Origin of the sequence: Stenotrophomonas sp. NLF4-10, assembly GCF_022359915.1 — a bacterium.
Taxonomy (GTDB): Bacteria; Pseudomonadota; Gammaproteobacteria; order Xanthomonadales; family Xanthomonadaceae; genus Stenotrophomonas; species Stenotrophomonas daejeonensis.
Genome location: NZ_JAKSEE010000003.1, coordinates 1,858,620 through 1,915,402, shown reverse-complemented (window position 1 = coordinate 1,915,402; position 56,783 = coordinate 1,858,620). Strand labels below are relative to the sequence as shown.

The window sequence follows — 56,783 nt, the reverse complement described above, 5'->3', positions numbered from 1 at the left end:
TCCGCCAGGCGTTCCGTACCCACGACGAGCAGCATCGTGGCAGCGGCGGCATGGCGCCGGCCGAGCCCGTCGGCGGCGAACCGCCATCATCGCGATGAGGCAGGTCGGGGTTACACCCCCGACGGCGGCATGCACGAAGCGTCGGGGGCGTAGCCCCGACCTACCGCAGCTGCCGCACCGGCAGCACGAGCCCTCGCCCACCGTACTTTCCAGCTCGATGCGACCATGGTGCTTGTTGAGGTAGGTCGGGGCTACGTCCCCGACGGCGACACCCGCGAAGCGTCGGGGGCATAGCCCCGACCTACCGCAGCTGCCGCACCGGCAGCACGAGCCCTCACCCACCGTACTTTCCAGCTCGATGCGGCCGTGGTGCTTGTTGAGGTAGGTCGGGGTTACACCCCCGACGGCGGCATGCACGAAGCGTCGGGGCGTAGCCCCGACCTACCGCGGCTGCCGCACCGGCAGCACGATGCGGAAGCAGGAGCCCTCGCCCACCGTGCTTTCCAGCTCGATGCGGCCGTGGTGCTTGTTGACGATGCCGTAGGAAATCGACAACCCCAGCCCGGTGCCGCTGCCCACCGGCTTGGTGGTGAAGAACGGGTCGAAGATGCGCTGGCGCAGCTCCGGGGAAATGCCCGAGCCGTTGTCGCGGAACTCGATCCACACGTCCTCGCCTTCCACCCCGGTGCTGACGATGATGCTGCCGCGCTCGGCGATGGCATGGCCGGCGTTGAGCAGCATGTTCATGTAGACCTGGTTCAGCTCGGACGGCAGGCACTCGATCATCGGCAGCTCGCCGTAGCGGCGCTCCAGCGTGACCTTGTACTTGAGCTCGTTCCAGATGATGTTGATGGTCGAGTCCAGCCCGGCGTGCGGGTTGGCCAGCTTCCACGACTCCTCGCGCCCGGAATAGGAGAAGTCCTTCAGGTCGCGCACGATCCGCGTCACCCGCTCGATGCCCTCGCGCGACTCGGCCATCAGCTGCGGCAGGTCGCGGCTGATGAAGTCGATGTCCAGGCGGTCGCGGACGTCGTCGATCTCGGCGATCATCGCCTTCGGGTCCGGCGCCCGCAGCGCGCGCTCGTAGGCCTCGATCACGGTGAACAGGCTGCGCAGGTATTCCTGCAGGCTGCCCAGGTTGGAGTGCACGTAGCCGATCGGGTTGTTGATCTCGTGCGCCACGCCGGCGGCGAGCTGGCCGATGGAGGCCATTTTCTCCGACTGCAGCAGCTTTTCCTGCGCACCGTTGAGGCGCTGGTAGGCCTGGCGCAGCTCGACGTGGCGGCGCTGCAGTTCCTGCTCGTAGTCCTCGCGGCCCTCGATGTGACGGAACAATGCCAGCCACGCCTGCTCGTCGCCCTCGCCGTGGTGGTAGATCTGGACGATCACCACCCGCTCGTCCAGCGGCAGGCTGCCGCTCCAGCAGCCGCTCTCGGCCGCCTGCGACAACGCGCTGGCGGGCAGCAGTTCCTCGACGCGGCGGCCCAGCTCGGTGGCGTCCCCGTCGGCGACGCCGAAAAGCTCGCGGACGACGCGGTTGGCCATCGACACCTCGCCGCGTTCGTTGAACATCAGCATGCCGTCGTTCATGCGGTCGGCGATGCCGCGCAGGACGTGGGAAGGTGGGCAGGGAATGAACGAAGCGGGTTCGGAATCGGCCACGGCGGTCGTGCGGTCGGGGAACGGCGTTCCACCATACCACCGCCCCGCCGGGGCACGGCCGGCTTCAGGCGACCGCGAGCGAGCGGCGCGTGTGCAGCTGTTGCGACTGGCCCTTGGCGTCGTAGGCCGAGGCGTTCTCGCTGCGGCCGAGCTGGCGCAGGGTCCAGCTGACCTCGCGGCGGCGGCGCGACAGTAGCGCGCCATTGGCGCGGTTGCGCTCGGCCAGCTCGCGCAGGCGCTCGGCCTGTTCCAGCGGCGGCTGCGCTTCCAGCACCCTCAGCGCTTCGAGCTTGCGGCCGGTGGCCGCGATCAGCGCGGGGATGTCGTGATCGATCAGCGCCTGACGCTCGCCATCAAGCGCATCGCTCAATTGCTGCAGCGGATCGGTCATGGCGGCGGTCATGCCTGCAGTTGCTGGTCCAGGTCCAGCATGCGCTGGGCGATGGCGTCCGGGTTGATCCGGTAGCTGCCGTTTTCCAGCGCCTCGCGGACCGCCTGCACGCGGGCATTGTCGACCGCCGGGGCGGTGGAAAGCTCGCGCTGCAGGGCCTGCAGGCTGGTGGCCTCGCCGGTCAGGCGCAGGCTGTCGACCGCTTCCACCGGCCGGGCGGCGCCGTCGCCGGTCGCTGCGGTCCGGGTCGGCGTGGCGACCTGGCGCACCGGGGCGCCAGCCGTGATGCCACCGTCGATTTTCTGGCTCATGTGATGGGAGTCCTGTTTCGGTACGACAAGAATAACGGCCGCTTCCGGGAAACCTTTAGTACCTTTTGCATCATCTAGCGCGAGACCAGCACATCGCCGCCGGCGGCGACGATACCCTGCACCACCCGCCGTGAGGACAGGTTCTCCACCGAGACCCGCTCGTCCTGCCCGGCATCGCCCAGCGCCTTGCCTGCCATCCGCACCTCCACGCCGCCGCGCCGGGACACCAGCGCCACGCTGTCGCCGCGGCGGATGACGCGCGGGGCGACCAGGTCGTTGGCCCCCAGCAGGGTACCGGCCCCCAGCGCGCGCCGGGCCACCCGGCCGACCACCTGCCGCGGATCGGACAGCACCGCGCCGGCAATGCGCGCGGTGTCACGGCGGACGCTGGTGATATCGGCCGGGCCGAGGATTTCTCCAGCGGCCACGCCGCGCGCCAGCATCACCACGTCCTGTTCGTTGCGGATCTCCACCGGCACGAACAGTTTCCAGCCGCCGGGCTGCGGGCAGCCGACCTCGACGACGCGGTTGCCGGTGGCGCGCGCCTGCAGCGATACCGGGCAGGCCGCCAGCCGCAGGTTGGCGTCCACCGTGGCCTCGCCCTCGATGGACGGGTCCAGGGTGGACAGGGCGGCGGCGCGGATCGAGGCCAGGCTCTGGAACTGGCCGGCCCAGGCGGGCGCCGCCAGCAGCAGGCACAGCAGGACGAACGGGCGCATGGGCTTCTCCACGGCAATCCTCACAAGGTCGCAGGTGGCCATGCAATCCCCGTGCCCGAAGCGGCACTCAAGTCCTGCGCGCGTGCGGCCGATACCGGCTGCATGTCACATGACCTGCTCAACCGCATCGACCAGCGCACCCGGCTGGCCGGCCACAACCGACTGGCCCTGCTGCTGTTCCGCCTGGGCGGGCGTCAGCTTTTTGGCGTCAATGTCTTCAAGGTGCAGGAAGTGCTGCGGCGCCCGCCGCTGTTCCTCGTGCCCGGCCTGCCGGTGCAGTTCGCCGGGGTCGCCGACGTGCGCGGGCGCTCGGTGCCGGTGCTGGACCTGGGCCTGGCCATCGGCCACCCGGAACGCGAGCCGGACGCCGACACTTCGCCGGGCTACCTGGTGGTCACCGAATTCAACCGCTCGGTGCAGGGCTTCCTGGTCAGCGGCGTGGAGCGCATCGTCAACATCGCGGTGGAGGACATCCAGCCGCCGCCGGAGCTGGGCGCCGAATCCAGCTACCTGACCGCGGTCACCCGCTTCCAGGGCGAGCTGATCCAGGTGATCGACGTGGAGAGCGTGCTGGCCGACATCGCCCAGGTCAGCAAGGACGCGGTGCTGGACCCGTCGATGGCCCTGCCGGCCGGCGCACCGCCGCTGCAGGTGCTGGTGGTGGACGACTCGCGGGTGGCGCGCCAGCAGATCCGCAGCGTGCTCGACCAGCTCGGCGTCACCGCCACCCTGCTCTCCGACGGCAAGCAGGCGCTGGACCACCTGCTGCAGATCCACGCGGCCGGCGAGAACCCGGCCGAGCGCTACGCGATGGTGATCTCCGACATCGAGATGCCGGCGATGGACGGCTACACGCTGACGACGGAAATCCGCCGCCACCCCGGGCTTGCCGGGCTGTACGTGCTGCTGCACACCTCGCTGTCGGGGGTGTTCAACAACGCGATGGTCGAGCGCGTGGGCGCCAACGCCTTCGTCGCCAAGTACAGCCCGCACGAGCTGGCCGACTTCGTGCTGCACCGCCTGCGCCAGGTGGCCGAGGCGGCGTAGGCCGGGGTAACGCCCCCGGCACCTTGCGCATCGGCATGAAGCCGCCGGGGGTGTTACCCCGGCCTACCCTGCTGCCCTGCCGCCGCGGCCCGACCGATGCCGCGCCGGCCATTGCGGGGTTCTGGCACACCACTTGCAACTCCCCGGGCAACGTTCCGCGGGAGACCGCCGTGTCCAACCTGATTTCCGACTATCTCGGGGTCCACGCCCAGGCCATGCCGTTGCGCGAGCAGCGCATGAAGCTGATCGCCGGCAACCTGGCCAACGCCGACACGCCCGGCTACAAGGCCCGCGACCTCGATTTCGACGCCGCCCTGCGCGAAGCCGCCGGCAGCGGCGGCAACGGCCTGCTGGCCTCCACCTCGGAACAGCACTACCGCACCGGCAGCATCGATGGCCTCAACCCGTTCCAGGTGCTGCGCGAGGGCGTGCAGCCCAGCCTGGACGGCAACACCGTCGATCCCGACGCCGAGCGCGCCGCCTACGGTCGCGCCGCGCTGGAATACCGCGCCTCGCTGAGCTTCGTCGAGTCCAAGGTGCGCTCGATGATGACCGCGATCACCGGTCAGTAAGCCGGCCAGCAAGGGAGAACAGCATGAGCAACCTGCCCATTTTCGACATCGCCGGCTCGGCCCTGCAGGCGCAGTCGGTGCGCATGAGCACCATCGCCTCCAACCTGTCCAACGCCGATTCGGTGGCCGGCTCGGCCGAGGCCGCCTACAAGCCGCTGGAGCCTATCTTCCAGGCCGTCACCAGCCGCGAGGACCCGCGCCTGACCGGCGTGCAGGTCAAGGAAATCACCCGGAGCGAGGCGCCGCCGCTGCAGCGCTACGAACCCAACCACCCGCTGGCCGACGCCGACGGCTACGTCTACTCGCCCAACATCGACCCGGTGGCGCAGATGGTCAACCTGATCTCCACCTCGCGCAATTACCAGGCCGGCGTGGAAATGCTCACCACCGCCAAGGAACTGACCCTGGCCACCCTGTCGATGGGCCGCTGAGGACACCCGCCATGAGCAGCGTTCCCGCCAACAACGAATTGTTCGGCTCGCTCGGCCTGACCGCAGCGGCCTCGCAGAGCAGCAAGAAGAAGGACACCCTGGACCAGGCCGATTTCCTGCGCCTGATGACCACCCAGCTGCAGCACCAGGACCCGCTCAAGCCGATGGACAACAGCCAGATGGTCGCGCAGATGGCGCAGCTGTCCACGGTGCAGGGCATCAGCGACCTGAACGACACCGTCTCCGGCTTCCAGCAGGCGATGGCCGGCGACCAGATCCTGAAGGGCGCGGCGCTGGTCGGCCACGAGGTGCTGGTGCCCTCGACCAAGCTCTCGCTGGAGGACGGTGGCGGCGCCAGCGGCACCGTGGCCGCCCCCGGCAGCGGCTACGTCACCATCGACATCACCGACGCCAACGGCGTCAAGGTCACCCAGCTGAGCGTGCCGGCCGAAGCGTCCGGCGAGGTCCAGTTCCAGTGGGACGGCACCGATGCCGACGGCAAGCGCATGCCGGCCGGGGCCTACAACGTCACCGCCACCTACACCGACGGCGAGGGCGCGCAGAGCACGCTCAGCACCTACGTGCAGGCGGAGGTGGAGAGCGTGACCGTCGGTTCGGACGGGCTGTACCTGAACCTCAAGGGGCTGGGCGCCGCCCCGCTCGACTACGTGCTCCGCGTCAGCTGAGCTACCGCACACCATTCCCCGGGAGTACCGACATCATGGGCTTCAACATCTCGCTGTCCGGCATCAACGCCGCCAATGCCGACCTGAACGTCACCGCCAACAACATCGCCAACGTCAACACCACCGGCTTCAAGGAATCGCGCGCCGAGTTCGCCGACCTGTTCAGCGCCACCAGCTACGGCCTGTCGCGCAACGCCATCGGCGCCGGCGTGCGCCTGACCAACGTGGCCCAGCAGTTCTCGCAGGGCAACATCGACCAGACCGGCCGCAGCCTGGACCTGGCCATCGAGGGCGAAGGCTTCTTCACCCTGGACATGAACGGCTACCGCGTCTACTCGCGCGCAGGCAACTTCCAGACCGACAACGCCGGCTACGTGGTCAACCCGCAGGGCGCGCGCCTGCAGGTGTACGCGCCCAATGCCGACGGCACCCGCTTCGACGGGGCGCTGACCGACCTGCAGCTGCTGACCACCGACAGCCCGCCGCGGCAGAGCACCCTGGTCAACCTCGGCTTCACCCTGCCCGGCAATGCCGACGAGCCGGTGTCCGCGTTCGACCCGGCCGATTCCAACAGCTACAACCACTCCACCGGCGGCGTGACCGTGTACGACTCGCTGGGCGTCGGCCACACCCAGACCTCGTACTTCGTCAAGACCAACGTGCCCAACCAGTGGCAGATGTACAACTACGTGGACGGTCAGTCGGCCGGCGCGCCGACCACGCTGGAGTTTTCCGACAGCGGCGCGCTGGTCACCCCGCCGCCGCCGGGCCATATCGCGCTGGACCCGTTCACCCCGACCACCGGCGCCGGCGTGGTGAACCTGACCCTGGATGTGACCGGCTCCACCCAGTACGGCGAGAAGTTCGCCATGCGCGACGTGCGCCAGGACGGCTATGCCTCGGGCAAGCTCAACGAGATCAGCATCTCCGAGGAAGGCATCGTCTACGCGCGCTACTCCAACGGCGCCGACCGCCCGCTGGGCCAGGTGGCGCTGACCACCTTCAACAACCCGCAGGGCCTGCTGAGCAAGGGCAACAACCTCTGGGTGGAAACCTACGCCTCCGGCACCCCGCGCACCGGTGCCCCGGACACCTCCGACTTCGGCCAGATCCAGGCCGGCTCGCTGGAGGCTTCCACCGTGGACCTGACCGAGCAGCTGGTGAACATGATCGTGGCCCAGCGCAACTTCCAGGCCAACGCGCAGATGGTGTCGACCCAGGACCAGATCACGCAGACGGTCATCAATATCCGTTAAAGCGGGGAATGCGGGAACAGGGAGCGGGGAATGAGGCGAAACGGATGTCTGCTCGCCGTCCTCGCTCCCGAAACTTCCGCCCCGGCCCTGCGTCATTCCCTGTTCCCCCTTCCCTGTTCCCCGCCCCACTCCCCGGTCCCCGCCCCTCATGGACAAAGCCCTCTACGTTGCCATGACCGGAGCCAGCGCCTCGCTGCAGGCGCAGGCCACCGTGTCGCACAACCTGGCCAACTCCGACACGCCCGGTTTCAAGGAGGCACTGGCCAACACCCAGGCCTTCCCGGTCCAGGGGCCGGGCTATGCCTCGCGCATCGACGCGATGCACGTCGACGCCGGTTTCAACCGCCGCGTCGGCGCGCAGCAGATCACCGGCAACGCGCTGGACCTGTCGCTGCAACCGGGCAACTGGCTGGCGGTGCAGGCCCGCGACGGCTCGGAGGCCTACACACGCGCCGGCGCGTTGACGCTTACCCCCAACGGCCAGTTGGTCACCCCCAGCGGCAACCCGGTGCTGGACGAGAACAACAACCCGGTGGCGGTGCCGCCGCACCAGGCCATCGAGATCGGCCATGACGGCACCCTGTCGATCATCCCGCTGGGCGAAGGCCCGCAGACGATGGCGACGATCGGCCGATTGAAGGTGGTGCAGGCCCCGGACGAGCGGCTCGAACGCGGCCTGGACGGCCTGTTCCGCAACACCGAACCCTTGCAGCCGTTCGCGCTGGCGGCGGGCAAGACGCTGGACAGCGGCATGCTGGAAGCCAGCAACGTCGATGCCGCCGGCGCGCTGGTGCAGATGATCCAACTGCAGCGCCAGTACGAAATGCAGGTCAAGGTCATCAAGAACGTCGACGAGAACGCGCGCAGCGCCAACACCCTGCTGCGCCTGAACGGCTGAAGCCCTCCACGGCGCTCGTAGCCGAGTAGGTCGGGGCTATGCCCCCGACACGTGCAAGGTCGCACGTCGGGGGCATAGCCCCGACCTACTCGGCTGTTTTGGTGGTGCCCGACCGTTGGTCGGGCAGCCTTGAACATGCCGACCAACGGTCGGCACCCACACCGCCGACCACCGTAGATGCGGGGCTTGCCCCGCATGGGGCATTACCGAAAAAGCCTCCGCACCATCGGGCAAGCCCGGTGCCTACGGCGAGCCCCGCCTTCGCTCACTCCTCACCCCTCTCCACTCACTTCTCGCGTTTTGGCACGCCGCATGCATTGCCTCTGGCAACGGCCATCGCGGCCGGTGTCATCCGCAGAGGAACCGCACCATGAATCAGGCATTGTGGGTCGCCAAGACCGGGCTGGACGCGCAGCAGACGCGCATGTCCGTGGTCTCCAACAACCTGGCCAACACCAACACCACCGGGTTCAAGCAGGACCGCGCCAGTTTCGAGGACCTGCTGTACCAACAGGTGCGCCAGCCCGGCGGTTCCTCCTCGGCGCAGACCCAGCTGCCCACCGGCCTGCAACTGGGCACCGGCGTGCGCGTGGTCGCCACCTCCAAGAACTTCCAGCAGGGCAGCCAGCAGCAGACCGGCCGTGCGCTGGACGTGATGGTCAACGGCCGCGGCTTCTTCGAGGTGATGATGCCCGACGGCACCTCGGCCTATACCCGCGACGGCAGCTTCCAGATCAACGCGCAGGGCGAGCTGGTCACCAACAGCGGCTACCCGGTGCAGCCGGGCATCCAGATCCCCGAAGGCGCGCAGTCGATGACCATCGGCAGCGACGGCACCATCAGCGTGCAGATGGCCGGCGAGGCCGCCTCGCTGGAGATCGGCTCGCTGACCCTGACCGACTTCATCAACCCCGCCGGCCTGCAGGCCAAGGGCGAGAACCTGTACCTGGAAACCACCGCCTCCGGCCCGGCGCAGAACGGCACCCCCGGTCTCAACGGCCTCGGCACCGTGGTGCAGGGCGCGCTGGAGGGCAGCAACGTCAACGTGGTGGAGGAGCTGGTGTCGATGATCGAGACCCAGCGCGCCTACGAGATGAACGCCAAGGCCATCTCCACCACCGACTCGATGCTCGGCTACCTGAACAACAACGTCTGACCGCACCGCTTCCGGAAATCGTCATGGCCCGCCCGTCCCGCACATTCCCTTCCGCCGCCGCCCTGGCCTGCATTGCCCTGCTGGGCGGCTGCACCGTGGCCGGCGACATCCGCCCCTACCCGGCGCTGGCGCCGATGCAGCCGCTGGTGGCGCCGATGGCCGAACCCTCCGCCGGCGCGATCTATGCCGCCGGCCCCGGCCTGAACCTGTACGGCGACCGCCGCGCCCGCGACGTCGGCGACCTGCTGACCATCACCCTGGTCGAGAGCACCACCGCCAGCACCAGCGCCAGCACCGCCATCAGCAAGGATTCGAGCATCGGCATCGGCTCGCCGACCCTGTTCGGCGCGCCGGTGACGCTGGGCGGCAAGGACATCCTGTCGGCCTCGGCCAGCGGCGAACGCGATTTCGCCGGCAAGGGCAACAGCGCGCAGAGCAACAAGCTGCAGGGCAGCGTCACCGTCACCGTGATCCAGCGCCTGCCCAACGGCAACCTGGTCGTGCAGGGGCAGAAGAACCTGCGCCTGAACCAGGGCGACGAGCTGGTGCAGATCCAGGGCATCGTGCGCGCGGCCGACATCGCCCCGGACAACACCATCGCCTCCAGCAAGGTGGCCGACGCGCGCATCGCCTACGGCGGCCGCGGCGCGGTGGCGCAGTCCAACGCGATGGGCTGGCTGGGCCGCTTCTTCAACTCGCGGCTGTCGCCGTACTGAGCATGGCCATGAAGACTCCCGCATTCCTCCGCCACGCCGTCGTGCTGCTCGTCGCGGCCACCTGCGCCCTGCCCGCCCATGCCGAGCGCATCAAGGACCTGGCCCAGGTCGGCGGCGTGCGCGGCAACGCGCTGGTCGGCTACGGCCTGGTCGTCGGCCTGGACAACAGCGGCGACCGCACCAGCCAGGCGCCGTTCACCGTGCAGAGCCTGAAGAACATGCTCGGCGAGCTGGGCGTCAACGTGCCGGCCAACGTCAACCCGCAGCTGAAGAACGTCGCGGCGGTGGCGATCCACGCCGAGCTGCCGCCGTTCGCCAAGCCCGGCCAGACCATCGACATCACCGTGTCCTCGATCGGCAACGCGGTGTCGCTGCGCGGCGGCTCGCTGCTGATGGCGCCGCTGAAGGGCGCCGACGGCCAGGTCTATGCCATCGCCCAGGGCAACCTGGTGGTCGGCGGCTTCGGCGCGCAGGGCAAGGACGGCTCGCGGGTGTCGGTGAACGTGCCCAGCGTCGGTCGCGTCCCCAACGGCGCCACGGTCGAGCGCGCCCTGCCCGACGTGTTCGACGGCAGCGGCGAGATCACCCTGAACCTGCACCACAACGACTTCACCACCATCGCGCGCATGGTCAGCGCGCTGAACAACACCTTCGGCGAAGGCGCCGCGCGCGCGGTCGACGGCGTCACCGTCGCGGTGCAGGCGCCGACCGACCCCGGCGCGCGCATCGGCCTGCTGGCGCGCATCGAGAACATCGAGCTGTCGCCCGGCACCGCCCCGGCCAAGGTCGTGGTCAATTCGCGCACCGGCACCGTGGTGATCGGCTCGCAGGTGCGGGTCAGCCCGGCGGCGATCGCGCACGGTTCCTTGACGGTGACCGTCAGCGAATCGACGCAGATCAGCCAACCCAACGCCTTCGCCGGCGGCCAGACCGTGGCCGCGCCGCAGTCGTCCATCACCGCCAGCAACGAGGGCAGCCGCATGTTCCGCTTCGACGGCGGCGCCACGCTGGACGAGATCGTGCGCGCGGTGAACGAGGTCGGCGCCGCCCCCGGCGACCTGATCGCGATCCTGGAAGCGCTCAAGCAGGCCGGCGCGCTGAGCGCCGAGCTGGAGGTGATCTGACCATGCGCATCGCCGCGCAACCGCTGGCGCTGAACCCGGTCTCCGCCAATGACCCGGCGAAGATCGACAAGGTCGCGCGCCAGTTGGAAGGCCAGTTCGCGCAGATGCTGATCAAGAGCATGCGCGAGGCCAGCTTCGGCGATTCGCTGTTCCCCGGCGAGAACCAGATGTTCCGCGAGATGTACGACCAGAAGATCGCCGAGGCGATGACCCAGGGCCGCGGCCTCGGCCTGTCGGCGATGATCGCCCGCCAGCTCGGCGGCGGCGAACAGGCCACGCAGCCGGCGCTGGATACCAGCCTGAACCCGGCAAAAGCCGCGCGCGCCTATGTAGCTGCCGGGCTTGCCCGGCAGGAGGCTTTCGGCGGGGCCAGCCCCCTGCCGGGCAAGCCCGGCAGCTACGGGTTGGACGCCATGACCGGCAACCACCCGGACACGCCTGAACAGCAGGCACTGGACCTGATCGCCGGCCGCGACACCGCCAGCCTGCATGCGGCGCTGGGCGGCAACGCCCCCCGTTCCGCCGACGCCCTGCCGGGCGCCGCGGACTGGGCCGAAGACTGGGCGGCCGCCAACGACCGCTGGAGCGGCGTCGGCCCGGCCACCGACAACGGCGGCGCGCTCGACGCGGCCAGCGCCAACGCCGCCGCCGACCAGCTCGGCACGCATACCCCGGAAGGCTTCGTCGCCAGCATCTGGCCGCATGCCGAGCGCGCCGCGCGCGAGCTGGGCGTCAACCCGCGCGCGCTGGTCGCCCAGGCCGCACTGGAGACCGGCTGGGGCCGCCGCAACATCAAGCGCGCCAACGGCGGCAGCAGCCACAACCTGTTCGGCATCAAGGCCACCGGCTGGAAGGGCGAGAGCGCCACCGCCGCCACCCACGAATACGTCGACGGCCAGCGCCGCAACGAAACCGCCAGCTTCCGCGCCTACGGCTCGCCGGCCGAGAGCTTCGGCGACTACGTGCGCATGCTGAAGAACAGCCCGCGCTACCAGGCCGCGCTGAAGGCCGGCACCGACGTGCGCGGCTTCGCCCAGGGCCTGCAGCGCGCCGGCTATGCCACCGACCCGGGCTACGCCGCCAAGATCGCCGCCATCGCCGCCGGCCCCACCATCGACCGCGCCGTGGCCGCCATCGGCCAAGCCGGCGCGCGGCTGGGCCAATCCTTCGCCAACGCCACCGGCCTGTCCGGCCTGGTCCGTCGTTGAGGTAGCCGCCCATGCCCAGCGTCCTTTCCACCGGCACCAGCGCCCTGCTCGCCTTCCAGCGCGCACTGGCCACCACCAGCCACAACGTCGCCAACATCAACACCGACGGCTACAGCCGGCAGAAGGTGGATTTCGCCACGCGCTCGCCCACCGACGCCGGCTACGCCACGGTCGGCAACGGCACCAAGATCACCGACATCCGCCGGGTGGCCGACCAGCTGGCGATCTCGCGCCTGCTCGACAGCAACGGCGAACTGGCACGCCTGCAGCAGCTCTCGGCGATGGCCGACCGCGTCGATTCCCTGTTCTCCGACAGCGCCACCAACCTGAGCGGCGTGTGGTCGAACTTCTTCGACTCGATCAGCGGCCTGTCCGCCAATGCCGCCGGCAGCGCCGACCGGCGCAGCGTGCTGGACAGCGCCAACACCCTGGTCAACCGCTTCAAGAGCATGTCGGCCAACCTGGAATCGCTGGGCAGCGAGGTCAACAACGGGCTGATGGCCGCCGCCGACGAGGTCAACCGGCTGGCCGCGGAGATCGCCCAGATCAACGGCGTCATCGGCAGCAACGTGGCCAAGGCCGCGCCGGACCTGCTCGACCGCCGCGACCAGCTGATCACGCAGCTGGTGGGCTACACCGGCGGCACCGCGGTGATCCAGGACGGCGGCATCATCAACGTCTACTCGGCCGGCGGCAACGCGCTGGTGGTGGGCACCAGCGCCTCCAAGGTCACCACCGTGGCCGACCCGTACCAGCCCGAGCGCCTGCAGCTGGCGCTGGTGACCCAGGGCCAGACCATCACCCTGGACGGCAAGGCGCTGGGCGGCAGCATCGGCGGCCTGCTGGAGTTCCGCGACACCATCCTCGCCCCGGCGCAGGCCGAACTGGGCCGCATCGCCGTGGGCATGGCGCTGGAGTTCAACCAGAGCCACCGCGAAGGCATGGACCTGTACGGCGACATGGGCGTGGACTTCTTCAACCTGGCCCCGCCCAAGGTGTCCGCGCACAGCGGCAACGACCCGGGCAGCACCGCCAGCATCAGCGCCAGCTACGACGACCTGGCCGCGCTCGACGGCCAGAACCTGCAGCTGCGCTTCGACGGCAGCAACTGGATCGCCACCCGCACCGACACCGGCGTGCAGGTGCCGATGACCGGCACCGGCCCGACCTACGTGGTCAACGGCATCGAATTGACGATCAGCGGCACCCCGTCGCTCAACGACCGCTTCCTGCTGCAACCCACCGCCACGGCCACCAACGGCCTGTCGGTGGCGATCACCGACCCCTCGCGCATCGCCGCCGCCAACCCGGTGCGCGCCAGCGCCGACCTGGGCAACATCGGCACCGGCGTGGCCGGCAAGGTGGATGTGACCGACGCCACCGACACCGCCCTGCTCAACCAGGCCAGCATCGAGTTCATCGACGCCGACAACTACACCATCGACGGCGCCGGCCCGTTCCCCTACGTCCCCGGGCAGGTCATCAGCGCCAATGGCTGGAGCCTGGTGCTGGATGGCAAGCCGGCGGCCGGCGACCAGTTCATCGTCGCCCCGAACCAGGCCGGCTCCAGCGACAACGGCAACGCCACGCGGCTGGCTGCGGTCGAGGACGCCAAGTCCTTCAACGGCGGCACCATCACCCTCAACGGCGCGCTGGGCGGGCTGACCACCCAGGTCGGCGCCGCCGCGCGCGCGGCCGACTATTCGCTGCAGGCGCAGCAGGTCATCAACGAGAACGCGCAGGCCACGCGCGACGCCATTTCCGGTGTCAATCTGGACGAGGAGGCGGCGGACATGCTCCGCCTGCAGCAGGCCTACCAGGCCGCCTCGCAACTGATTTCCACCGCCGACACCCTGTTCCAATCGATCCTGCGAGCGGTGGGCTGATGAACAATCGCATCTCCAGCAACATGATGTACGACCAGTCGGTGTTCCTGATGCTGTCCCGGCAGAGCAAGATGAACCAGCTCGAACGGCAGCTCGCCACCGGGCAGAAGCTGGTCACCGCCAAGGACGACCCGGTCGCCGCCGGCACCGCCGTCGGCATGGACCGCGTGCTGGCCGAGTTGGAACAGCTCGGCGCCAACGCCGCCAACGTGCAGAACCGCCTGGGCCTGCAGGAAAACGCGCTGGCCCAGGCCGGCGAACTGCTCACCCGCGTCACCGAGCTGACCCTCGAGGCCAACAACGCCGCGCTGTCCACCGAGGACCGCAAGAGCGTCAGCGCCGAGCTGAAGTCGGTGCGCGACGCGCTGCTCTCGCTGGCCAACAGCACCGACGGCAGCGGCCGCTACCTGTTCGGCGGCAGCAACGACGGCGCGCCGCCGTTCTCCTCCATCGGCGGCAGCATCGTCTACAACGGCGACCAGACCCAGCGCCAGGTGGAAGTGGCGCCGGGCAGCTTCGTGCAGGACGCCCTGCCCGGCAGCGAGATCTTCATGCGCATCCGCACCGGCGACGGCAGCATCGACGGCAGCGCCGCCACCGGCAATGGCGGCCAGGGCGTGCTGACCAACGTCAGCCGCGACGGCAGCGCCACCTGGAACGGCGAGTCCTACACCGTGCGCTTCAGCGGCCCGGACACCTACGACATCCTCGACGAACTGGGCAACCCGGTCGGCGGCGGCACCTATTCCGAAGGCCAGGACATCGTGTTCCAGGGCCTGCGCATGCAACTGACCGGCGTGCCCGTGGCCGGCGACGAATTCAACGTCGGCCAGGCCGGCAACCGCGACGTGTTTTCCACCATCGACCGGCTGGTGCAGGCGCTGAACATGGACACGGCCACCAGCGCCGACCGCACCGCGCAGCAGAACCTGCTGCAGTCCAGCCTGCGCGACGTCGCCCGCGCGTCGGAAAAGATGATCGATGCCCGCGCAGCCGGCGGTGCCCAGCTGAGCGCCATCGACAACGCAGCGTCGCTGCGCGAAGCGAACTCCATCACCCTGAAGGATTCGCTGTCGCAGCTGCGCGACCTCGACTACGCCGAGGCCATCGGCCAGTACCAGCTCGAAAAAGCCTCGCTGCAGGCCGCGCAGACCATCTTCACGCAAATGCAGTCCATGTCGCTGTTCAACATGATCCGCTGATCCAGACACCGCCCCACACCGATTCCCCTTTCACGCACGACCCCGAGAGCAACGGAGAAGTCCCATGGCACAAGTCATCAACACCAACATCATGTCGCTGAACGCCCAGCGCAACTTGAACACCACCGGCACCAGCCTGGCGACCAGCATCCAGCGCCTGTCCTCGGGTCTGCGCATCAACAGCGCCAAGGACGACGCCGCCGGCCTGGCCATTTCCGAGCGTTTCACCACCCAGATCCGCGGCCTGGACGTGGCCGTGCGCAACGCCAACGACGGCATCTCGCTGGCGCAGACCGCCGAAGGCGCGATGGTCGAGATCGGCAACAACCTGCAGCGCATCCGCGAACTGGCGGTGCAGTCGGCCAACGCCACCAACTCGCAGAGCGACCGCGAAGCGCTGAATGCCGAAGTGCAGCAGCTGCTGAGCGAAATCGACCGCGTCGCCAACCAGACCAGCTTCAACGGCACCAAGCTGTTGAACGGCGACTTCACCGGCGCCCTGTTCCAGGTCGGCGCCGACGCCGGCCAGACCATCGGCATCAGCAGCATCGTCGATGCCAACATCAACGAACTGGGCCGGGCCGGCTTCGCCGATTCGGTGAGCGGCGCCGGCGTGACCACGGCCTCGACGGCCTCGGGCACCATCAGCGGCATCACCGTCAACATCAGCACCGCCGGCCAGAGCAAGTCGGTCACGTTGAACGACGTCAAGGTCGGCGACACCGACACCACCAAGGACGTGCAGCAGAAGGTCGTCCAGGCGTTCAACGACAAGCTGGACCAGACCGGCCTGTATGCCGAACTGGCCGAGACGCCCGCGGGAAGCGGCACCTACGAGATCAAGCTGACCTCGCTGAAGTCGGGCCAGGACCTGGACTCGGTCACCGGCGGCACCTCCAACGACACCGACGCCACCGTGAACTTCAGCGCCTTCGGCCCGGTCACCGCGGCGGCCGGCACCGCCCAGGTCCACCTGGAAGACCTGGACATCGCGGACTTCGCCGGCGCCCAGCGCGCGCTGGAGATGGTGGACAAGGCCCTGACCGCAGTGAGCGGCTCACGCGCGGAGATGGGCGCGATCCAGAACCGCTTCACCTCCACCATCGCCAACCTGGCCACCACCTCGGAAAACCTCTCGGCCTCGCGCAGCCGCATCCGCGACGCCGACTACGCCAAGGAAACCGCCGAGCTGACCCGCACGCAGATCCTGCAGCAGGCCGGCACCGCGATGCTGGCGCAGGCCAACCAGGTGCCGCAGAACGTGCTCAACCTGCTCCAGTAAGCCCCGCCGCCCGTCCCCGGCAATGCCGGGGACAGGCGGAAACGAGGACAAGCACCCGGACCGATGCCTTCAGGCGTCGGTTGCATGCCGGGCACTTCATCATCGGCTCAACAGATGATGACTGCGTTGCGGGGAAAGAGGCTGTTGTCGAGACATGGACACAATCAGGGATTGAGCACGAAAGATCAGTCGGCGTAGTAGCCGGGCTGGCCCAGGTCGGAGAGCAGGCTCGGGCCTTCGGGCTTCCAGCCGAGCCGTTCACGGGTGCTTGCGCCGGAAGCGGACATGTTTGCGCGGGCAAAGTGGCCGAACCAGCCGAAATGCTCGGGTTCGCGCGGCTCGACCGGCAGGCTCAGGCGGCCACCGATGGCTTCGGCGATCATCTTGAAGGGAATCGCTTCGTCAGCGACCGCGTGATAAATCGATTCGGTGACGCCCTGTTCCAAGGCAAGACGAAAGACGCGCGCGGCGTCCAGCCGGTATACGCCGGCCCAGCAGTTCTGGCCGTCGCCCAGATAAGCCGAGACGCCTTTCTGCTTCGCCATGCGGATGAGGATGGGCACGAAGCCGTGATCGCCAGGCCCGTGCACCGACGGGGCCAGGCGCACCGTTGCCGTACGTACCCCGCGCTCGGCCCATGCGCGCGCGGTGGCCTCCGATTTGCGGGGCGAAGCCGGATTGGGCAGATCTGACTCCTTCGCCCCACTTGGCAGCCCCAGCAGGCCGGATGTCACCAGCAACGGACGGTCCGAGCCTTCCAGTGCGGCACCCAGCGCATCGATCACGCGACGGTCCTGCTCGCAGTTCTCGATGAATCTGGAGTAGTCGCTGCCCCATGCGGTGTGGATCACCGCGTCGGCCGTGGAAGCGACCGCACGCAATGTATCCAGGTCGTCGAGCGTGGCCTGTACGGCTTTCGCACCCTTGGCCGTGAGCGAAGCCGCCTTGTCGGTGGAACGGACCAGGCCCGTGACGCGATGGCCAGCGGCGAGCAAATCCTCAACCGTGGCAGAGCCGACCCAGCCCGTGGCGCCAGTGACAAATACGTGCATTGCAAAATCTCCCGTTCGGCTGGTTGATTCAAATTAGTCGGAGGGACAGCTCCACGTCCTCACCGAAGGCAAGGGACAGGTAGCCGGTGCCCGGAGAGCGAACGCGCGCCACGTAGTCAGGGCTGTAGTCGGCGTTGTCGGCGACGATCAGCGCGCCGGGCCGCAGGCGACTCTCGACCCGATCGAGAACTTCGCAATAGATCGACTTGGCGCCATCGAGCAGCAGCAGGTCAATGGATTCGGGAAGGTCCGCAGCCAGCGTTTTCAGGGCATCGCCCTCACGGATTTCGACCAGATCGTCCACGCCGCCTTCGACCAGATGCTGGCGGGCTTTGGCGACCTTCGAGGGCTCGAACTCGCTGCCGATCAGGCGGCCGCCGCCGTTGTCGCGCAGCGCCGCCGCCAGGTACAGGGTCGAGAGTCCGAACGAGGTGCCGAACTCGACGATGTTGCGCGCGTTCGTGCTGCGTGCCAGTTGGTACAGCAGCACGCCGGTCTCGCGCGAAACCGGTAGCCACATGTCCTTGGCGCGGCGATAGAAGTCGAGGTATTCGGTCTTGCTGCGCATCAGGCGCTCACCTTCCTCGCGGGAAATGCCAGCCATTGCCGGGCTGGTGGCGCGATCGGCCTGCTCGAACAAGCGGTCCAGCAAGGGTGCCAATGGCGCGGTGGTCAGTGTTGAAGTCATGGAGTTGTCCGGTCCAGGGTTGGTGGAGGCAGTGCCTCGCCGCGGGGTGGATAAACGCGACTAATTATTCGCGTTTTTGAAATAATATGATCAATCCCTCGCATTGGAAATTCGCGTTCCAGTTCGCGTTTTCCCCACCCCGAACCGAGGCACGAATCACCGTGTTTGCCTTGGAAACACGGCGATCGTGCAGATTCATCGGCATCCACAGAGGCCAAGAGGGCGCAGAACATTCAGGTTTTTCGTCAGGGAAGATCGGGGCTTCGTTGCAACGCAGAGTGGTCATCCATCCGGCGTGTCCTTGAAGGGTCGCCCCCAAGGGGGTCTCAGGGGATCACCGATATGTGCGTGCCCCGGCGACAACGAGGATCACGCTGGCCATCAACCGATGGGTTGAGGCGATGCCCCATGCCGCGCTAATTTGCGAACAATTGATCGCATTAAAAGATGCGGTAGTCCGATCGGATTTCCGCGCCCTGAGCCTTGCACCGCCACTCCACCATGACTACCCGCCGCCGTCCGCAGATCGCCTCGCGCAAACAGCCGCAACAGGCACGTTCGACCGAACTGGTCGCAGCCATCTTGGAAGCCGCCACCCAAGTCCTGGCCCAGGAAGGAGCCACCCGATTCACCACCGCGCGCGTCGCCGAGAAAGCCGGCGTCAGCGTCGGGTCGATCTATCAGTATTTCCCCAACAAGGCGTCGATCCTGTTTCGTCTCCAGGTTGATGAGTGGATGCAGACGACCCGGATGCTGCGAAACATCCTCGAAGATGCGAGTGCGCCGTACCCAGAACGCCTGCGTACCCTCGTGCATGCCTTCCTTCGCTCAGAGTGCGAAGAAGCCGAGATTCGCGGTGCGCTCAATGACGCGGCCCCGCTCTATCGCAACAGCCCGGAGGCGCACCAAGCCCGTGCCGAAGGTGACCGGATGGCCGATGCCTTCATGATGGAAGCCTTGCCAAAGGCTTCCGCTGCGACCCGCGAGTTGGCGGGCGATCTCATCTTCACGACGCTCAGCACCGTTGGCAGCAGTTTTTCCCAAACACGGCGGACCAAGGCGGAAATCGAAGCCTATGCCAATGCGATGGCCGACATGTTCTGCGCCTACCTTCAGAAGCTTGGACAAGATTGATGACCATAGAACCAAGGTGGCCCAGCGAAGTGCCGGGCTGGAGTCATCGTCAAACGAAAAACCCCGCATCCGCGGGGTTTTTCGTAACGGGTTCACCCCCGTTTTCACGGACACTTACGAGAAGGCCGATCGAGGCCTGAGGAGTGTTCATGTCGAAGCGAAGGAAGTTCAGCGCCGAGTTCAAGCGCGGTGCTATTGAGCAGGCCAGCCAGCCGGGTGTGAGCTGTGCCCAAGTGGCTCGGGAGTTGGGGATCCGCGACACCCTGTTGACCCGCTGGAAGCGGGAAGCCCAGAGCCAGGGGGTGGTGGCTTTCGGCGGCAGCGGGACGCCCCGGGACGAAGAGCTGGCCCGCCTCAAGCGCGAGCTGGCCCGGGTGAGGAAGGAACGGGATTTTTTGCGAGAAGCGGCGACGTTCTTTGCCAAGGGATCATCCTGAGGTATCAGGTGATCGAACGTTGCCGCGACGCGTTTCCGGTTCGACTGATGTGCCGCTGCCTGAAGGTGTCGGCCAGCGGTTACTACGACTGGAGCCAGCGACTGCCCAGCGCCCGACAGCGCGACAACCAGCGCCTGGCCGCGCGAATCCGCGAGATGCACGAGGACAGCCGTGGCACTCTCGGCGCCGGTCGCATGCACGAAGACCTGGTCGATCAGGGCGAGTCGGCCAGCTTGAACCGCGTGGCGCGACTGATGGCGGCCGAGGGTTTGCAGGGCTGGCCGCGCCCGAAGCGGCGCGGTCAGCGCGGACGGCCGGCGCTCACGCCTCCGGGCGTGCGCAACCTGCTGGAGCGGGACTTCACCGCACTGGAGCCGGAGACCAAATGGGTCACCGACATCACTGAGATCAAAACAGGACAAGGCAAGCTGTATCTATGCATCGTGCTGGATTTGTTCGACCAGCGCGTGGTGGGTTGGTCGATGCACCACAGGCAGGACCGGCACATGGTGATCCGGGCGGTGCAGATGGCGGTATGGCAGCGGCAAGGCGCGGAGCCGGTGATCCTGCATTCCGATCGCGGCAGTCAATTCCGAAGCGGCGACTACCAGCGGTATCTGTCGAGAAACGGCCTGGTCTGTTCGATGAGCGCGGTGGGACACTGCGGCGACAACGCGGCCTGCGAAGGGTTTTTCGGCGTGCTCAAGCGCGAGCGGATCTACCGCACGAAGTACCTGACACTCGATGCAGCGAAGACTGATGTGTTCGAATACGTCGAGCGGTTCCATAACCCGAGGATGCGGCGAAGAGTCGCCAGGCGCGATCGGGAGTTCCAAGCTCTTTCACAACCGTCCGTGATTTCGGGGTAGAACCCAATAGGTCAGCGATCTGGCCGGTGTCGGTGATGGAGGCGAAGTGCCGTTTGACGGCCTTGGGTAGCGCCCCACGCAGATCATGGGCAGGGTCGCGCTTGGCGATTCCTGCAGCGATGGCGTAGCGGAATACGGCAGACAGTTCCGAGCGGATGCGGTCTGCACTCTCCAGCTTGCCGGCCTTGACCAGTCGTTGCAGGCAGGCCAGCAACTCTGGGGCTTCGATCTCGGCTGTTGGTCGCGCCCCGACGTAGGGGAAAACATGTGTCTCCATCCACGCCTTGCAGCGATCGGAAGTGCCCTTGGTTCGCTCGCGGGCCTTCATCTCCTGGTAAGCGCGAGTCACTACCTCCAGACTTTTTGCCGCCCGCTCGGCTCCGGCCGCCTTCTCTGCCTTTCGCTGCGCTCCGGGGTCGGTGCCTTGGGCGACCAGTGTGCGGGCTTCCTCGCGCCGCTGGCGGGCTTGCGCCAGCTTCACCTCAGGGTAGGTACCGAGCCCCAGCATGTTCTCCGTCCCGATGACAGGCCGGCGGTAGCGCCAGCGCCACAGTTTGGAGCCGTCTGGGTTCACCAACAGGAACATGCCGCCGCCGTCAGGCAGCTTGTACGGCTTGGGGCCGGGCTTGGCGTTTGCGACTTCAGAGGGTGATAGTGGCTTGGAGGTCAGCCTGGGCATGGGGGGGCATCTGGTTTGAGGGTACGGCTCGTTGCGTGTAACCGCGTACCCGCACTTGTACCCGCAAACTTGGGTGATCGCCAGTGACATGCAAAGATGTCGCCAGACAACAGGAAAAGAAAAATCCCCGATTTCTCGGGGGTTTTTGGTGTTTCCGGTACCTTGCGGGACCTTTATATGGTGGAGGTGGGCGGAATCGAACCGCCGTCCGAAGGCACTCCATCCCCGGCACTACATGCTTAGCTCGCCGTTGAATCTCGCCCCGGGACAGCACGGCGTGCAAAGCGCATCCCGGAGCCAGCCCGCTTTATCTAGCTTGAGGCTGGCGGGCAGCCACCCCATGCGATTCCGTGATGATGACCCTACGCAGCGAGCACGGACACAAGCTGTTTCGGGGCTTAGGCCTTAAGCGGCCAGAGCGTAGTTGTCGTCGTTGGCAACTATGAGTTTTGCAGCTGGATTTACGAGGAAAGCTACCCCCTCGGCATGCGCCAAGCGACTTCACAACCCCCGTCGAAACCAGTGCACCCCCGGTTGGACGTTGAGCTGAAGGGGCTTCCCGGTCGAATCCGGCCAGCCCCTCGCTGACCGGACGCATGCTACAGGGAAACGGCTGAACCGTCACCGCCGGCACGCTCTCAGCGCGGCGTGCCGGGGGCCTCGCCCTTCTTCGCTTCCTCGCGCTCGGCCACGTCCACCTGCGGGTCCTTCCACGGGCCGGTGACGTGGTAGGTCTTCGCGCCGATCTCGCCCAGCGGCTTGCCCAGCACGGCGTTGGCGGCCGCGCCCACCGCGGCGCCGACCGGGCCGCCGGCCACCGCGCCGACCACGGTGAGCAGGTTGCCCGAACGCGGGTTGACCTCGATGGTCTGGTCGAACCGCTGCGCGCGCAGGTCGGCCTGGCCGCGGATGACGATGTCCACCGCCGGGCCCTGCATGTTGATCCCGTCGGTATGGGCGAGCCCGTCGCCGAACCGCACCTGGCCTTCGCTCTGGTTGAAGGCCAGGCCCTTGGAGAAGAAGTCGCGGAAGTCCAGCATCAGCCGGCGCGGCAGCTGGGTGATGCTGAGCAGGCCCAGCACGCGCCCGGCACCGGGCTCCACTTCCAGTATCTGGCCGTTGCGGGCGTTGAACGACAGCGTGCCTTCCAGCCCGGCCAGGTTGAACCCGGCCGGCGCGCCGTCCCAGCCGGCGCTGAACTGCATCTGCCCCTGCCCGCCGCGCAACTGCCCGCCGTAACCCAGGTTGTCCATCAGCCCGCCGAGGTTCTCGCTGCGCACGGCCACGTCGAGATCGGTGCGCGCCCGCGCGCCGATGCCGCGCCATTGCCCAGTTATGTCGATGGCCTGCTTCGGCGAGCGGAACTGCAACTGCGTCACCTGCAGGCCGTCGCCCAGCGGCTGGGTACGCAGCGTGGTCCTGCCCAGTACCGCCTTGCCGAACGCGAGGTCGTCGATGTCCAGCGCCAATGGCGGGATCTTCGCCGGGTCCATCGGGTCGGACGGGGTGTCGCCCGCCTCGCCCACCGCCGTCGGTGCCGCCTGCCAGTGCACGCGCGCCAGCGTGCCGCTGACGGTGCCGCCCTCGGCCACCGGCACCTGCACGTCGCCGACCAGCGCCGGGCCTTCCAGTTGCACCGCCACCGCATCCTTGCCCGGGCGCAGGCGCAGACGGGTCTGGTCGAACTGGCCGCCGACCAGCAACAGGCGGTCGGCCAGCACGTCCACCTGTTTCAGCGCGATGCCTTCATCGCCGGCATTGCCCTGGCCGCGCGCCAGCGCGATCCATTCCAGCGCATCCAGCGTCGTCGTGTGGCCGTCCACCACCAGTCCATCGGCCGGCGGTTCGCGGCTCACGCGCTCGCTGCCCAGCGTCACCTGCACGCCTGTACCGCCGTTGCGGGTGCGTGCGGCCAGGGCCATGCGCTTGCCGAAAACGACCTCGGTGGTGCCGCTGCCCAGCGGCAGGCTGGCCGTCACCCGGGTCGGCAGGGCATCGGCGGCCGGCTTGTCCAGCGGCGCCGGGAACTGCAGGCGCGTGCCCTGCAGGTCCGAGTGCAGGCGCAGCGTGGTCGGCGGTTCGCTGCCGCTGCCTTCGGCTGCCTTGGGCAGGCTCACGCCGATGCGCCAGCGCGAGGTGCCGTGCATGTAGGGCTTGAGCCAGCCCAGCTCCGGCGCACGTTCCAGCAGGTCGGCCGCGTCCAGTTCCGCGGCCAACTCGGCCTCGAATGCGTTGCCCGGGTCGGTCACCGGCGCGCCGGCGGCCAGCGACAGCACGCCGTCATGTTCCTTGTGGCGGACCTGCAGGGCCGGCGCGCGGAAACCGTCGCTGCCGTACTCGGCCTTGCCGCGCACGTTGTCGAAGCGCAGGTCCCAGCGTTTGTCGGCCAGGGTGACGTCGCGCAGTTCCACCGTGCCGCTGACCTTGCCCTCGCCTCCGTGCAGCGGCAGGCGCAGGCCGAAATCGACCGCCGCCGGGCCGTTGGTTTCCAATGCATCCAGGGTTTCGCCATGACTGGCGTGCAGCGGGCCCTGCCGCAGCAGTGCCAGCAGGCGCCTGCTGTCATCGCGCGTGCGCGCGTCCACGTGCAGCAGCGATTCGTGGAAATCGGCGACGCCAGCCTGGAAGGCATCGACCTTGACCCCGCCCAGGTTGCCCTTGCCATGCAGTTCGAAACCGTTGGCGATGAAGGCGATGTCGCCATCGACGCCGCGCATCTCCGGCCAGTCGTGGGCAAAGCGGATGGTGCCGTCGTCGATATGGCCACCGGCTTCGAAGCGGCCATCGCGGCCGTCGAACGGCCAGTCGTCCAGGTCGCCCACGGCCAGGCCGATGCCATCGCGCAGTTGGCCGCCGACCAAGGCCGCGTCCAGCCAGTCCACCGCCTTCCGGCTCATCTTCGAGCGCACCCAGAAGCCCTTGGCCGCGGTCATCGGCACGTCGTCGAGCTTGGCCGCCAGGTTGATCCACGGCCGCGTGCCGTCGCCCTGGAACCACAGCCCGCCGCGCACGTCGGCGGCGTAATCGCGGCCCTGCACCCGCAGCGCCGGGGTGGCGACCTGCCAGCCGGCGCCTTCGCGCCAGACCACGGCGCGACCGTCCAGCTTCAGTTCGTGCAGCACGCCGAAGCCGGTGGGCCAGTCGAAGCGCACCACGTGGTCCGGCCGCAGGTCCAGCGCCAGCGCCTGGCCATCGCCTTCGAAATGGCCGCGCAGGCCGCTCATGCCGGGGCTGTGGCCGACCGCGGCGAACGCGGCCTCTTCCAGTTCGCCGTGGCCGCGCATCAAACCATCGCCGTGGCCGGCAATGTCCACGTCGACGAAGCGCAGGGTCGGCGCGGCGCGGTACAGCCACTGCCGCAACCCCGGCTTCACGTTGTCGCTCAACGCGGCGATGCGCAGCAGCGGGGTGACGTCGATCCGCTGGCCGCGCAGCGCGAACTGCCGGCCGCCGGCCAGTTGCAGGCCATCCAGCACCTGCGTGCCCTGCGCGGTCGCAATCTTCAGCTGCGGTGCGTCCAGTCGCCAGTCGCCGCCTTGGTGACGCCAGCGTGCGCGCAGTTGCAGGCGCTCGAAGCCGGCCTCCGGCGCGGGCCCGCCCGCGACGAACGGGGCACCGGCCAGCGCCACGCCCTTCAGGTCGGCATCGGCGATGACCGAGGCGACGCGGTGGTCGCGCACCGCCACCCAACCGCGCAGCATGCCGTTGCCCCCGCGCACGTCGACGCCGCCGAAATGCAACAGCGGCGCCCATGCCGCCAGTGCAGAAGGGGCAGCGAGCCAAGCGGTGCCGTCGCCGCGCTGGCGCTGGAAATCCAGCACCGCGGTCAATGGCGGCGCAGCGTTATCGATCCAGGCGCGGGCACCGGCGCGCACGCGCCCACCATCCACGCGCAGGCGCAGGTCGATGCGCGGCAATTCGGTATCCAGCCCCAGCGACGGGGCATGCAGGCGCAGGCGGCCACCGATCACCTGCAGCTCGCCGAGGCGGCGCAGGGTTTCCAGCGGGTCACCGCCGCCATTGGCGCTGGGCAGGCCACGTACCGACCAGCGACCGTCGTCGGCGCGCTGCAGGGTCAGCGCCAGCCCGCGCAGGCGCAGCTCGGTCAGCGGTGCGCCCGGCAACAGGCCGGAATACAGCGACACCAGCACTTCGGCCCGGCCGATGCGCACTCCCTCGCCTTCGCCGATGCGCAGGCCGTCCAGTTGCAACAACGGGCCGCGCCGGGTCCAGGCGGTGTCCAGCGTGTCGAACGCCACCGGCTGCCCGGCCCGCTCGCTCAACCATGCCGCCACCCGCTCCGGGTGGCGCTCGACCAGCGGCAGCAACTGGTTGAGCGTACCCACCAGCAGGGCCACGAGCACGAGCACGCCCGCCGTCGCGTAGATCGCGTAACGGCGCAGGCGACGCAGGCGGTGGCGCAGCAGGGTGGGCATCGGGGTCGGAAGCCGGGAAACGGGGGCCGGACGTCAAGGAGGAACGGCGGCACCGGCTCTGGACGCAAGGCCAGCCACCTTGCCACACCGGCAATGAATGCCAGCCCCTGCGTCCCCGCCTCCCGGCACCGGCCGGGTCACAGCAGCACCACGTCGTACTGCTCCTGCAGGTACTGGTCGTCGGCCTGGAAACGGATGCTCTTGCCGAGGAACTCCTCCAGCTCGGCCACCGCGGTGGATTCCTCCTCGGTGATGCGCGCCACCACCTTGGTCGAGGCGATCACCAGCAGCCGCGCGGCGTCGAACTGGCGCACCGCGCGGGTGATCTCGCGGAAGATCTCGTAGGTCACCGTCTCGGCGGTCTTGATGCTGCCGCGGCCGCTGCATTCCGGGCAGGGCTCGGACAGCTGCCGCTCCAGGCTCTCCACCGTGCGCTTGCGGGTCATTTCCACCAGCCCCAGCGGCGAGAAGTCATAGACCGTGGTCTTGGCATGGTCGCGCGCCAGCGACTTCTCCAGCGTGCGCAGCACCTGCCGGCGGTGCTCGGGGTCGGTCATGTCGATGAAGTCGATGATGATGATGCCGCCGAGGTTGCGCAGCCGCAGTTGCCGCGCCACCGCCTGCGCCGCCTCGAGGTTGGTGCGGAACACGGTTTCCTCGAGGTTGCGCTGGCCGAGGAAGGAGCCGGTGTTGACGTCGATGGTGGTCATCGCCTCGGTCTGGTCGATGACCAGGTAGCCGCCGGACTTCAGCGGCACCTGCTTGTTCAGGGCGCGGACGATCTCGTCCTCGACGCCGTACAGGTCGAAGATCGGGCGGTCGCCGGTATACAGCTCCAGCTTCTCGCCCAGCACCGGCATGTACTTGGCGACGAAGGCCTGCAGCTGGCCGAAGGTTTCCTTCGAGTCCACCTTCACCTTCTCCACGTCCTTGCGGATCAGGTCGCGCACCGAGCGCAGCGGCAGGCTCAGGTCCTCGTAAATGATGCTGCGCGGCGGCGCCTCGCGGCCGCGGCGCTCCACCACCGCCCATACCCGTGACAGGTAGGAGATGTCCTCGGCCAGCGCCTCGGCCGGCTGGCCTTCGGCGTTGGTGCGCACGATGTAGCCGTAGCCGCCGTGCTGGGCCGAGATCTCGGTCACCAGCGCCTTGAGCCGGGCGCGTTCCTCCTCGTCCTCGATCCGCGCCGACACCCCCACCATCTTCGACTGCGGCAGCAGCACCAGGTAGCGCGAGGGAATGCTGATCTGCGTGGTCAGGCGCGCGCCCTTGCTGCCGATCGGGTCCTTGACCACCTGCACCACCACGTCCTGGCCGTCGCGCAGCAGCTCGACGATCGGCACCGACGCCGGCAGCGGCAGGCTGGGCGCGGTCTCCTCGGTGTCGGCGGCCACCGGCGCCGGCCGCACCACGTCGTTGGCGTGCAGGAACGCGGCGCGCTCCAGCCCCACCTCGACGAACGCCGCCTGCATGCCCGGCATCACCCGCTGCACCCGGCCCTTGTAGATGTTGCCGACCACGCCGCGGCGCCAACCACGTTCGATGTGCAGCTCCTGCAGCATGCCGTTCTCGATCACTGCCACGCGGGTTTCGCGCGGGGTCACGTTCACCAGTATTTCTTCGGACATCCGTTCAACCCTTGGTAACACCAAAATCGCGCAGCAGCGCCGCGGTCTGCTGCAACGGCAGCCCCATCACGCCCGAATAGCTGCCCGCCAGGCGGCTGATCCAGCGCTCGGCGCCGCCCTGTATCGCGTAGCCGCCGGCCTTGCCCATCGGCTCGCCGCCGGCGACGTAGGCGGCGATCTCGGCCTCGTCCATCGCCACGAACGTCACCTCCGACTCGACCACCACCTCGTCCTCGCGCCCATCCGCCACCAGCGCCACCGCGGTGATGACCCGGTGCGTGCGCCCGGCCAGCGTGCGCAGCATCGCCGCCGCGTCGGCGGCATCGGCCGGCTTGCCGTAGACGCGCTCGCCCAGCACCACCTCGGTGTCCGAGCCCAGCACCACGGCGTGCGGCTCGCCGGCCACCCGCGCGAAGCCGGCCCGCGCCTTGTCCCGTGCCACCCGGCGCACGTAGGCTTCCGGTGGCTCGGTGGCGGCGCGGATTTCCGGCACCTCCAGGTCCAGCGCGCGGAACGGAACGTCCAGGCGCGCGAGCAGTTCGTTGCGGCGGGGGGAACGGGAGGCAAGGTAGAGCATCGTCGAAGCATAACCTGTGCCCCCGGCCTGAACCCCGGGCAACACCACCGGAAACGACCCGACCCCACCCGACCTCACTGCCCGTTCATCGCCACCGTCTCACCTTCAGCATCCACCCAAGGAGGATCACCATGCGCCACACCACCCTCGCCCCGCTGCTGCTCGCCCTGTCCTTCGCGTTGGGAGCCCCGATGACCAGCCACGCCCAGAACATCCCCACCGCCGTTGCCAGCGACGCCACCCTGCTCAACATCTCCGCGCAGGCCGAGGCCACGCGGGTGCCGGACGTGGCCACGCTGTCGGCCGGCGTGGTCACCCAGGCCGCCGACGGCAACAGCGCCATGCGCGCCAACGCGGTGCAGATGGACAAGGTGATGGCCGCGATCAAGGCCGCCGGCATCGCCGAGCGCGACATCCGCACCAGCGGCATCAACCTCGGCCCGCAGTACCGCTACGCCGACAACGAGGCGCCGAAGATCATCGGCTACCAGGCCAGCAACACGGTCAGCCTCAAGGTCCGCGACATCACCAAGCTGGGCCGCGTGCTGGACAGCCTGGCCGCGCAGGGCGCCAACCAGATCAACGGCCCCAGCTTCGAGATCGACCAGCCCGAGCCGGTCTACGACGAGGCCCGCGTGGCGGCGCTGAAGAAGGCCCAGGCCCGCGCCGAGACCTATGCCAAGTCGCTGGGCCTGCGCGTGCGCCGCATCGTCAGCATCTCCGAAGGCAGCAGCGGCGGCTTCCGCCCGGTACCGATGATGGCGATGGCGCGTTCGGCCAAGGCCGAGATGGACACGGCGGTGTCGCCGGGCGAAACCACGCTGTCGGTCAACCTGGACGTGGTGTTCGAACTGGGCCGTTGAGGTTCGTCTGCCTGCAGGAGCGCGCCTTGGTGCGCGATGGAGCTTTCCCGGCAATGCCCCATCGCGCACCAGGGTGCGCTCCTGTACACCCCGCCACCTTGCCCCAGTTCCTGTCTGCCGGCTGACCGGAAATCCCGCCCCCGCTTGCCGTAACCCGCATTTGCGGGCGCACTGCCCACACGCGGGCCACTTCCTGCAACCCCGGCCCGCGTCATCGCGCGTTGTTCCCGGCACACGCCCACGCATGGAGGTGGCACATGGTCCGCACGCAATCCGGCACGTCCCCGATCCGCTTCGATACCTCGCGCATCCTCGCCTACAGCACGGCCATCGCCCTGCACGCACTGGCGCTGGGCCTGTTGCTGGTTCCCCTCTCGCAAGCGCCGGTCCGCAACGACACGGCCCGCGAGCCCCGCTGGCAGGTGCCGGAGCTGAAACCGGTGACGCCGCCACCGGCGCCGCCCACGGTGCCGATCACCCGCATCACGCCGCCGCCACGCCAGCCGGCCCTGCCCGCACCGGTGGAAACCGCACCGGTGCCGGTATTCGCCACCGAGGCGGTGATGAACCTGCCGGTCGATGTCGCCCCCGTCGTCGATACCCCGCTGGCCGTCGGCGGCGACGGCCCGGCCACGCCGCTTCAGGGCGTGCAGTTGCGTTACCTGCGCGCACCGGCGCCGGCCTACCCGCGCGACGCGCTGCTGGCCGGCATCCAGGGCACGGTGACCCTGCGCGTGCTGGTCGGCCAGGACGGCGCGCCGCTGGAAGTGAGCATCGAGCACAGCAGCGGCAACCGCAGCCTGGACAACGCCGCCCGCACGCAGGTGCTGCGCCGCTGGAAGTTCCAGCCGGCCATCGACAACGGCCGGCCGGTGCAGGCCTATGGTCTGATCCCGGTCGATTTCAAGCTGGGTTGAGCCGGCCGCAAAACGAAAAAGCCGCGATCGCTCGCGGCTTTTTCACTGTCTGGCGCCCGAAGTTGGACTCGAACCAACGACCCCCTGATTAACAGTCAAGTGCTCTAACCGGCTGAGCTATTCGGGCGGGGACGCGCATTCTATACGCCTGTCACGCGCGATGGTAGGGGTGGTTGGCCAACATCGCCGCGGCGCGGTACAGCTGTTCGGCCACCACCAGCCGCACCAGCATGTGCGGCAGGGTCAGCGGGCCCAGCGACCACTTTTCGTCGGCGGTGGCCGATACCTCCGGCGAGTGCCCTTCCGGGCCGCCGATCAGGAACGCGAGGTCACGGCCCTGCGCGCGCCAGTGCTCCAGCCGCTGCGCCAGCTGTTCGGAGCTCAGTTGGCGGCCGGGCACGTCCAGCGCCACCACGTACGGGTTCTTCGGCAGCGCCGCCAGCACGCGCCTGCCTTCGTCGTCGATCGCGCGCTTCGCATCGCGGCCCTTGCCGCGCAGGCCCGGCTCGATCTCCACCAGTTCCAGCGGCAGCCAGTGCGACAGCCGCTTCTGGTATTCGGCGAAGCCCTGCGCCACCCACGACGGGGCGCGTTCACCGGTGGCGATCAGGCGGGCTTTCATGCGCATGGCTCCTTGCGGGGGCTTGAAACGAAGACGGCGCCTCGCGGCGCCGTCATGGCAGTGCCGGTGCGGCCGGTCAGCCGGCGTCCTGCACGCCGTCGTCGTCGGCCGGGGCCTGGTCGCCCACGGTCCACAGGCGTTCGAGCGCGTAGAACTCGCGCACCCGCGGCAGCATGACGTGGACGATGACGTCGCCCAGGTCGACCAGTACCCACTCGGCCTCGCGCTCGCCTTCCACGCCCAGCGGCATCACGCCCAGGTCCTTGGCGAAGCGCACCACTTCGTCGCCGATGGACTTGACGTGGCGGGTCGAGGTGCCCGAGGCGATGACCATGTAGTCGGCGACGCTGGACTTGCCGCGCACGTCGATCTGCACCGCATCCTTGGCCTTGAGTTCCTCCAGCGCCGCCTTGACGGAGGCCAGCAGGGCCGGCACGGACGGCGGTGGGTTGGGCAACTGGGTCTTGATGACTTGGGCTTCGGTGGTCAAAGCGGCATGGCTCGGTGAGTGAAGGGGGCGATTATAGGGAAACCGGGCATCGCCGGCATTCACGTCGTGGCGCCGCAGCCGTACAGGCCGTGGGCGGCGACATACCCGGCCACCGCCGCCGGCAGCAGTTGCTGCCAGTCACCGCCACTGGCGATCAACCGGCGCACGGCGGTGGCCGATTCGGCCTGCAATGGCTGCCGCAGGCGCCAGACCCGGCCGGCGGCGCGTTCGCGCAGGCAGGCCGGGGCATCGGCCCAGGCGCCCTGCAGGCGCCGTTCGAGCACCGCCGGCATCGCCGTTTCCAGCACGCTGCCGGGGCGATCGGCCACCACGATATGGGCCAGGTCGAGCAGGTGTTCCCATTCGTGCCAGGTCGGCAGGCCAAGCAGGCTGTCGGCACCCATCAGCAGGGCCAGCGGCTGCGCGGCGCCGGTTTCGGCGCGGATTTCGCGCAGCGTGTCCACGCTCCATGACGGCACGCCCGGCTGGCGCGCGGCGCGTTGCAGTTCGCGGGTATCGACCTGCAAACCCGGCTCGCCCGCGATCGCCAGTTCCAGCATGCGCGTGCGCTGTGCGGCATCGGCGCCGGGTGGCGGGCGATGCGGCGGATCGGCGGCGGGCATCAGCCGCACCGGCACCGCCAGTTCGTCGCGCGCATGGCGGGCGATGGCGAGGTGGCCATTGTGGATGGGGTCGAAAGTGCCGCCGTAGAACAGCAGCAGCGCCGGCCCTGGAGCGGAACCGGCGGCCACGTCAGCGGGTGCCACGCGCCAGCAGGCGCACCGCCTGCGCCTCCGCCAGCGCCAGCAGCAGGCGTTCCAGCGCCAGCCACGGATCACCGGCGGCGCGGCCCTTGGCCATGCGGTCCACCTGCGAGGCCTCGGCGGCGAAGCGCTCCCAGCGCTGCGGGGCCGGGTGCCGCTGCAAGGCGCGCTTGAACGGCGCCTGCCGCGATTCCCAGATGCCGCGGGCTTTCATTTCCGCGCCGAGGTTGCCGCCGGTGGCCTGCACCCTTGCCAGCCCCGCGGTCAGCAGCAGTTCGCGGATCAGGATGGGGGTCAACGCAGCCACCGCCTCGCCTTCGCCGCGCAGGCCGGCCAGCATGCGCACGACCGCCTGCGGCTGCCCGGAGAACGCGGCCTCGACCAGCCGGAACACGTCGTAGCGCGCGGCGTTGGCGACCAGTTCCTCCATCTTCGCCATGTCCAGCACCTCGCCATCGGCGAGCAATACCAGTTTGTCGATCTCCTGCGCAGCGGCCAACAGGTTGCCTTCGACCCGCTCGCTCAGCCGCTGCACCGCCGCCGGCTCGGCGCGCACGCCCTTGCCGCGCAGGCGGCGCTCGATCCAGTCGCCCAGTTCGTGCGGCTTGATCGCCCACGCCACCGACAGCACGCCGGTGCGGTTGACCGCATCGGCCCACTTGCCGTGGTGCGACTTGCTCCATTCGCCGGCGGTGACCAGCAGCACCACGTCGGCCGGCGGCTGCGCGCAGAACCCGCTGATGACCTCCGCACCCTCCTTGCCCGGCTTGCCGCTCGGCAGGCGCAGTTCGATCAGCCGGCGCGAGCTGAACAGGCTGGGGGCGTTGAAGCTGGAGGACAGCTGCCCCCAGTCGAAATCGCGGCCATCGGCGTCGAACACCTCGCGCTCGCCGATGCCTTCGGCGCGTGCCTTGGCGCGCACCGCGTCGGCCGCCTCGATGACCCGCAGCAGTTCCGGCCCGGCGATCAGGTAGACCGGCGCCAGCGGCTGCGAAGCGGCCTGGGTGGCAAGCTGTTCCGGACGAAGCTCCATAGGTTCAGCGCCCGCGCCCGCAAGCCCGCGGCGAGGCTGCCGGCTCAGTCCGCATCGTTGCCATCGATATCGCTGCCGCCGGCATCGTCGTCATCGACATCCGTAGCGGCGCCATCCAGCGAACGCCCCTGCTGGATTTCGGCACGGGCCACGCTGTCGATGCGGCGCAGGATCGAGGCCGACATTTCGCGGCGCAGCTCGTCGGCGAGGATCTCGCGCTCGGTGGTGGTGCCGGTGGCGTCGGTCGGCTGCGAGACGTAGTCGCGCGACATCTCGATGGCCTGCTCGGGTACCAGCACGCTGCCGTCCGGGCGCAGGAAGGTGAAGATCACCGCGTAACGCAGGCTGTATTCCTGGGCACGGCCACGCGCGTCGATGGCGATGGGCAGGTCGCCCCAGCGCTCGGAGCGGATCTTCAGCCTGGCCACGCCCATCGCCTTGCCATCATCCCCCTGCAGCGCCTCGTCCGCTTCGACGACCGTGGCGCCCGAGGTCCGCAACCCGCGGTTGAGCAGCTTCACCAGCTCGCTGTAGCGCACCGAGGATTCCACTTTGACCGCGGGCACGTCGTCGGGCAGCGTGAGCTTGTTGCGCAGGTGGAAGCCGCAGCCGGACAAACCGGCGGCAAGGAACAGGGCAATCAGGTATCGGGTCATGGACACAAGTCTGGCGGAGCCGGCCGGGAGCGGCAACAGGAATCGGCCGGCATCATCGCGCATCGCGCGTGAGTGGGGATGAAACCAGCGCGGCGTTCAATGCCAAGGAAGGTTCTTCGCCGAATGGACCATGCCGTCGGGGGCGTAGCCCCGACCTACCTGGCAGCGTGAGCTTTTAAGTCCCCTCCCACCGGGGCGGGAGGGCACGGCTTGCGCGCCACTGGCGCGCGTGCCTTGGAGCACCCACGCCGCTGGCGTGGGCCGGGGCACGGGGCGAACGGAGTACGGATGGTCGACCATCACGGACTCCGTTCGCCCCTCATCCGCCCTTCGGGCACCTTCTCCCGCAGGGAGAAGGAGAAAAGCCAATCACCCCGCAACAATATTCACGATCTTGCCCGGCACGATGATGACCTTGCGGATGGCCAGCCCTTCGAGGAACTTGGCCGTGTTCGGCTCGGCCTGGGCCAATGCCTCGATCTGCTCGCGCGCCGCGTCGGCGGCGACCTCGATGGTGCCGCGCAGCTTGCCGTTGACCTGCACCGCCAGCGTCAACGCGTCGCGCACCAGCGCCGATGCGTCCACCTGCGGGAACGGCTGGTCCTCCAGCAGCGTCTCGCCGTGGCCCAGCAACTGCCACATCGCATGGCAGGCATGCGGGGTGATCGGGTTCAGCAGCAACACCGCGGCCTGCAGTGCTTCCTGCCGCACCGCTCGGCCCTGCGCGCCGGCGTCGTCGAACTTGGCCAGCACGTTCAGCAGTTCCATCACCGCGGCGATGGCGGTGTTGAAGGCATGGCGGCGGCCGTAGTCGTCGCCGACCTTGCCGATGGTCTCGTGGGTCTTGCGGCGGATCGCCTTCTGCTCGGCGCTCAATGCCGCCACGTCCAGCGCCGGGGCGCTGCCCTCGGCGGCGTGCTTCTGCACCATCGCCCACAGCCGGCGCAGGAAGCGCGCCATGCCGTCGACGCCGGCCTCGTTCCACTCCAGCGACTGCTCCGGCGGCGCGGCGAACATCGAGAACAGGCGCACGGTGTCGGCGCCGTACTTGGCGACCATCGCCTGCGGATCGACGCCGTTGTTCTTGGACTTGGACATCTTCTCGGTGCCGCCGATCACCACCGGCTGGCCGTCACCGCGCAGGGTGGCGCCGGTGATGCGACCGCGCTCGTCGCGCACCACGTCCACGTCGGCCGGGTTGAACCAGTCCTTCGAGCCGTCGGCGTTCTGGCGGTAGAAGGTCTCGGCGATCACCATGCCCTGGCACAGCAGGTTCTTCGCCGGCTCGTTGCTGTCCACCATGCGTGCGTCGCGCAGCAGCTTGTGGAAGAAACGGAAGTACATCAGGTGCAGGATGGCGTGCTCGATGCCGCCGATGTACTGGTCCACCGGCAGCCAGTAGTTGCCGCGCTTGTCCACCGCCTCGCGCGCGCCCGGCGAGGTGTAGCGGGCGTAGTACCAGCTCGACTCCATGAAGGTGTCGAAGGTGTCGGTCTCGCGCTCGGCATCGGCGCCGCATTCGGGGCAGGCGCACTTGCGCCATTCCGGGTCGGCCTTGATCGGCGAACCGGTGCCGGTGAACTGCACGTCCTCCGGCAGCAGCACCGGCAACTGCTCTTCCGGCACCGGCACCGCGCCGCACTGGCCGCAGTAGATCACCGGGATCGGACAGCCCCAGTAGCGCTGGCGGCTCACGCCCCAGTCGCGCAGGCGGTAGTTCACGCGGCGCTGGCCCTGGGCCTTGCGCTCGAAACGCTCGGCCAATGCCTCGAACGCACCCTGGAAATCCAGCCCGTCGAATTCGGCCGAGTTGACCAGCTCGATCTCGCGGCTCTTGTCGCCATACCAGTCCTGCCAGCGGTCCGGGTCGTAAGTGCGCTCGTCGTCGTTCTTCGGGTGCTTCAGCGCGATGACCTGCTTCTTCGGCAGGCCGTACTTGGTGGCAAATTCGAAATCGCGCTGGTCGTGGCCGGGCACCGCCATCACCGCACCGGTGCCGTAGCCCATCAGCACGAAGTTGGCGACCCAGATCGGCACCTGCTCGCCGCTGATCGGGTGGATGGCCTTCAGGCCGGTGTCCATGCCGCGCTTTTCCTGGGTCTCCAGCTCGGCCTCGGAGACGCCGCCCTGCTTCAGCTCGGCCAGCAGCTCGGCCAGCGCCGGGTTGTTCTTCGCCGCATGCTGCGCCAGCGGGTGTTCGCCGGCGATGGAGACGAAGCTCACGCCCATCACCGTGTCCGGGCGGGTGGTGAACACGCGCAGCGGGTCCAGCGCGGCGCCGTCGGCGTCGCGCACGTCGAACTGGATCTCCAGTCCTTCCGAACGGCCGATCCAGTTGCGCTGCATGGTCTTGACCGAATCCGGCCAGCCGTCCAGTTCGTCCAGCCCGTCCAGCAGTTCCTGCGCGTAGTCGGTGATGCGCAGGAACCACTGCGGGATCTCGCGCTTCTCCACCAGCGCGCCGGAGCGCCAGCCGCGGCCGTCGATGACCTGCTCGTTGGCCAGCACGGTCTGGTCCACCGGGTCCCAGTTCACCACCGCGTTGCGGCGGTAGGCCAGGCCCTTGCGCATCAGCCGGGTGAACATGCGCTGCTCGTGCACGTAGTACTCGGGCGTGCAGGTGGCGAATTCGCGCGACCAGTCGATGGCGTAGCCCAGCGACTTGAGCTGGCTGCGCATGTGGTCGATGTTGGCGTAGGTCCACTTGGCCGGCGCGGTGTTGTTCTTGATCGCCGCGTTCTCGGCCGGCAGGCCGAAGGCATCCCAGCCCATCGGCTGCAGCACGTTGTGCCCGGTCATGCGCTTGTAGCGGCTGATGACGTCGCCGATGGTGTAGTTGCGCACGTGACCCATGTGCAGCGCCCCGGACGGGTACGGCAGCATCGACAGGCAGTAGTACTTGGGCTTGTCCGAGGTCTCGTCGACCTCGAAGGCACGGGTGGCGTCCCAGTACTGCTGGGCGGCGGTTTCGACCTGCTGGGGGTCGTAAGCGGTGTTCTCGACGCTGGGCATGGCTGAGGCTGGGCGACGGCAAAGCCGCAAAGGGTACCGCAGTGCAGCAGGCGTCTCCACCTGCCCCGGTTCCGGGCCGGCCGGCCCATTGCCTCGCCGGGTGCCGGGGACCGCGTCCGACGCCCGTCTCCTACTTGCCCCGCCCGACCGGCAACAGCGCCAACCACAGCCCCCACAGCAGGAACAACAGGCGCTGCGCGAGCGGGCCGCCCAGCACGAAACCCAGGACGAACACCAGCATGCCCACCAGCCACCCGGGGATGGCGACGCGCCGCCATCCCGGTTGCCGCCCCCACGACAGCAGCATCGCGCCGAGCATGAACGCCAGTGCCCACAGCATCCACATGCTGGCATGCAGCCCGCTGGCCGGGCCGTCCACGTCGCCGGCATCCAGTGGCAGCAGCCCCATGCCGATGAAGGCGAGCGCCGCGACCATCTGCATCTGCACGCCGAGCCGCAACGGCCAACCGGCCCCGGGAGGCAGGCGCCGCGCCAGCCCCGACACCGTCACCACGGCCAGCACGCCCGGCAGCATGAAGCCGAGCAGGTTGAACGGCATGGCCCCGGGCACGCCGTGCGCACCGAGCAACGCCACCGGGTGCCGCATCTGGTCGTAGTCGGGGAGGCGCGCACCGAACCCGACCACTGCCGCCAGCCATGCCAGCGCCGCCGCCAATCCCGACCAGCGCACCACGCCCCTGAAGTTCATCGCCACGCCGTGGTCATCCATTGCAGTCCAGAACCCGGCATTGTCGCGACTGTCGTGTCCGCGCGCACCTCCCCGCCGGCTTGAGAAGCATCGCCCCCGCCACCATCTTGGCCCTGACTTCTTCCTGCGAGCCTGCCCCATGTCCGACCTGCCCCACGTCTTCGACGCCACCACCGAGACCTTCGAGACCGAGGTCCTGCAGAAATCGCTGGAAACCCCGGTGCTGGTGGACTTCTGGGCGACCTGGTGCGGGCCGTGCAAGACCCTGGGGCCGCTCCTGGAGAAGCTGGCCGGCGAGTACCACGGCGCGTTCGAGCTGGCCAAGGTCGACGTGGACAAGGAGCAGCAGATCGCCGCCGCGTTCCAGATCCGCTCGGTGCCGACCGTGTTCCTGGTCAAGGGCGGGCAGATCGTCGATGGCTTCCCCGGCGCGCTGCCGGAAGGCCAGTTGCGCGAGTTCCTCGCCCAGCACGGCGTCACCCCGCTGGAGGCGCCCGCCGACGCCGCCGAGGCCGAACCGGTGCCGCTGGACCCGCAGGCCCAGGTCGCCGCCTTGCGCAAGGCCATCGCCGCCGAGCCGGACAAGGACGAGCTCAAGCTCGACCTGGCGCTGGCCCTGATCAAGACCGGCGCCACCGCCGAGGCCGGCCCGCTGCTGGACGCGCTGCCGGCCAATCTGTCCACCGACGACCGCGCCATCCGTGCCCGCGCGCGGCTGGACTTCGGCAACGCCCTGCAAGGCGCCCCGGCCGCCGATGCGCTGGCCGCGCGGGTACAGGCCGACGGCAACGACCTGGAGGCCCGCCACCTGCTCGGCATCCACCACCTGCTGGGCGGCGAGGACGAGGCCGCGCTGGAGCAGTTCATCGAGATGCTGCGCAGCGACCGCAACTTCGGCGACGGGCTGCCGCGCAAGGCCCTGATCGACGCCTTCCGCGTCATCGAGGACGAGGACCTGGTCGGCCGCTACCGCCGCCGCATGGCATCGCTGCTGTTCTGACCCCACCCGGGCTGCGCCACCGCTGCACCCACCATTGGGCCCGCCCCGCCGGGCCCGGCATAATGTGACGTCCGTCATTTCGATGGACGCGCCGCAACCGTCATGGTGACCCGAGGCGCCGCCGCCCCACGCCTGCCAGGACCCCGGTACCCGTGAGCTTGCCCACCCCGCGCGCACTGCGCCTGACCACCTTGTTGCGGATCGTGCTGGCCGCGCTGTCGCTGGCCTGCGCCGGCAGCGCCGCGGCCCAGGACTGGACCTACCACGCCCGCCCCGGCGACACCCTGTGGGATTTGGGCACGCGTTACCTGAAACCGAGCATTTCCTGGCAGGAACTGCAGTCGTACAACGTCGTCGCCGACCCCTACCGGCTGCCCACCGGGCAGGTGCTGCGCTTCCCCATCGCCTGGCTGCGGGTGGAACCGGCGCCGGCCCGGGTGCTGGCCGTGCGCGGGCCGGTGCAGGTCGTCGATGGCAACGGCCACGGCCAGCCCGCGCGGCAGGGCATGCAATTGCAGATCGGCAGCGAGGTCAGCACCGGCAGCGATGCCAGCATCACCCTGGCCTTCGCCGACGATTCGCACCTGCAACTGCGCGAGAACTCGCAGCTGCGCCTGGACCAGCTCAGCAGCTACGGCGCCACCGGCATGGCCGACACCCGGCTGCGCCTGCAGCGCGGGCGCAGCAGCAACCGGGTGACGCCGGCGCGCGGGCCGGCCTCGCGCTACATCATCACCGCCCCCACCGCCACCAGCAGCGTGCGCGGCACCGTGTTCCGGGTCAGCGCCGGTGGCGACGGCCCTGCCGCGGCCACCGAGGTCGTCCAGGGCCGGGTGCAGGTGGGCAACCCGCGCGGCCAGCGGCTGGTCGCCGCCGGCCAGGCCGCGGCCAGCACCGCCGGGCGCGACCTGCCCATGCAGGCACTGCCCCCCGCACCGCGCCTGGAGCCGGCCACCCTGCGCGTGGAACCGCTGCCGCTGCTCGCCGATTGGCAGGCGCTGCCCGAGGCCAGCGGCGGCTACCGGGTGGAGGTGGTGCGCGCCGACACCCCGGAAATCCTGCTGTTCGCCCGCAACGTCGACGAGCCGCGGGTGCAGATCGACGCCCTGCCGCCCGGCCGGTTGCGCCTGCTGGTGCGCGCGGTCACCGCCGAGGGCATCGAAGGCCATGACGCCGAACACGATTTCGAAGTGGCCGATACCCTGCCGCCGCCGGTCACCCTGTGGCCGCTGCACGGGCAACACCTGCAGCAGGCCCGCCCCCGCTTCGAATGGGCCGTGGTCCCCGGCGCCAGCGGCAGCGTGCTGCAGGTCGCGCGCGAGCCGCAGTTCCGGCAGCCGCTGCTGGAGCAGGCCGGCACCGGCAACCGCCTGCGCGCGGCCACCGACCTGCCAGCCGGCGACTACTACTGGCGCGTGGCCTCGCGCGATGCGCAGGGCCGCACCGGCGCGTACGGCCAGCCCCTGCCGCTGCACATCAGCGACACCCCGGTGGACCCGCAATGGCAATCCCCGCAGAGCGCGCGCGGCCAACTGACCCTGCGCTGGCAGGCCGGCCTGCCCGGCCAGCGCTACCACGTGCAGATCGACCGCCGCGACGACTTCAGCCAGCCCCTGTTGGACCAAGAGCTGGCTGCTCCCGAGGTCAGCCTGAAGCAGCCGTGGCGCGGCGGCACGCTGTTCATGCGCGTGCGCTACATCGATGACGACGGCTATGCCGGCCCCTATTCGCCGGTCCAGCAACTGCAACTGCCGTGCAGGCTCTGCTACGGCGCCGGCGCCGCCGCGCTGTTGCTGCTGGCGCTGTGAAGGCGCGCCACCTCCGCCGCGGTTACCGCTGGCTGCTGTTCGCCACCGTGCTCGCCGCGTTGAGCGGCTGGGCCAGCCATGCCCGGCTGTTCTGGCAGGCGGACGAGGGCGTCTACGACCGGCTGGTCGGCGGCTGGGACTACCCGCCCGACGCCCGCCTCGCCATCGTCGCCATCGACGAGCGCAGCCTGCAGCAGCTCGGGCAATGGCCGTGGCCGCGCAGCACCCACGCCCGCCTGATCGAGCAGTTGGAACAGGCCGGCGTCCACCGCATCGCGCTCGACCTGCTGTTCCCCGAGCCGGACCGCAAGGACGCGCGGCAGGACCGCGAACTGGCCGCGGCCATCGCGCGCAGCGGCAAGGTGGTGCTGCCGGTGCTGGCGGCCACCACCGGCGACGAGGCGGTGCCGGTGGAACTGTTGCCGGTGCCGGCCATCGCCGAGGCCGCCGCGACCCTGGCCCATACCGACATCGAGATCGACGGCGACGGCATCGCCCGCGGCCTGTACCTGAAGGCCGGCGTCGGCTCGGCCTACTGGCCGGCGCTGGGGCTGGCACTGGCCGACACCGGCGGGCCCCTGCCCGGCCTGTCCGACCCGGACGCCGCCACACCCTCGCCGTACCAGTGGCGCCGCAACAACTACGTGCGCCTGCGCTTCGCCGGCCCGCCCGGCACCTTCCCGCAGCTGTCCTACATCGACGTGCTGGAGGGCAAGGTGCCGCCGCAACTGCTGCGCGGGCGGTGGGTGATCGTCGGCATGACCGCCAGCGGCATTGCCCCGCGGCTGCTCACGCCCACCTCGAACGAACACTGGATGAGCGGCAGCGAATACCAGGCCAACGTCGCCTCGATGCTGCTCGGCGGCCATGCATTGCTGCCACTGCAGCCGGACCTGCAGGCCGGCCTCGTCGTCCTGCTGGTCCTGCTGTGCGCGCTGCTGCTGGCCCTGCCGCTGCCGCAGTGGCTGGTGGCCCTGCTCGCGCTTCCGGCCCCGCTGCTGCTCGGCGTGGTGCTGCTGCGCGGCTTCCAGTTGTGGTTCGCGCCGGTCGCGGCCCTGGTCGGCATCGCCGCCCTGCTGCTGGCCTCGGGCGTCTGGCAGCTGCGCTACTGGCGCCGGCTGGCCAGCCGCGACCCGCTCACCGGCCTGGGCAACCGCATGCGCTTCGAGCGGACGCTGCAACAGGAACACGACGCTGCCCGCCGCAGCGGCCGTCCCCTGAGCCTGGTGCTGGTCGACCTGGACCACTTCAAGCACTGCAACGACACCTACGGCCACCTCACCGGCGACCAGTTGCTGCGGCAGCTGGCGCGCACGCTCGACAGCCTGGCGCGGCGCCCGCGCGACCTGGCCGCACGCTTCGGCGGCGACGAATTCGCCTTGGTCCTGCCGGACACGCCGCAGGCAGGCGCCGTGCGCCTGCTCGAAGAGCTGCTCATGCAGGTGCGCCGCATGGGCATCCCCGCCGACCACGGCCAGTTGGCCCGGGCCAGCATCAGCGCCGGGGTATGCACCCGCGTGCCGGCCCCGGACAGCACGCCTTCGCAACTGTACGAAGCGGCCGATGCCGCCCTGTACGAGGCCAAGAAGGCTGGCCGGGACGGCTATCGCTGCGCGCCCGCGCAGACCGGACCGGCCATACCATACGGAGGCGAATGCTAAGCTTCGCTCCATCCTTCCGCCTGCCTCGCCGATGAAAGCCAGCACCTTCCGCCACGGCATCAACCTGTGGCCACCGTTCCTGATGGCCGGCATCCACGTCACCGCCATCCGCCCCGACTACCGCCACGTGCGCGTCGAGCTGCGGCAGCGGCCGTGGAACATGAACTACGTGGGCACCCATTTCGGCGGCAGCCTGTTCGCCATGACCGACCCGTTCTGGATGCTGTGCCTGCTGCACAACCTCGGGCGCGACTATTACGTATGGGACAAGGCCGGCGACATCGAGTTCGTCAAGCCGGGCAAGGGCGTGGTCGCCACCGAGTTCCGGCTCGACGACGCCCTGCTCGACGAAGTCCGCGCCGCCACCGCCAGCGGCGAGAAATACCTGCGCTGGTTCGAGAACGACATCCTCGATGCGCAGGGCGAGGTGGTCGCCCGCGTGCGCAAGCAGGTCTACGTGCGGCTCAAGCCGGAAGCGCGCGCGAACCCGAAGCAGGAACCGTAAGCGACGGGGGCATCAGCGGGCGAGCATGGCCTGCGGCAATGGCACCCGCAGCATCTCCATGTCGTCCCGCCGGGTGTAGGACGGGGTTTCCAGCGCGGTGCCGTCGGCGGACACGGTGATCGGCCGGTGCGCGCTGCGCAGTTCGGCCGGCAGGCCGTCCAGCCGTTCGGCCAAGGGCGTGGCCGCATCCCGCGCCGCATGCTCGCGCAGCCACAACACGGCACCCAACAGGCGCACCTGCGCCGCGGTGTCCTGCTGCCGGTTGGCGTATCCGCCGTAGGCGGGAGCGGCGATGTTGCCCAGGATGCAGCCGATGGAGTTGACCAGGCATTCCGGCCGCCACCACGCCAGGACCCGGGCAGGCGGTGCGGGCAACCGGCGATCCTCGGCAATGGCCTGCCGCGCCTCCGGCAGGCAGGCATCGCCCAGCGTCTCGGCAGTACGCGCGAGGGTCTTCCTGCCGCTGTAGAACAGCACCCCCAGACGCTGGGTGTCCTGGATCTTCCTGTCCATCAGCGTGGCCAGGCCACGCTGCATCGCGAACTCGCCACGCATGCCATTGCAGGTGCCGGCCTCGTCGGGCGACAGCGGCGCAAAAGCCGTGGCGCAGGCCGCCGGCAACGGCGCATCCAGCGGCAGTTCGGCCAGCACCGCCGCGAATAGCGCTTCATTCGCCACCAGCATGGCGCTGCCCACCATCGTCGCCAGCAGGTTGTCGCCATGCGCCATCAACATGCGGCCGCTGCCGGCGTCACGGCACAGCCCGGCCAGTGCGCGCGGGCTGTCGCCCTGCACGTGGGCCAACGCATGCGCGCTCAACGGCACTTGCAGGGGACCCATCGCCGGCCACGGCGTCATTTCGCCCTGCGTCAGCGGCGAATGGTAATGGCCATGCGCCGCCATTTCGTCCATCTGCGCCAACACGGCGGCCTGCGGGACCAAGGCCGAGGCCACGGCCTGCGGTTGCCGGCGCACCCGCCCCAGGCACTCGGCGGCCTGGCCGAAACTGCACAGTACCGGGCTGGCGACAGGCGGGGCTTCGCCTGCGGCCAGCAGGGGCGGCGGCAATGCCACCGCCTCTTCATCCATCGTGCCCATGCTGATGGCGTTGAAACGAGGGACGTATTCGGCGACATACCACCGCTCGAACGCCCGGGCATGCGCATCGACCCGCGCCTGCCGCTGCTCCGGTGTCAGCCCCTCCACGCCCAGCAGCGCCAGCGTGGCGTAGGCATTGCTGCCGGGACGCTCCTGCGGCGCCTCCAATGCAGCCAGCGCGCGCTTCTGCACCGCCGGCACCGGCCACAGCCACGAGGCCAGCAGCACCACCGCTGCCACCAACAGCAAACCCGCCAATCCCCCGGCCACCCGCAACAACGCCTTTCCCACCGCCCTGCTTCCCTGATGTTTCATGGTGTCCCGCATTCCGGAGCCGTCCATCTGGCGCAATCGAGCGATGAACGATAGCCAACGCAGCGGATGCCGCCAACACGCCGGCACCCGGCCGGCCTGTGTGGCGCCATGCTGCACCGCTACAATCCGCCCATGTCGCCCGATACCCCTGCCGCGTCCCGGCCTTCGCTGCAACGCCTGTTCCTGACCGGCCTGCTGACCCTGCTTCCGATCTGGCTGACCTGGGTGGTCATCAAGTTCGTGTTCGTGCTGCTGTCGGGCATCAGCAGCCCGCTGGTGGTGCCGTTGTCCGAGCGGGTCGCCGCCTCGTTCCCGGATTCGCTGGGCTGGATCAAGGTCGAATGGATGCAGGCCACCATCGCGCTGCTGGCCACGCTGCTGGTGATCCTGCTGGTGGGCGTGCTCAGCCGCCGGATGATCGGCCAGCGCCTGCTGCGCTGGTTCGGCGCGGTGATCCGCCGCATCCCGCTGGCCAGCGTCATCTACGACAGCGCCAAGAAGCTGCTGGACATCCTGCAGACCCAGCCCGGCAGCACCCAGCGCGTGGTGCTGATCGACTTCCCGCACCGCGACATGAAGTCGGTGGGGCTGGTCACCCGCGTCATCCGCGAGCACGGCACCGGCCGCGAGCTGGCCGCGGTGTACGTGCCGACCACCCCCAACCCGACCTCGGGCTACCTGGAAATCGTGCCGGTGGAGCTGCTCACCCCCACCGACTGGACGGTGGACCAGGCGATGAGCTTCATCATCTCCGGTGGCGCGGTGGCGCCGGACAGCGTGCCGTTCACCCGCGCCGGAGAGCGCTGAACGGGGTGGGTGCAACGCTGGTCGTCCCCGGCGTAATCGGGCACTCTCCCCGGCTTGTGCGTTTCCGGAATCCTCGATGTCCTCCAGCCCGCTACGCCTGCTTGCGCTCGCCATTGCCACGGCCCTGATGGTCTCGGCCATCGCTCCTGCCGAGGCCGCGAAGAAGAAAACCCAGCGCACGGCGCAACCGCGCGCGGCCAGCCGCCCGGCGCCGCTGCCGCTCAAGCAGGACAAGGCGGCGCAGCTCAACCGCATCTACGACGAATACTGGGACGCCTCGATGCGGCTGAACCCGCTGCAGGCCACCTTCCAGGGCGACGCGCGCTTCAACGACCAGTTGCCCAACTTCCTGTCGGCCGCCTCGCGCCAGCAGGCGCACGAGTTCATGGTCGAATGGCTGGGCAAGGTCGAGGCGGTGGGCAGCGACGGCCTGCAGGGCCAGGACCTGCTCAGCTACGAGATATTCGTGCGCGACGCGCGCATCTCGCTGGCCGCCGAGCAGTACCCGTCGTGGATGCTGCCGATCAACCAGTACTACAACCTGGCCAGCATCATCGCCGTGCTCGGCTCGGGTACCGGCGCGCAGCCGTTCAACACGGTCAGGGACTACGAGAACTGGTCGCGGCGCTCGCTGGGGGTGCCGCCGCTGTTCGAGCAGGCCATCGCCAACATGCGCGAAGGCATGGCCGCCGGCGTGGTGCAGCCGCGCGCGCTGATGGAAAAGGTGCTGCCGCAGCTGGACGCGGTAATCAAGCCGACCGCCGAGGAAAGCATCTTCTGGGCGCCGATCCGCAACCTGCCGGAGGATTTCTCCGACGAGGACAAGGCGCGGCTGGGCGCCGAGTACAAGCGGATGATCGAATACCGGCTGATGCCGGCCTACCGCTCGCTGCGCGGCTTCATCGCCACCCAGTACCTGCCGGCCACCCGCGACAGCGACGGGCTCGGCGCACTGCCCGACGGCCAGGCGTGGTACGCGCACAGCGTCGCCAGCCTGACCACGCCGGCGCGCACGCCGGCGGAAATCCACGAACTGGGCACGCAGGAAGTGCAGCGCCTGCAGAAGCGCATCACCGCGACGATGAAGGAAGCGCGCATCCGCGGCTCGATGCGCAAGACACTCAACGCGATGCGCAACGACCGCCAGTTCACCTTCAAGGACGACGCCGCGCTGCTGGCGCGCTATGCCGAGGTCGGCCGGCAGGTGGAGGCGGCCCTGCCCGGCCTGTTCGAGCTCCAACCCAGGGCCACGCTGGAAATCCGGCCGGTCGAACCCGGGCGCGCCCTGACCAGCAGTGCCGCCAGTTACCAGCCACCGAGCGCGGACGGCCAGCAACCCGGCGTGCTCTACGTCAACACCGCCGACCTGCCCACGCGCAAGCGCTGGGCAGTGCCGCTGCAGTACCTGCACGAAGCCATCCCCGGCCACCACCTGCAACTGGGCCTGCAACAGGAACTGGCGACGCTGCCGCGCTTCCGCCGGCTCGGCGGCGACGTCGCCTTCATCGAGGGCTGGGGGCTGTATGCCGAATCGCTGGGCGAGCAGATGGGCCTGTACGCCGATCCCTACGATCACCTCGGCTACCTGCAGACCACCCTGCTGCGCACCGTGCGGCTGGTCGCCGACACCGGCGTCAACGCCGCCGGCTGGAGCCGCAGACAGGCCATCGACTACATGGTCGGCAACGCCGACATTTCCGCCGCCGACGCCACCGCCGAGGTCGAGCGCTTCATGGCCCAGCCGGGGCAGACGCTGGCCTGGCGCGTCGGCGAGATCAAGATCCGGCTGCTGCGCGAGAAGGCGCAGGCCGAGCTGGGCGAACGCTTCGACCCGCGCGAGTTCCACGCCGAGGTGCTGAAGGACGGCTCGATGCCGCTGGACATCCTGGAAGCCAAGATCGACCGCTGGATCGCAAGCAAGAAGACCTGACCCCGCAGGAGGAAGCGCCATGTGCCGGTGGAAATCCCGATTCGCCCCGTTGTGCCTGCTCGCGTTCGCCAGCGCGGCCGGCGCCGCCGCGCCCACGCCGCCGGACCCCGGCATCGACGGCCTGATGCAGCGCTACGACGGGCAGGTCCCCGGCGCCGCGGTACTGGTGCTGAAGGACGGGCAACCGGTATTCCGGCGCGGCTACGGGCTGGCCGTGGTCGAGGACGGCACGCCGGTCACGCCCGCCACCAACTTCCGCCTGGCCTCGGTGAGCAAGCAGTTCACCGCCGCGGCGATCCTGTTGCTGGCCGAGGACGGCAGGCTGTCCATCGACGACCCGCTGAAGAAGTGGCTGCCCGGCCTGCCGGCGGTGGCCGATGCGATGACCCTGCGGCACCTGCTCAGCCATACCAGCGGCCTGCTCGATTACGAAGACCTGATGGATCCGGCCGATACCCGGCAGGTACACGACATCGACGTGCTGCACCTGCTGGAGCAGGAGAACCGCACCTACTTCGCACCGGGCAGCGACTACCGCTACAGCAACAGCGGCTACGCGCTGCTGGCGCTGGTGGTCGGCAAGGCCTCGGGCAGCGACTTCGCCAGCTTCCTGCGCCAGCGCATCTTCCTGCCGCTGGGCATGCACGCCACCTTCGCCCACCAGGACGGCGTGGACGAGGTACCCGAACGCGCCTACGGCTACAGCGAAATCGATGGCCACTGGCAGCGCACCGACCAGAGCACCACCAGCGCCGTGCTCGGCGACGGCGGCATCTATTCCTCCCTCGACGACCTCGCCAGGTGGGATGCGGCGCTGTACGACGAACGCCTGCTGCGCCGCGCGTCGCTGCGGCTGGCGTCCAGCCCGGCCACGGCGACGCCGGAGCCGGACGTGCCGCACTACGGCTTCGGCTGGCGCATCAACGGCGACATGCTGTGGCACAGCGGCGAGAGCATCGGCTTCCGCAACGTGATCGTGCGCTACCCGAAGCGGAAGCTGACGGTGATCGTGCTGAGCAACCGCAACGACCCGGAGCCCTACCCGCTGGCGCTGGCCATCGCCAAACGCTGGCTGGACCCGGAACGATGAAGCTGCTGGACGGCATCCACCACGTCGCGCTGATCGTCTCGGACTATCCGCGCGCGAAGGATTTCTACACCCGCATCCTCGGGCTGGAAGTGCTCGCCGAGAACTTCCGCGCGCAGCGCCAGTCGTGGAAGCTGGACCTGCGCCTGCCCGATGGCGGGCAGCTGGAGCTGTTCTCCTTCCCCGACCCGCCGCCACGCCCCAGCCGCCCGGAGGCCCGCGGCCTGCGCCACCTTGCCTTCCGCGTCGCCGCGCTGGACGCGGCCATCACCCACCTGCACGCCGAGGGCGTGGCCTGCGAACCGGTGCGGGTGGACGAACATACCCGCCGCCGCTTCACCTTCTTCGCCGACCCGGACGGGCTGCCGCTGGAACTGTACGAAGCCGGCTGAGTCCTCCCCGGTCGCATCGCCGCCACCGGCATGTCCCTGGTCCCGATGACTTCCGGCGCATTGCACGATCGTGGCCGATGCCGGAAAGATGGCCCATCTTCCGGGGAGGTATCCGTCCATGCTGCAGATCCGTGGTCTGTCCAAAACCTACGCCAACGGCGTGCACGCACTGAAGAACGTCGACCTGGACATTCCGCGCGGCATGTTCGGCCTGCTCGGCCCCAATGGCGCCGGCAAGTCCTCGCTGATGCGCACGCTGGCCACGCTGCAGGAAGCCGACGCCGGCAGCGCGACGCTGACCACCGCCGACGGCGCCGGCATCGACGTCCTCCGTGACAAGGACGCGCTGCGCCGCCGGCTCGGCTACCTGCCACAGGATTTCGGTGTCTACCCGAAGGTGAGCGCGCTGGACCTGCTCGACCACTTCGCCGTGCTCAAGGGCCTGACCGCGCGCAGGCAGCGCAAGGAGGTCGTCGAGGGCCTGCTGCAACAGGTGAACCTGTGGGACGCGCGCAAGCGCAAGCTCGGTACCTATTCCGGCGGCATGCGCCAGCGCTTCGGCATCGCCCAGGCGCTGCTCGGCAACCCGCAGCTGGTGATCGTCGACGAACCCACCGCCGGCCTCGACCCTGAGGAACGCAACCGCTTCCTCAACCTGCTGGCGGAGATCGGCGAGAACGTGGCGGTGATCCTGTCCACCCACATCGTCGAGGACGTCACCGACCTGTGCCCGAACATGGCGATCATGAACAAGGGGCAGGTGCTGCTGAGCGGGCGCCCGGCCGAGGCCATCGCCGCGTTGCAGGCGCAGGTGTGGCGCAAGCAGGTGGGCAAGGGCGCGCTGGCCGACTACGAAGCGCGTTTCACCGTGCTGTCCACGCGGCTGGTCGGCGGCCACCCGGTGATCCACGTGTTCAGCCCCTCGCAGCCGGAGGAAGGCTTCGCGCCGGTGGAGCCGGGCCTGGAGGACGTCTATTTCCAGCGCCTGCGCCTGCAGGCGCAGGCCGCCTGACGGAGCCGGCCCATGACCTTCGCCTTCCTCCGTTTCGAGCTGCGCGAGCAGCTACGCTCCCCGCTGCTGTGGCTGCTGGCGGCGCTGTTCGCGCTGATCGCCTTCGGCGCCGCTTCCAGCGACGCCATCCAGATCGGCGGCGGCATCGGCAACGTGCACCGCAATGCGCCGTCGGTGATCGCCACCTTCATGACCTCCTTCACCCTGCTCGGCCTGCTGGTGGTCACGCTGTTCGTCAGCAATGCACTGCTGCGCGACTTCGAGCTGGGTACCGCCGAGCTGGTGTTCTCCAGCCCGATCAGGCGCCGCGACTACCTGCTGGGCCGGCTGGGCGCGGCGCTGCTGGCCAGCCTGCTGATGTACGCCATCATCGCCATCGGCCTGTTCATCGCCCAGTTCATGCCGTGGATCGACGCCGCCCGCCTCGGCCCGGTGTCGCTGCAGCCCTATTTCTGGTCGTTCGTGTGCATGGTGCTGCCGAACGTGCTGTTCACCACCGCGCTGCTGGCGGTGCTGGCGGTGACCACCCGCAACATCCTGTGGGTATACATCGGCGTCATCGTGTTCTTCGTGCTGTACGGCGTCAGCCGCGCGATCCTGGCCGACATCGACAACCTGCACCTGTCCTCGCTGCTCGACCCGCTGGGCATCCGTGCGATGGCGCAGGCGATGCGCTACTGGTCTGCCGAAGAACGCAACAGCGGCCTGCCCGCCTTCACCGGCTACCTGCTGGAGAACCGCCTGCTGTGGCTGGCCGTGACCGGCGCGCTGTTCGCCGCCACCTTCGCCCTGTTCCGCACCGAGCGCAGCGGCACCGGGCGCAGGCGCGGCAGGAAGATCGCCAGCGTCGCCACCACCGATGGGAAGCGCCAGGCGGTCACCGCGCCGATGGTGACGCCGGCGTTCAACGCCGCGACCGGCTGGAAGCAGCTGCTGCGGCAGGTGCGCTTCGATGCCTTCGGCGTGTTCCGCAGCGCGCCGTTCCTGGTGCTGCTGGTGCTGGGCATGGCCAACTTCATCCCCAGCGCGCTGTTCCGCAAGACCATGTACGGCACGCCCAGCTGGCCGGTGACCTCGCAGATGCTGGAGGCCCTGCAGCAGAGCTACAGCTTTCTGTTGATCATCATCGTGCTGTTCTACGCCGGCGAGCTGGTCTGGCGCGAACGCAGCGCGCGCATGGCCGGCATCAGCGATGCCATGCCGGTGCCCAACTGGGTGCCGCTGCTGGGCAAGTTCCTGACCCTGGTCACCGTGGTCGCTGCGTTCCAGGCCGTGGGCGGGCTCACCGCCGTGGCCATCCAACTGGGCAAGGGCTACACCCGGATCGAGCCGCTGCTGTACCTCAAGACGCTGGCGCTGGACTCGGTGGTGTACATCCTGATGGGCGGCATGGCGCTGGTGCTGCAGGTGCTGAGCAACAACAAGTTCCTCGGCTATGCATTGCTGGTCCTGCTGCTGATCGGGCAGTCGGTGCTGGGCATGCTCGACTACACCCAGAACCTGTACAACTTCGGCAGCTGGCCGATCGCCCCGTATTCGGACATGAACGGCTACGGCCACTTCCTGGCCGGGCAGCTGGCGTTCCAGGGTTACTGGACGCTGTTCCTGCTGGCGCTGCTGCTGGTCTGCGCCGCGTTGTGGGTGCGTGGCGTCGATTCGGGCCTGCGCCAGCGCCTGAAGCTGGGCCGCCAGCGGCTGCGCGGCCGGCTGGGCGTGGCGCTGGCCGCCTCGGTCGTGGCCTTCGCCGCCTGCGGCGCCTGGCTGTACTGGAGCACCAACATCCGCAACGAGTTCGTCTCGCCGGACCAGATGCTGGACCGCCAGGCCCGCTACGAGCGCGAGTACCGCAAGTACAAGGATCTGCCGCAGCCGCGCATCATCGCCGTCGACAACACCGTCGACCTGCATCCGGAAACCCAGACGGTCCGCATCGACGGCCGCTACCGCGTGCGCAACACCCATGCCGCCGCGATCCCGGCCATCCACGTGGCGATGGGCGACGACCGCACGCTGGCCAGCATCGAACTGGGTGGCGCCAGGCTGACCACGCACGACGAGGAACTCGGCTACCGCATCTACACGCTGGATGCGCCGATGCAGCCGGGCGAGGAACGCGACGTCACCTTCACCGTGGACATCCACCCCACCGGCATCACCGCCGACCAGGCACAGAGCCGCATCGTCGGCAACGGCAGCTTCTTCAACAGCCGCGTGCTGCCGGCGTTCGGCTATGACACCGGGGTGGAGATCAGCGACCGCAACGAACGCCGCAAGCGCGACCTGGGCGAACCCACGCGCATGCCGAAGCTGGAGGACGAGGCCGCGCGTGCCAACACCTACATCTCCAACGACGCGGACTGGCTGGATTTCCGCACCACCATCTGCACCGCACCGGACCATATCGCGCTGGCCCCGGGCTACCTGCAGAAAGAATACAGCCGCGATGGCCGCCGCTGCTTCGACTACGCCATGGACCGGCCCATGCTCAACTTCTACGCCTACCTGTCGGCACGCTGGGCGGTGAAGAAGGCGGCGTACAAGGACATCCCGATCGAGGTCTACTACGACCCCAAGCACCCGTACAACGTGGACCGGATGATCGAGGGCGTGCAGAAATCGCTGGCCTACTACGAAGCGAACTTCAGCCCGTACCAGCACCGCCAGGTGCGCATCATCGAATTCCCGGGCTACCAGTCGTTCGCGCAGAGCTTCGCCAACACCATCCCCTACTCCGAATCCATCGGCTTCATCGCCGACCTGCGCGACAAGGACAACATCGACTACGTGTTCTACGTGACCGCGCACGAGGTCGCGCACCAGTGGTGGGCGCACCAGGTGATCGGCGCCAACGTGCAGGGCGCGACCGTGCTGTCCGAGTCGCTGTCGCAGTATGCGGCGCTGATGGTGATGGAGAAGGAATACGGCCGCGGCCACATGCGCCAGTTCCTCAAGGACGAGCTGGACAGCTACCTGTCCGGGCGTGGCGGCGAGGACGTGGAGGAACTGCCGCTGTATCGCGTGGAAAACCAGCAGTACATCCACTACCGCAAGGGCTCGGTGGTGTTCTACCGGCTGCGCGAGGAAATGGGCGAGGAAGCATTGAACCGGGCATTGAGCCGCTTCCTGCAGGCCAAGGCCTTCCAGCAGCCGCCGTACACCACCTCGGCCGAGCTGCTGGACTTCATCCGCGCCGAGGCCAAGCCCGAGCAGCAGGCGCTGATCACCGACCTGTTCGAGAAGATCAGCTTCTACGACAACCGCGTGGTCGAGGCGACCGCGAAGCAGCGCGCCGACGGTCGCTACGACGTGACCCTGAAGCTGCACGCCGACAAGCGCTACGCGGACGGGATCGGCAAGGAAACGCCCGGCGTGCTGGACGACTGGATCGAGGTCGGCGTGTTCGCCAAGGGGCCCTCGGGCAAGGAGCGCGACGAGAAGGTGCTGTACCTGCAACGCCACCACATCACCGGTGCCGCGCCCGAACTCACCGTGACCGTCGATGGCCGCCCGGACGAAGCCGGCTTCGACCCCTACAACAAGCTGATCGACCGCGTCTCGACGGACAACCGCAAGCGGATCACGCTCCAGTGAGATCCACGCCTCCGGCATGGCCGGGAGTGCTGCGGTGCGGATTCCGTACTCCGGCGAATGGGTATACATTCGCCGGCAACCGGCATCTTCCGGACCACGACACACGCCCTGGGAGGGGATACATGCGCAAGACCGTCACGACCCTGTTGCTCGCCCTGCCGCTGGCGCTGGCCGGCATCACCGCCGCCCAGGCCGACAACGCCAGTGCCGAAGGCCGCTGGCGCCAGATCGACCCGGACACCCACCGCGCCAAGTCCATCGTCGAGATCGGCCGCGCCGGCAACGGCACCCTGAACGGCCGCATCGTCGAGCTGCTCAACCCCAGCCGCCCCAACCCGACCTGCGACAAGTGCAGCGACGACCGCAAGGACAAGCCGATCACCGGCATGGAGATCATCCGCGGCATGCGCGCCGACGGCGCCAACAAGTGGAGCGGCGGCAGCATCCTCAAGCCCGACGAGGGCAAGGTCTACAAGTCCAAGATGGAGCTGATCGAGGGCGGCGCCAAGCTGCAGGTGTCCGGCTGCATCGCCTTCATCTGCAAGTCGCAGGTGTGGGAGCGGATGTAAGCCTCGTGGATGCGGGGCTCGCCCCGCATGAAGCTTTCCCGATGAAGCCCCGCACCTGCGAACATCAAACCCGGCTCCGGCCGGGTTTCCTGCATTCAAGCCCGGTTTCCCGGCCAGCAAGACACGGCATGCGATAATTCGCGGTCCCCCTGTTCTCCCCAACGGCCATGACCCGTACCGCACTCGTCACCAACGCCCTGCCCTATGCCAATGGCCCGCTGCACCTGGGCCATCTGGTCGGCTACATCCAGGCCGACATCTGGGTACGCGCGCGGCGGCTGCTGGGCGACAAGGTCTGGTACGTCTGCGCCGACGACACCCACGGCACGCCGATCATGCTCGCCGCCGAGAAGGCCGGGGTGACCCCGGAAACCTTCATCGCCAACATCCAGGCCAGCCACGAGCGCGACTTCGCCGCGTTCGGCGTCGCCTTCGACCACTACGATTCGACCAACTCGGCCGCCAACCGCGAGCTGACCGAGGCGCTGTACAACAAGCTCGACGTCGCCGGCCACATCGGCCGCCGCTCGGTGGCGCAGTTCTATGACCCGGCCAAGGGCATGTTCCTGCCCGACCGCTACATCAAGGGCATCTGCCCGAAGTGCAAGTCGCCGGACCAGTACGGCGACAACTGCGAGGTCTGCGGCGCCACCTATGGCCCCACCGACCTGATCGAGCCGAAGTCGGTGGTCTCCGGCGCCACGCCGGAGATCCGCGATTCGGAGCACTACTTCTTCGAGGTCGGCGGCTTCCAGGATTTCCTGCGGCAATGGCTGGCCGGCGACGTCGCGCTGCCGGGCGTGAAGGCCAAGCTGGCCGAGTGGCTGGACGCCGAGGGCGGCCTGCGCGCGTGGGATATCTCGCGCGACGCGCCCTATTTCGGCTTCGAGATCCCTGGCGCGCCGGGCAAGTATTTCTACGTGTGGCTGGACGCGCCGATCGGCTACCTGTCCAGCTTCCGCAACCTGTGCGCCAAGACCGGCGACGACTTCGACGCGGTGCTGGCCGCCGGCAGCGAAACCGAACTGCACCACTTCATCGGCAAGGACATCGTCAACTTCCACGGCCTGTTCTGGCCGTCGGTGCTGCATGGCGCCGGCCTGCGCGCGCCGACCCGGCTGCACGTCAACGGCTACCTGACCGTCGATGGCGCGAAGATGAGCAAGTCGCGCGGCACCTTCGTGATGGCCCGCACCTACCTCGACGTCGGCCTGGACCCGGAGGCGCTGCGCTACTACTTCGCCGCCAAATCCTCCGGCGGGGTCGATGATCTCGACCTGAACCTGTCCGACTTCACCGCGCGGGTGAACGCCGACCTGGTCGGCAAGTTCGTCAACCTCGCCAGCCGCTGCGCCGGTTTCATCGCCAAGCGCTTCGACGGCAGGCTCGCCGACGCGCTGCCGGACCCGGCCCAGTACGACCGCTTCGTCGCCGCGCTGGCGCCGGTGCGCGAGGCCTACGAGCGCAACGACCCGGCCGCGGCGATCCGCCTGACCATGGCGCTGGCCGACGAGGCCAACAAGTACATCGACGACACCAAGCCGTGGGTGATCGCCAGGCAGGACGGCAGCGATGCCGAACTGCAGGCGGTCTGCACCCAGGGCCTGAACCTGTTCCGCGTGCTGGTGGCCGCGCTCAAGCCGGTGCTGCCGCGCACCGCACAGCAGGCCGAAGGCTTCCTCGCCGCGCCGATGCATGGCTGGGACGACATCGCCGCCCCGCTCACCGCCCACACCATCGCGCCCTACGTGGCGCTGTTCACCCGTATCGACCCGAAGATGATCGACGCCATGACCGACGCCTCCAAGGACACCCTCGCCGCCGCACCCGCCACCGACGCCAAGCCGGTGAAAGCGGAAACCAAGCCGGAGGTGAAGGCCGAAGGCGGCACCGCCTGCATCGGCATCGACGACTTCGCCAAGCTCGACCTGCGCATTGGCAAGGTGCTCGAATGCGGCTTCGTCGAAGGCTCGGACAAGCTGCTGCGCTTCCTGCTCGACGCCGGCGACCTCGGCCAGCGCCAGATCTTCTCCGGCATCCGCGCCAGCTACACCGAGCCGGAAAAGCTGGTCGGCCGCAGCGTGGTGTTCATCGCCAACCTGGCCCCGCGCAAGATGCGCTTCGGCCTGAGCGAAGGCATGATCCTGTCGGCCGGCTTCGACGGCGGCGCGCTGGCGCTGCTCGACGCCGATGCGGGCGCGCAGCCGGGCATGCCGGTGCGGTGAAGCGGGGACTGGGGAACGGGAAACAGGGAATGCAGCAGTAGTGCAACCTGATGGCCGGCCGCAGCATCACGCCGACTGCTCCGATGATGCGTCATTCCCCGTTCCCACATCCCCCGTTCCCTGCCCTTCCCCATGCAACTGGCCCTGTTCGACTTCGACCACACCGTCACCCGCTGCGACACCTACAGTCGCTTCCTGCAGCGGGTGGCGACGCCCGAGCAGCATGCGCAAGCGTGGTGGCGGGTGGGGCCGTGGCTGCTGGCCTACCGGCTGCGGCTGATTTCGGCCGAGCGCATCCGCGCCCGCGTCACCTCGCAGGTGTTCAGCGGCCGCCATGCCGGCGAGATCACGCAGATGGCGGGCGACTATGCCCGCGAACACCTGCCCGGCATGCTGCGCCCGGAGATGCTGGAACAGATCCATTGGCACCGCGAACAGGGCCACACGGTGGTGGTGGTGACCGCCTCCATCGACCTGTACCTGCAGGCGTGGTGCGACGAACTGGGCCTGCAGCTGATCTGCAACCGGCTGGAAGCGCGGGACGGCCGCCTCACCGGCCGCTATGCCGGCGGCGACTGCGGGCCGCGCAAGGTCGCGCACATCCGCGAGCGGTTCGATCTGGATCGCTTCCAACGCATCCACGCCTACGGCGACAGCCGCGAGGACAAGCCGATGCTGGCGCTGGCGCACGAACGCTGGTATCGCGGCAAGCCGCTTCCCTGACACAACAGACGCGCAGCCACCGCCACGCATGCAGGACACGCCGGAAAACCTGATCGAACGCCTCGACCGCATACTGCCGCAGACCCAGTGCGGGCAATGCGGCTTCGACGGCTGCCGCCCCTATGCCGAGGCGATGGCCCGCGGCGCGGCCGGCGTGGAGCGCTGCCCGCCCGGCGGCGATGCGGGCGCGCGCGCGTTGGCGCACGTCCTCCACCTGCCGGCGGTGCCCTTCGACCGCAGCCGCGGCGAGCACAAGCCGGCGCAGGTGGCGGTCATCGTCGAGGCCGACTGCATCGGCTGCACCAAGTGCATCCAGGCCTGCCCGGTGGACGCCATCGTCGGCGGCGCCAAATTCATGCACACCGTATTGGCCGACCTGTGCACCGGCTGCGAGCTGTGCATCCCGCCGTGCCCGGTGGACTGCATCGACCTGAAACCCTTGTAGGAGCGCACCTTGGTGCGCGATGGGCGTTACCGGGGAAGCTTCATCGCGCACCAAGGTGCGCTCCTACGGTGTCATCAGCGGCTTACGGCACCGCCGCGGTGATCACGATCTCGATCTTCCACTCCGGGTTGGCCAGCCTGGCCTGCACCGTGGCGCGCGCCGGGGTGGCGCCTTGCGGCACCCACTTGTCCCAGGCTTCGTTCATGCCGGCGAAATCGGCCATGTCGGCCAGGAAGATCTCCGCGCGCAGGATGTGGCTCTTGTCGGTCGGCGCCAGCCGCAGCAGGTCGTCGATGGCCTGCAGCACCTGCTCGGTCTGGCCGACGATGTCGGCGCCGGTGTCTTCCGGCACCTGCCCGGCGAGGTAGGCCACGCCGTGGTGGACGATCATTTCCGACATGCGCGGGCCGGTGTCGTAGCGTTCGATCATGGTTTGCCTCCGATGAATGTGGCCGCCATTGTGCCGCGAAGCGGCGGTTTCAGCCGTTACTTCGCGCCTGCC

At 68.9% G+C, this 56,783-nt stretch carries 51 protein-coding genes, 1 tRNA gene and 1 other RNA gene (2 of these 53 cut by a window edge); 32 read left to right on the top strand and 21 right to left on the bottom strand.

All coding sequences use genetic code 11. From position 1 onward, the window contains the following. Positions 1–98, top strand: the final stretch of a protein-coding gene (locus MIC98_RS08985; RefSeq protein WP_239736913.1) for an EAL domain-containing protein. It extends 1,669 nt beyond the left edge of the window; 98 of the gene's 1,767 nt are visible here — the last part of the coding sequence; its start codon lies off the left edge, out of view; the stop codon is at positions 96–98. Between the two features lie 343 nt (positions 99–441). Here MIC98_RS08985 and MIC98_RS08980 read toward each other — a convergent pair whose 3' ends face one another. From MIC98_RS08980 to flgA, 4 genes are all read right to left on the bottom strand, one after another. Further along, the gene (locus MIC98_RS08980) at positions 442–1,590 is read right to left on the bottom strand and encodes an ATP-binding protein (RefSeq protein WP_083490225.1); all 1,149 of its coding nucleotides are present in this window, start codon (positions 1,588–1,590) and stop codon (positions 442–444) included. A 136-nt stretch (positions 1,591–1,726) separates the two neighbouring features. Continuing rightward, positions 1,727–2,065, bottom strand: coding sequence for a flagella protein (locus MIC98_RS08975; RefSeq protein WP_057641979.1), 339 nt, complete (start codon positions 2,063–2,065; stop codon positions 1,727–1,729). After that, entirely contained in the window at positions 2,062–2,364 is a 303-nt protein-coding gene (flgM, locus tag MIC98_RS08970) for a flagellar biosynthesis anti-sigma factor FlgM (RefSeq protein ID WP_057641978.1), read from the bottom strand. The genes MIC98_RS08975 and flgM overlap by 4 nt, the downstream gene beginning before the upstream one ends. Before the next feature lie 74 nt (positions 2,365–2,438). After that, positions 2,439–3,083 carry a flagellar basal body P-ring formation chaperone FlgA gene (gene flgA, locus MIC98_RS08965; protein ID WP_239736912.1) on the bottom strand — a complete coding sequence of 215 codons (645 nt, stop codon included), beginning with the start codon at positions 3,081–3,083 and terminating at the stop codon, positions 2,439–2,441. Positions 3,084–3,185: 102 nt separating this feature from the next. Here flgA and MIC98_RS08960 point away from each other — a divergent pair, with 102 nt between their 5' ends. The 13 genes from MIC98_RS08960 (at position 3,186) to MIC98_RS08900 (ending at position 16,547) form a co-directional block, all read left to right on the top strand. After that, positions 3,186–4,130 (top strand): chemotaxis protein, encoded by a 945-nt coding sequence (locus tag MIC98_RS08960; protein WP_057641982.1) that lies wholly within the window; start codon positions 3,186–3,188, stop codon positions 4,128–4,130. A gap of 170 nt (positions 4,131–4,300) precedes the next feature. After that, positions 4,301–4,702: a flagellar basal body rod protein FlgB gene (gene flgB / locus MIC98_RS08955; protein WP_239736911.1), complete on the top strand. Its 402-nt coding sequence runs from the start codon at positions 4,301–4,303 to the stop codon at positions 4,700–4,702. A gap of 23 nt (positions 4,703–4,725) precedes the next feature. Then, the gene (flgC, locus tag MIC98_RS08950; protein ID WP_057641975.1) at positions 4,726–5,133 is read left to right on the top strand and encodes a flagellar basal body rod protein FlgC; all 408 of its coding nucleotides are present in this window, start codon (positions 4,726–4,728) and stop codon (positions 5,131–5,133) included. 11 nt (positions 5,134–5,144) lie between these two features. After that, positions 5,145–5,819 (top strand): flagellar hook capping FlgD N-terminal domain-containing protein, encoded by a 675-nt coding sequence (locus MIC98_RS08945; protein ID WP_239736910.1) that lies wholly within the window; start codon positions 5,145–5,147, stop codon positions 5,817–5,819. 35 nt (positions 5,820–5,854) lie between these two features. Further along, positions 5,855–7,075: a flagellar hook protein FlgE gene (gene flgE / locus MIC98_RS08940; protein ID WP_239736909.1), complete on the top strand. Its 1,221-nt coding sequence runs from the start codon at positions 5,855–5,857 to the stop codon at positions 7,073–7,075. A gap of 148 nt (positions 7,076–7,223) precedes the next feature. After that, on the top strand, positions 7,224–7,973 hold the full coding sequence (locus MIC98_RS08935; RefSeq protein ID WP_239736908.1) for a flagellar basal body rod protein FlgF: 750 nt from the start codon (positions 7,224–7,226) through the stop codon (positions 7,971–7,973). 370 nt (positions 7,974–8,343) lie between these two features. Continuing rightward, entirely contained in the window at positions 8,344–9,129 is a 786-nt protein-coding gene (gene flgG, locus MIC98_RS08930; protein WP_239736907.1) for a flagellar basal-body rod protein FlgG, read from the top strand. 23 nt (positions 9,130–9,152) lie between these two features. Beyond that, entirely contained in the window at positions 9,153–9,845 is a 693-nt protein-coding gene (flgH, locus tag MIC98_RS08925; RefSeq protein WP_239736906.1) for a flagellar basal body L-ring protein FlgH, read from the top strand. Between the two features lie 2 nt (positions 9,846–9,847). Further along, on the top strand, positions 9,848–10,969 hold the full coding sequence (locus MIC98_RS08920; RefSeq protein WP_239736905.1) for a flagellar basal body P-ring protein FlgI: 1,122 nt from the start codon (positions 9,848–9,850) through the stop codon (positions 10,967–10,969). Positions 10,970–10,971: 2 nt separating this feature from the next. After that, positions 10,972–12,177 carry a flagellar assembly peptidoglycan hydrolase FlgJ gene (gene flgJ, locus MIC98_RS08915; RefSeq protein ID WP_239736904.1) on the top strand — a complete coding sequence of 402 codons (1,206 nt, stop codon included), beginning with the start codon at positions 10,972–10,974 and terminating at the stop codon, positions 12,175–12,177. Between the two features lie 11 nt (positions 12,178–12,188). Continuing rightward, positions 12,189–14,063: a flagellar hook-associated protein FlgK gene (gene flgK, locus MIC98_RS08910; RefSeq protein WP_239736903.1), complete on the top strand. Its 1,875-nt coding sequence runs from the start codon at positions 12,189–12,191 to the stop codon at positions 14,061–14,063. Next, the gene (flgL, locus tag MIC98_RS08905; RefSeq protein WP_239736902.1) at positions 14,063–15,265 is read left to right on the top strand and encodes a flagellar hook-associated protein FlgL; all 1,203 of its coding nucleotides are present in this window, start codon (positions 14,063–14,065) and stop codon (positions 15,263–15,265) included. Before flgK ends, flgL begins: the two co-directional genes overlap by 1 nt. Positions 15,266–15,329: 64 nt before the next feature. After that, positions 15,330–16,547, top strand: coding sequence for a flagellin (locus MIC98_RS08900; RefSeq protein ID WP_239736901.1), 1,218 nt, complete (start codon positions 15,330–15,332; stop codon positions 16,545–16,547). A 185-nt stretch (positions 16,548–16,732) separates the two neighbouring features. Here MIC98_RS08900 and MIC98_RS08895 read toward each other — a convergent pair whose 3' ends face one another. Continuing rightward, a complete protein-coding gene (locus tag MIC98_RS08895; protein WP_239736900.1) occupies positions 16,733–17,599 on the bottom strand; it encodes an SDR family oxidoreductase in 867 nt (288 codons plus the stop codon). A gap of 28 nt (positions 17,600–17,627) precedes the next feature. After that, on the bottom strand, positions 17,628–18,287 hold the full coding sequence (locus MIC98_RS08890; protein WP_239736899.1) for a class I SAM-dependent methyltransferase: 660 nt from the start codon (positions 18,285–18,287) through the stop codon (positions 17,628–17,630). Between the two features lie 501 nt (positions 18,288–18,788). Here MIC98_RS08890 and MIC98_RS17045 point away from each other — a divergent pair. After that, entirely contained in the window at positions 18,789–19,421 is a 633-nt protein-coding gene (locus MIC98_RS17045; protein ID WP_275584491.1) for a TetR family transcriptional regulator, read from the top strand. A 149-nt stretch (positions 19,422–19,570) separates the two neighbouring features. Continuing rightward, positions 19,571–20,727, top strand: a protein-coding gene (locus tag MIC98_RS08875) for an IS3 family transposase (RefSeq protein WP_239734866.1) whose coding sequence is annotated in 2 segments (ribosomal slippage) — positions 19,571–19,811 and positions 19,811–20,727 — 1,158 coding nt in all. Because the reading frame shifts where the segments join, the coding sequence is not laid out codon by codon here. A gap of 857 nt (positions 20,728–21,584) precedes the next feature. Here the strand turns inward: MIC98_RS08875 and ssrA are convergent. The 4 genes from ssrA to MIC98_RS08855 all read right to left on the bottom strand — a co-directional run bounded on the left by ssrA (position 21,585) and on the right by MIC98_RS08855 (position 28,047). Beyond that, positions 21,585–21,938, bottom strand: a transfer-messenger RNA (tmRNA) gene (ssrA, locus tag MIC98_RS08870). 106 nt (positions 21,939–22,044) lie between these two features. Further along, complete coding sequence (locus MIC98_RS08865) at positions 22,045–25,842, bottom strand: YhdP family protein (RefSeq protein ID WP_239736898.1); 3,798 nt, start codon at positions 25,840–25,842, stop codon at positions 22,045–22,047. 137 nt (positions 25,843–25,979) lie between these two features. Next, on the bottom strand, positions 25,980–27,470 hold the full coding sequence (rng, locus tag MIC98_RS08860; RefSeq protein ID WP_057641760.1) for a ribonuclease G: 1,491 nt from the start codon (positions 27,468–27,470) through the stop codon (positions 25,980–25,982). A gap of 4 nt (positions 27,471–27,474) precedes the next feature. Then, positions 27,475–28,047: a Maf family nucleotide pyrophosphatase gene (locus MIC98_RS08855; RefSeq protein WP_239736897.1), complete on the bottom strand. Its 573-nt coding sequence runs from the start codon at positions 28,045–28,047 to the stop codon at positions 27,475–27,477. A 131-nt stretch (positions 28,048–28,178) separates the two neighbouring features. Here MIC98_RS08855 and MIC98_RS08850 point away from each other — a divergent pair, with 131 nt between their 5' ends. Then, on the top strand, positions 28,179–28,910 hold the full coding sequence (locus tag MIC98_RS08850) for an SIMPL domain-containing protein (RefSeq protein ID WP_057641762.1): 732 nt from the start codon (positions 28,179–28,181) through the stop codon (positions 28,908–28,910). A gap of 257 nt (positions 28,911–29,167) precedes the next feature. Next, positions 29,168–29,827: an energy transducer TonB gene (locus tag MIC98_RS08845; protein ID WP_239736896.1), complete on the top strand. Its 660-nt coding sequence runs from the start codon at positions 29,168–29,170 to the stop codon at positions 29,825–29,827. A gap of 50 nt (positions 29,828–29,877) precedes the next feature. Here the strand turns inward: MIC98_RS08845 and MIC98_RS08840 are convergent. The 8 genes from MIC98_RS08840 to MIC98_RS08805 form a co-directional block, all read right to left on the bottom strand. After that, positions 29,878–29,954, bottom strand: a tRNA-Asn gene (locus tag MIC98_RS08840). A gap of 24 nt (positions 29,955–29,978) precedes the next feature. Then, positions 29,979–30,449, bottom strand: a complete 471-nt coding sequence (rlmH, locus tag MIC98_RS08835) for a 23S rRNA (pseudouridine(1915)-N(3))-methyltransferase RlmH (protein WP_057641996.1) — start codon at positions 30,447–30,449, stop codon at positions 29,979–29,981. 76 nt (positions 30,450–30,525) lie between these two features. Continuing rightward, complete coding sequence (gene rsfS / locus MIC98_RS08830) at positions 30,526–30,939, bottom strand: ribosome silencing factor (RefSeq protein WP_239736895.1); 414 nt, start codon at positions 30,937–30,939, stop codon at positions 30,526–30,528. A gap of 59 nt (positions 30,940–30,998) precedes the next feature. After that, on the bottom strand, positions 30,999–31,706 hold the full coding sequence (nadD, locus tag MIC98_RS08825; protein ID WP_239736894.1) for a nicotinate-nucleotide adenylyltransferase: 708 nt from the start codon (positions 31,704–31,706) through the stop codon (positions 30,999–31,001). Further along, entirely contained in the window at positions 31,693–32,736 is a 1,044-nt protein-coding gene (holA, locus tag MIC98_RS08820) for a DNA polymerase III subunit delta (RefSeq protein ID WP_239736893.1), read from the bottom strand. Before holA ends, nadD begins: the two co-directional genes overlap by 14 nt. 44 nt (positions 32,737–32,780) lie before the next feature. Then, complete coding sequence (gene lptE / locus MIC98_RS08815) at positions 32,781–33,392, bottom strand: LPS assembly lipoprotein LptE (protein ID WP_239736892.1); 612 nt, start codon at positions 33,390–33,392, stop codon at positions 32,781–32,783. 369 nt (positions 33,393–33,761) lie between these two features. Then, positions 33,762–36,404, bottom strand: coding sequence for a leucine--tRNA ligase (gene leuS / locus MIC98_RS08810; protein WP_239736891.1), 2,643 nt, complete (start codon positions 36,402–36,404; stop codon positions 33,762–33,764). Positions 36,405–36,534: 130 nt separating this feature from the next. Beyond that, positions 36,535–37,134, bottom strand: coding sequence for a DUF998 domain-containing protein (locus tag MIC98_RS08805; protein ID WP_239736890.1), 600 nt, complete (start codon positions 37,132–37,134; stop codon positions 36,535–36,537). A 118-nt stretch (positions 37,135–37,252) separates the two neighbouring features. Between MIC98_RS08805 and trxA the strand changes: the two genes are divergently transcribed. The 4 genes from trxA to MIC98_RS08785 all read left to right on the top strand — a co-directional run bounded on the left by trxA (position 37,253) and on the right by MIC98_RS08785 (position 42,087). Then, positions 37,253–38,113 carry a thioredoxin gene (trxA, locus tag MIC98_RS08800; RefSeq protein WP_239736889.1) on the top strand — a complete coding sequence of 287 codons (861 nt, stop codon included), beginning with the start codon at positions 37,253–37,255 and terminating at the stop codon, positions 38,111–38,113. A gap of 152 nt (positions 38,114–38,265) precedes the next feature. Further along, positions 38,266–39,921 carry a FecR domain-containing protein gene (locus tag MIC98_RS08795; protein WP_239736888.1) on the top strand — a complete coding sequence of 552 codons (1,656 nt, stop codon included), beginning with the start codon at positions 38,266–38,268 and terminating at the stop codon, positions 39,919–39,921. After that, positions 39,918–41,582, top strand: coding sequence for a CHASE2 domain-containing protein (locus MIC98_RS08790; protein WP_239736887.1), 1,665 nt, complete (start codon positions 39,918–39,920; stop codon positions 41,580–41,582). The genes MIC98_RS08795 and MIC98_RS08790 overlap by 4 nt, the downstream gene beginning before the upstream one ends. Positions 41,583–41,613: 31 nt before the next feature. Continuing rightward, positions 41,614–42,087 carry a DUF4442 domain-containing protein gene (locus MIC98_RS08785; protein ID WP_239736886.1) on the top strand — a complete coding sequence of 158 codons (474 nt, stop codon included), beginning with the start codon at positions 41,614–41,616 and terminating at the stop codon, positions 42,085–42,087. 12 nt (positions 42,088–42,099) lie between these two features. On the opposite strand, the gene MIC98_RS08780 is transcribed toward MIC98_RS08785, so the two are convergent. Beyond that, the gene (locus MIC98_RS08780; RefSeq protein ID WP_239736885.1) at positions 42,100–43,434 is read right to left on the bottom strand and encodes a hypothetical protein; all 1,335 of its coding nucleotides are present in this window, start codon (positions 43,432–43,434) and stop codon (positions 42,100–42,102) included. A 198-nt stretch (positions 43,435–43,632) separates the two neighbouring features. Between MIC98_RS08780 and MIC98_RS08775 the strand changes: the two genes are divergently transcribed. The 10 genes from MIC98_RS08775 (at position 43,633) to rnfB (ending at position 56,281) form a co-directional block, all read left to right on the top strand. Next, positions 43,633–44,307, top strand: coding sequence for a DUF502 domain-containing protein (locus tag MIC98_RS08775; protein WP_239736884.1), 675 nt, complete (start codon positions 43,633–43,635; stop codon positions 44,305–44,307). Positions 44,308–44,383: 76 nt separating this feature from the next. Beyond that, on the top strand, positions 44,384–46,237 hold the full coding sequence (locus tag MIC98_RS08770; protein WP_239736883.1) for a DUF885 family protein: 1,854 nt from the start codon (positions 44,384–44,386) through the stop codon (positions 46,235–46,237). 19 nt (positions 46,238–46,256) lie between these two features. Further along, the gene (locus tag MIC98_RS08765) at positions 46,257–47,327 is read left to right on the top strand and encodes a serine hydrolase domain-containing protein (RefSeq protein WP_239736882.1); all 1,071 of its coding nucleotides are present in this window, start codon (positions 46,257–46,259) and stop codon (positions 47,325–47,327) included. Next, positions 47,324–47,716 (top strand): VOC family protein, encoded by a 393-nt coding sequence (locus tag MIC98_RS08760; protein WP_239736881.1) that lies wholly within the window; start codon positions 47,324–47,326, stop codon positions 47,714–47,716. Before MIC98_RS08765 ends, MIC98_RS08760 begins: the two co-directional genes overlap by 4 nt. A gap of 118 nt (positions 47,717–47,834) precedes the next feature. Beyond that, positions 47,835–48,728, top strand: a complete 894-nt coding sequence (locus MIC98_RS08755; RefSeq protein ID WP_239736880.1) for an ABC transporter ATP-binding protein — start codon at positions 47,835–47,837, stop codon at positions 48,726–48,728. A gap of 12 nt (positions 48,729–48,740) precedes the next feature. Next, the gene (locus MIC98_RS08750) at positions 48,741–52,319 is read left to right on the top strand and encodes a M1 family aminopeptidase (protein WP_239736879.1); all 3,579 of its coding nucleotides are present in this window, start codon (positions 48,741–48,743) and stop codon (positions 52,317–52,319) included. Positions 52,320–52,441: 122 nt separating this feature from the next. Continuing rightward, entirely contained in the window at positions 52,442–52,888 is a 447-nt protein-coding gene (locus tag MIC98_RS08745; RefSeq protein ID WP_239736878.1) for a DUF2147 domain-containing protein, read from the top strand. Between the two features lie 167 nt (positions 52,889–53,055). After that, positions 53,056–55,113, top strand: a complete 2,058-nt coding sequence (gene metG / locus MIC98_RS08740) for a methionine--tRNA ligase (protein WP_239736877.1) — start codon at positions 53,056–53,058, stop codon at positions 55,111–55,113. 132 nt (positions 55,114–55,245) lie between these two features. Beyond that, on the top strand, positions 55,246–55,836 hold the full coding sequence (locus tag MIC98_RS08735) for an HAD family hydrolase (protein WP_239736876.1): 591 nt from the start codon (positions 55,246–55,248) through the stop codon (positions 55,834–55,836). Between the two features lie 28 nt (positions 55,837–55,864). Beyond that, positions 55,865–56,281, top strand: a complete 417-nt coding sequence (gene rnfB / locus MIC98_RS08730; protein WP_239736875.1) for an Rnf electron transport complex subunit RnfB — start codon at positions 55,865–55,867, stop codon at positions 56,279–56,281. Positions 56,282–56,363: 82 nt separating this feature from the next. On the opposite strand, the gene MIC98_RS08725 is transcribed toward rnfB, so the two are convergent. Together MIC98_RS08725 and MIC98_RS08720 are read right to left on the bottom strand one after the other, a co-directional pair. Then, positions 56,364–56,711, bottom strand: coding sequence for a RidA family protein (locus MIC98_RS08725; RefSeq protein ID WP_057640595.1), 348 nt, complete (start codon positions 56,709–56,711; stop codon positions 56,364–56,366). A 49-nt stretch (positions 56,712–56,760) separates the two neighbouring features. Further along, on the bottom strand, positions 56,761–56,783 hold the 3' end of the coding sequence (locus MIC98_RS08720) for a DUF998 domain-containing protein (protein ID WP_239736874.1). It continues 586 nt past the right edge of the window; 23 of the gene's 609 nt are visible here — the last part of the coding sequence; its start codon lies beyond the right edge, outside the window; the stop codon is at positions 56,761–56,763.

What these genes read in the sequence shown, in the direction of transcription:
- lptE (WP_239736892.1), bottom strand. Translation starts at nt 33,392, where the DNA reads ATGACCCGATACCTGATTGCCCTGTTCCTTGCCGCCGGTTTGTCCGGC.
- MIC98_RS08960 (WP_057641982.1), top strand. Translation starts at nt 3,186, where the DNA reads ATGTCACATGACCTGCTCAACCGCATCGACCAGCGCACCCGGCTGGCC.
- MIC98_RS08900 (WP_239736901.1), top strand. Translation starts at nt 15,330, where the DNA reads ATGGCACAAGTCATCAACACCAACATCATGTCGCTGAACGCCCAGCGC.
- MIC98_RS08755 (WP_239736880.1), top strand. Translation starts at nt 47,835, where the DNA reads ATGCTGCAGATCCGTGGTCTGTCCAAAACCTACGCCAACGGCGTGCAC.
- leuS (WP_239736891.1), bottom strand. Translation starts at nt 36,404, where the DNA reads ATGCCCAGCGTCGAGAACACCGCTTACGACCCCCAGCAGGTCGAAACC.
- MIC98_RS08765 (WP_239736882.1), top strand. Translation starts at nt 46,257, where the DNA reads ATGTGCCGGTGGAAATCCCGATTCGCCCCGTTGTGCCTGCTCGCGTTC.
- MIC98_RS08895 (WP_239736900.1), bottom strand. Translation starts at nt 17,599, where the DNA reads ATGCACGTATTTGTCACTGGCGCCACGGGCTGGGTCGGCTCTGCCACG.
- MIC98_RS17045 (WP_275584491.1), top strand. Translation starts at nt 18,789, where the DNA reads ATGACTACCCGCCGCCGTCCGCAGATCGCCTCGCGCAAACAGCCGCAA.
- MIC98_RS08745 (WP_239736878.1), top strand. Translation starts at nt 52,442, where the DNA reads ATGCGCAAGACCGTCACGACCCTGTTGCTCGCCCTGCCGCTGGCGCTG.
- flgM (WP_057641978.1), bottom strand. Translation starts at nt 2,364, where the DNA reads ATGAGCCAGAAAATCGACGGTGGCATCACGGCTGGCGCCCCGGTGCGC.
- flgC (WP_057641975.1), top strand. Translation starts at nt 4,726, where the DNA reads ATGAGCAACCTGCCCATTTTCGACATCGCCGGCTCGGCCCTGCAGGCG.
- MIC98_RS08935 (WP_239736908.1), top strand. Translation starts at nt 7,224, where the DNA reads ATGGACAAAGCCCTCTACGTTGCCATGACCGGAGCCAGCGCCTCGCTG.
- metG (WP_239736877.1), top strand. Translation starts at nt 53,056, where the DNA reads ATGACCCGTACCGCACTCGTCACCAACGCCCTGCCCTATGCCAATGGC.
- trxA (WP_239736889.1), top strand. Translation starts at nt 37,253, where the DNA reads ATGTCCGACCTGCCCCACGTCTTCGACGCCACCACCGAGACCTTCGAG.
- flgK (WP_239736903.1), top strand. Translation starts at nt 12,189, where the DNA reads ATGCCCAGCGTCCTTTCCACCGGCACCAGCGCCCTGCTCGCCTTCCAG.
- rlmH (WP_057641996.1), bottom strand. Translation starts at nt 30,449, where the DNA reads ATGAAAGCCCGCCTGATCGCCACCGGTGAACGCGCCCCGTCGTGGGTG.
- rng (WP_057641760.1), bottom strand. Translation starts at nt 27,470, where the DNA reads ATGTCCGAAGAAATACTGGTGAACGTGACCCCGCGCGAAACCCGCGTG.
- MIC98_RS08750 (WP_239736879.1), top strand. Translation starts at nt 48,741, where the DNA reads ATGACCTTCGCCTTCCTCCGTTTCGAGCTGCGCGAGCAGCTACGCTCC.
- MIC98_RS08855 (WP_239736897.1), bottom strand. Translation starts at nt 28,047, where the DNA reads ATGCTCTACCTTGCCTCCCGTTCCCCCCGCCGCAACGAACTGCTCGCG.
- flgL (WP_239736902.1), top strand. Translation starts at nt 14,063, where the DNA reads ATGAACAATCGCATCTCCAGCAACATGATGTACGACCAGTCGGTGTTC.
- rnfB (WP_239736875.1), top strand. Translation starts at nt 55,865, where the DNA reads ATGCAGGACACGCCGGAAAACCTGATCGAACGCCTCGACCGCATACTG.
- MIC98_RS08760 (WP_239736881.1), top strand. Translation starts at nt 47,324, where the DNA reads ATGAAGCTGCTGGACGGCATCCACCACGTCGCGCTGATCGTCTCGGAC.
- MIC98_RS08865 (WP_239736898.1), bottom strand. Translation starts at nt 25,842, where the DNA reads ATGCCCACCCTGCTGCGCCACCGCCTGCGTCGCCTGCGCCGTTACGCG.
- flgG (WP_239736907.1), top strand. Translation starts at nt 8,344, where the DNA reads ATGAATCAGGCATTGTGGGTCGCCAAGACCGGGCTGGACGCGCAGCAG.
- MIC98_RS08785 (WP_239736886.1), top strand. Translation starts at nt 41,614, where the DNA reads ATGAAAGCCAGCACCTTCCGCCACGGCATCAACCTGTGGCCACCGTTC.
- flgJ (WP_239736904.1), top strand. Translation starts at nt 10,972, where the DNA reads ATGCGCATCGCCGCGCAACCGCTGGCGCTGAACCCGGTCTCCGCCAAT.
- flgA (WP_239736912.1), bottom strand. Translation starts at nt 3,083, where the DNA reads ATGCGCCCGTTCGTCCTGCTGTGCCTGCTGCTGGCGGCGCCCGCCTGG.
- flgE (WP_239736909.1), top strand. Translation starts at nt 5,855, where the DNA reads ATGGGCTTCAACATCTCGCTGTCCGGCATCAACGCCGCCAATGCCGAC.
- MIC98_RS08735 (WP_239736876.1), top strand. Translation starts at nt 55,246, where the DNA reads ATGCAACTGGCCCTGTTCGACTTCGACCACACCGTCACCCGCTGCGAC.
- MIC98_RS08920 (WP_239736905.1), top strand. Translation starts at nt 9,848, where the DNA reads ATGGCCATGAAGACTCCCGCATTCCTCCGCCACGCCGTCGTGCTGCTC.
- holA (WP_239736893.1), bottom strand. Translation starts at nt 32,736, where the DNA reads ATGGAGCTTCGTCCGGAACAGCTTGCCACCCAGGCCGCTTCGCAGCCG.
- MIC98_RS08980 (WP_083490225.1), bottom strand. Translation starts at nt 1,590, where the DNA reads ATGAACGACGGCATGCTGATGTTCAACGAACGCGGCGAGGTGTCGATG.
- MIC98_RS08890 (WP_239736899.1), bottom strand. Translation starts at nt 18,287, where the DNA reads ATGACTTCAACACTGACCACCGCGCCATTGGCACCCTTGCTGGACCGC.
- MIC98_RS08845 (WP_239736896.1), top strand. Translation starts at nt 29,168, where the DNA reads ATGGTCCGCACGCAATCCGGCACGTCCCCGATCCGCTTCGATACCTCG.
- flgH (WP_239736906.1), top strand. Translation starts at nt 9,153, where the DNA reads ATGGCCCGCCCGTCCCGCACATTCCCTTCCGCCGCCGCCCTGGCCTGC.
- MIC98_RS08775 (WP_239736884.1), top strand. Translation starts at nt 43,633, where the DNA reads ATGTCGCCCGATACCCCTGCCGCGTCCCGGCCTTCGCTGCAACGCCTG.
- MIC98_RS08945 (WP_239736910.1), top strand. Translation starts at nt 5,145, where the DNA reads ATGAGCAGCGTTCCCGCCAACAACGAATTGTTCGGCTCGCTCGGCCTG.
- MIC98_RS08975 (WP_057641979.1), bottom strand. Translation starts at nt 2,065, where the DNA reads ATGACCGCCGCCATGACCGATCCGCTGCAGCAATTGAGCGATGCGCTT.
- MIC98_RS08770 (WP_239736883.1), top strand. Translation starts at nt 44,384, where the DNA reads ATGTCCTCCAGCCCGCTACGCCTGCTTGCGCTCGCCATTGCCACGGCC.
- MIC98_RS08805 (WP_239736890.1), bottom strand. Translation starts at nt 37,134, where the DNA reads ATGGATGACCACGGCGTGGCGATGAACTTCAGGGGCGTGGTGCGCTGG.
- MIC98_RS08850 (WP_057641762.1), top strand. Translation starts at nt 28,179, where the DNA reads ATGCGCCACACCACCCTCGCCCCGCTGCTGCTCGCCCTGTCCTTCGCG.
- MIC98_RS08725 (WP_057640595.1), bottom strand. Translation starts at nt 56,711, where the DNA reads ATGATCGAACGCTACGACACCGGCCCGCGCATGTCGGAAATGATCGTC.